This is a genomic window from Vibrio sp. 03_296, assembly GCF_002265885.1.
In genome coordinates this window covers 57,672-115,342 of the sequence record NZ_NPKW01000056.1, presented here as the reverse complement: position 1 = coordinate 115,342, position 57,671 = coordinate 57,672, and the positions used below count along the sequence as shown (strand labels likewise).

Sequence of the window (57,671 nt, the reverse complement as noted above, 5' to 3'; positions counted from 1 at the left end):
CGGCCATCTTCTTCCACCGGCAACCAAGGCATTTTGCGCATCAGCGTTTGGGTGTACAAACCAACGCCTTCTTTCTCCGCGCCATGAGCTTTGTAGACCTTGACCTTCTCCATGCCACAGGTGGGTGATTTTGCGCAGACAATGTAACCACTTAAAGAGTGTGCCATTAATCGATCAACTTGCTGCTCAGAGTAAGAGAGCATCTGCTCAGTGTAATCTTTGTCAGGGTTCTTTGTTTCCACCATCGCGATTCGTTCTTCATTCGAAATAAGGCGAATCGTCGGGCGCGGTACAGGCATTCCCATCCCCACCTCAGGGCAAACCGGTACAAAGGAGAAGTGTGGCATCAGTTCCTGCACCACAAAACGACTCTGTTTGTGTCCCCCATCAAAACGGACTTGATCACCCAACACACATGCACTGATACCGATCTTTAGTGTAGAAGAACTCATGCTCATCACCCTTATACAAAAAAATTACTTGTACAATTTATAGCAAGCAAACTTGAGTTGTACAAATATTTTTTTTGTACATATCTAGGAAAAATCCACAATTAACGTTACTAAACCATGTCATAGGTTATTAACATGTAACAAATCACCCATAAGTTGCGACGCTCCCACCCCCTCCCAACGCACCAGTGACGCACCTCAAGCATGGCAAATCGATTGCCCTTTAAGTTTCAACATTTTTAGTTATCAATCGTGGTTATAAATGTATAATCAGGAGCTTTTGTGAGCCACATCTCATGGAATGGCGAATTATCTAGCTAGTATTGCCTCAACGAACGAAAACAGTTTCAACAGAATTGGTAATTTGACTCTGTTTTTGATGACAATTACCTCAATAGAAATATTGGAGAATACTATGGCAACCCCACACATCAACGCACAACCAGGTGATTTCGCAGAAACCGTACTTATGCCAGGCGATCCGCTACGCGCTAAGTACATCGCAGAAACTTTCTTGGAAGATGTAAAACAAGTTTGTGACGTTCGTAACATGTTCGGCTTCACTGGCACTTACAAAGGTAAAAAAGTGTCTGTTATGGGCCACGGTATGGGTATCCCATCTGCATGTATCTATGTTCACGAACTGATCGCTGAATACGGCGTGAAAAATGTTATCCGCGTTGGTAGCTGTGGCGCGGTGCGCGACGACGTTAACCTGATGGACGTTGTGATCGGCATGGGTGCTTCGACGGATTCTAAAGTAAACCGTATCCGCTTTAACGATCACGATTTCGCTGCACTGGCGGATTACGGTCTATTGGAAGAAGCCGTTAAACAAGCACGTGCGCAAAACGTACCAGTAAAAGTTGGTAACGTATTCTCTGCGGATCTTTTCTACACACCAGAAGCAGACATCTTCGAGAAGATGGAAAAACTGGGCATCCTAGGTGTGGATATGGAAGCGGCGGGCATCTACGGTGTGGCTGCGGATCTGAAAGCAAAAGCACTGACTATTCTGACTGTTTCTGACCACATCATCCGTGGCGAGAAACTAAGCTCTGAAGATCGTCAGAAGTCGTTCAACGACATGATGAAAGTCGCTCTAGAAACAGCAATCAATCTTTAAGTTTTTTGGCTGGGTTCGCCCAGCCATCCGAATAATCCCGAGGGGGCGATCGTGTCTAACGGCGAACTGCCAAAAGACGCAGATGGGTTACAACTCAACTTTTGTAAAACATTGGCGTGTGACAACTTTGGTCTGAGCGATGCAAAACGATACGTTTTGCAACATGCGAACCCTAAGCGTCCAGCGATGGTCTGTCGTGAATGTGGAGCTTTCCCCCCCTTACTTAACAACCGTGAAGTGTTGAATGAGCTGCATCGCTTACGTCAACTTCACAGTGATGGTTTGCCTGCGTGTCGAAACGACGACTGCGCAAACTTTGGCCTTTCTGTTCATACCCACAAACATCTCTACCATGCCTTTGGTTACAGTGGTGATCGCCAACGCTATCGCTGCAAAGCATGCCAATCCACGTTTGTCGATAAATGGTCTGGCGCCAACAAAAAGCTTCAGTTTCAAGAAAACTTAATGGGCCTGTTGTTCACCGGTTACTCGGTGCGCGAGATTTGCCGTAAACTGGCCATCAACCCAAAAACGTTTTATGACCATGTTGAACACATTGCCAGCCGTTGCCGCCGTAAATTGGCAACGATTGATGCGCGATGGGTCAACCATGCGCTCAATTACGAACTTGCTTCTCATTACCAACGTTTGCAACCCAATAGCGACAATGGTGTCTATTGGATGGCCACAGGCGATGCGCATTCTGGCTATATTCTTTGCCAACATGTGAACTACTCTGCCAAAGAAGAGCCAATAGGTACGGTTGATCACAACCCTTACGAAGCGATTTCACGTTTTGTTTCTCCGCAGTACACCGCTGAGGCAAAAGAGCCAGAAAACACACCTTCTGACTATCTGCGTGAACGTATCGACCAGAAATACCAAACCATTTTGGCCCGCGGCAACGTTGAAGATCCAATGGGAAATATGGCAACCTTCAACTACCCGACGAAAGGCGCCGTAGTTCGTCCGCCTTACACCTCTTATGCGCATTATTTGCATGTGCTGGATATGTGTAATGAAGCTGGACGCGTCTCACTTTACATGCCACAAGATCCACTATTGCGCTCTGCGGCCCTGAGTGTTTGCCTCCCTCGAATCCAAAGTCAAAATGTTGACCTGCTTTATGTCGACGAAGATCCCAGTTGGGATTTAAACCAATCATTTGAAAAGTTTGACATTGTCTACATGAGTTGGTGGCGAGATCGCTGGGCAATTGCCAACCAAGGCAGCAAACTCAAAGGTATTTGTTATCTTGCAGGTAACAAAAATCAGCCAGAACAATGGTTTAACAAAGCAACCACGCGAAATATCTCGTTTTATCAGTCACGTTTTCAGTTATTGTTTGAAGGGTTTGTCAACGAACCAAGACGAAAACTCAGACCAGGTGGCGTCTTACCATTGCTCGACATTTTCAGAGCTTGGCATAATTTGTGCTACCAAGATAAACATGGACAAACGCCAGCCCAACGACTAGGTGTTACAGAGAGCCCATTAACCATTAAACAGCTTCTGTCCTAGCACTATCGTCTGTCTGGGTTAAGATTATGTGAAACGACACCCAATATTGTCATTCATTTAGTATTAACTCAGTAAATTATTGCGGATGAATGATGCGAATTTTTGACACGTCAATATAATGAACGTGTTGTACGCCAACTGAATCGCATGGATGTAAATTTTGGATAAAAGCCAACTTCAGTTAGACGCTGAACTTAGACAAATCAAAGCCCGCGTAAATAGTGAGCCTGCGGAGGTACTGAAAATTGCCGAGCAGTGCTACATCCGCGCCGAGCAAATTGTCTACCCAGAAGCGGAAATTGAAGCCCTTTTAATCCAGTCGCACTGCTGTTGGTGTTTGATGGATTACCGCCGTGGTTTAAAACTCATCAAAGAAGCCCACAGCAAACAAAACCGCCTCGACAACGACGACCGACTACCTCAAATTCTCCACTTATATGCCCTACAATACTGGGGTCAAGCCAAATATTACTCTGCTCAGCAATACTGGATTAACGCGCTGGAACAATCCGCGTTGATTGATGAAACCGAGATACAGATTGAAGCGTTAATTGGCTTGGGCAACGTTTGGCGTATCACCAACGATTACAAACTGGCTGCGTCGACACACGAGCTCGCGGTTAAAGTCGCAAACAATGCACGTATTAACTGGGCGGAAGGCAAAGCGCGTATTTTGCTGGCTTGGGACTACTACCTGCTCAATAACTACGTGGAAATGCTGACCATCTTGGATGGGGCTAGCGAAGTACTCAAAGACTACCCCGACAACACATGGCAAGCGGAAATCTGGGATTTTCGCGGTCTGGCCTTACTCGGCTTGGAGCGTTTGGATGCCGCCGACGAGGCAACCAAAAAAGCACATGATCTTGCGGTTGAACACAACCTCACTTGGATGAAAGCCCATTCCTTTATCAGCCGCGCGCGTTTAGAGTTGCTACGGAAAAATACCCTTAATGCTTCGGTCTTACTTGACCAAGCTGAAATCTCTGCGTTGCAATTTGATAATGGTGAACTGTTAAGCCAAATTTGCTTCCAACAATCCAAAGTGGCGGAAGAGCAAGGCAACTTTGAGGTGGCTTATCAGGCCTTTCGCAAGTATCGCCACTACTCATTGCAAATGCTGCGAGAGCAAACTAACCGCGTTGGTCTAGATAAAGCACGTAGCTCCAAACGTCAACTCGAACAGCGAGCACGCAAACTCATTAACCGTATTCGAGCCCAGCACGAATACGATCCAGAGCGTCAGTTTTCGAATGTGGTGTCTGAAACCTATTGGTGGGAACAATTGGTCTTATTTAAAACCGAACTCAAGCAGGCCAACCATTCCATCATCATGATCCAACATGCAGATCCTGCGTATCTGGAAGTGTGTACCGAGTTAGCGCATAGCTTGTCGACACCAAAAGATCTCATCTCTCGCTTGAGCAGCGATCGCGTAGCCATGTTAATCCGTGAAAAAGACGAACCTGCAGACGCCCTTTTTCATGTCGTCTCCACCATGATTTCGATCTACCCGTGGCAGCGCCGAGGGCTGAACGGCCCGCTACCTCAACTCTCTTTGCAAGATATCCTCACCTTCCCATTCACACTGGAACAATTAGAGGATTCACACAGAACCAAGACCAAGGGAAAGAAAAAACATGGAAAAGCTGCTGAGTAAAGTAACTGATGCCGGTTTTGATCCAACCTCTGTGTCTGGTGAAGAAGCGATCATCTTATGGAACCACGTGAGGCAACACGTCGCCTCGACCAATACTGAAAAAGCCCACTGCTACATCATCAGTGCAGAATATCGTTTCAAGTTGAAACAAGTACAGCTCAGTATTGATGAATTGAAAGAAGCCTTGTCGCTGCTCACTCTACCGGAAAATGCGGAAGACATTTTGACGGTCAAAGCCAATCTCAGCGAGCGATTGGTCGATATTGGGGATTACGCCGGTGCGCTCAATGAATACGTTGGGGCATCAAACATTGCCGTCGAACACGGCTTTCTTGATGAGTATGTTACCTCAGTCTTGGGGATGGGTAACTTGTGCGACGCGTATGGCGATCATCAACGCGCGCTGCGCTATTACCAAAAAATCGATGGTATCGATCACGCCATCAGTAGCCGCTCATTACGCCTGCGTTACAAGCTCTACATGCTCGCTTGTTACATCAACCTTGGTCGTATTAGTGCAGCGAAGGATCTACTCAAAGAGTGTGAAGAACTGAGTATCCTCGTCAGTGACAAAATTCTTTCTGGGCAAATTCTTCTCTATCAAGCAAAAATCCATCGTCTTGAGAAAGATTACGTGTCGGCCCTGCTGTCGCTTTCCAAAGTGCAGTACATTTCAGGCAACTTGAACTCCACTTGGTTATCGGTAATGAACCGCATTGAGATGACCTACTCGCTTTGTGCTATTGGCAAAAAAGAGTTGGCGAATCTGCTGCTCACCAGTTCATCCAAAAACATCGAGATGAAAGCATCCCCTATCATTGCCAAGCAGTTTTATCAGGCAATGAGCGAAGTTCTTGCCGCTCAAGGGCTGTTCAAAGAGGCGTTAGTCTTCGAGAAAAAAGGCTTTCGTATCGAAAGCGATCTGATGAAACATATTCCCATCAGTGAGTTGGGGGCCGCTCAATTACGCCGTATCTCTCGTTTTGAGTTGCAGTTGAAATTAATCCTCTCTGAAATCGAAAACAAAGAGCTCAAAGAGACTACTCAGCAACACAAGAACACCGTTGCTCAACTACAACAAGACGTGTTTACCGATCCTCTTACAGCCTTGCATAACCGTCGTTGGTTGGATGTCAAACTGAAGGATCTGTTGCTGCACGACACTACATTTGCCTTGATGGTGATTGACATCGACCACTTTAAATCGATCAACGATGAGCTTAGCCATTTGGTGGGCGATAAAGCGATTGTCAATGTGTCATCGGAGTTGGCGGCGTATTTCCGTTTTCGTGGCGCTTCTTGCGTGCGTTTTGGTGGAGAGGAATTTCTGGTCATTCTTGAAAATACCGATTTGGCGAAAGCAGAGCTTCATGCCGAAAACTATCGTGAACGTATTTTCCAGTTTGGTTGGCGAGAAATTCTTGGTGAGCGTGGCCTAACGGTGTCGATTGGCATTACCATGCATCGTGACGGCGAAAATACCCAGCGCACCTTCTATCGTGCCGACAAAGCGTTGTATCGCGCGAAAGCCAACGGCCGTAACCAAGTTTGTATTGAAGAGTAACCTTTTCCTTTCGATTAAAGGCGGCACTGCCGCCTTTTTTGTTGCACTCAATACCCGACTTATGCACTCCTTGCGCTCCATCCCATAAGCACTTGATAGTTTTCATTATTGCCTTGCGCGAATGAGAGATTTCGCGAATACTTATCCCACTTGATTTACCTTTTGTTTACGCTTTTTCATCATTTCATTTAACGCAAGGAAGTAAGATGTTTCTCGATTATTTCGCATTGGGATTGCTTGTTTTCGTCGCTTTAGTGATTTTCTACGGCATTATCGTGATTCACGATATCCCTTACGAAATCGCCAAAGAACGTGAACACCCACACCAAGACGCTATTCACTACGCAGGCTGGGTGAGTTTATTCACTCTACACACCATTTGGCCTTTCCTTTGGATCTGGGCAACCTTATGGCGCAAAGAGCGCGGTTGGGGCTTCCAAAAACTTGAAGAAGAACAGCACGACATGCACCATCGCGTTGATCAATTAATTGATGAAGTCAAGCAGCTTCGTGAAGAAGTGGATCAATTGAGAAATGCGCAACGTGTGCCTGCCACGCCCGTCATCACCAGTGAAGAGGAGAAGCAATAATGGATTTACTGTTGATCCTCACTTACACCGCATTGTGTATTGCGATTTTTAAGATTTTTAAGATTCCATTGAATAAATGGACGGTACCTACCGCGGTTTTGGGTGGCGTAGTGCTCATCGGTACGCTGATTTTATTGATGAACTATAATCACCCATTCACTCAGTTGGGTAACCAAGTTTACTCAACCACCCCAATCGTGTCGGGCGTTCGCGGCCGTGTGATTGAAGTGCCCGTTCAAGCAAACCAAACGCTCAAGCAAGGGGATGTGCTGTTCCGTATTGATCCTATCCCGTTTGAAGCGGAAGTGGCCAAGCTCGAAGCCAAAGTCAAAGAAGCCAGCCAAGGGGCGCTTGGACTGGAGTCCACGCTGAAGGAAGCGGAGGCGGCCGTTATCAAAGCCATCGCCGAGCGTGATAAAGCGAAACGCGAATATGAACGTTATAAGCGTGGCTACGAGAAAGGCGCATTCACAGAGCAACAAATGGACACCACTCGTCAAGCATTCAAAGCTGCACAAGCCGCTCTTGAAGTCGCACAATCGAAGCAAGACCAAGCGCAGATTGCGTTGGATTCCGAAGTCGGTGGTGAAAACACTCAGGTCGCACAGCTATTAGCGGAATTGCGCAAAGCTCAGTTTGACCTTGAGCAAACGGTTGTACGCGCGCCGACCGACGGTTATGTCACCCAATTGGCGCTGCGCCCTGGTGTGATGTCAGTGCCATTGCCACTGGCGCCGGTGATGACGTTTGTCCACAGTGAAGAGAAAATCTACACGGCGGCATTTCGTCAGAACTCGCTTCAACGCCTACAACCGGGTTTTGAAGCCGAGTTCATGTTCCGCGCCTTGCCAGGAAAAGTCTTTAAAGGTGAAGTGATTGAGGTGCTTCCAGCCATTGGTGAAAGCCAATTTCAAGCTCGTGGCGCACTACTCGGCACGGAAGCGCTGCGCACCAGTGGCCGCGTATTTGCGACGTTGCGAATCACCGATGATTTGAGCGAGTATCACCTGCCAATGGGCACTGCGGTGGAAGTGGCGGTGTACTCAGACAGCTTCACCCACGTTTCCATCATGCGTAAAGTGCTTATTCGTATGAAGAGCTGGCAAAACTACCTCTATCTCGATCATTAATTTTACGTTTTATTGTAATCAGGGGCTGACATTAAGCCCCTGATTGCTTTCTAGACATCCAGACAGATAGCATTCCCACTTGAGGGTTTCTTCTGTATAATGCGCGCCTTATTTTTCCACTTGCTGAAAAAATAATCCAAGGCGCAAAATCGCGCCACTTCTTGGTTAAGGCCTTGAAGGAAATAACGAAAACAGCAAGTTACGTTCTTTAGACAATTGAACTGAGGTTATCTATGAATCTTTCCGCTAAAACCGTTGTGGTGATTGCCATCGGTGCTGCTCTTTATGGTATTGGTGGGTTACCCATGTTTGGTATTCCCGTGTTTGCAAACACCACCCTCAAACCAGCCATGGCGGTTCTTGCCCTATTTTCGGTTCTGTTTGGTCCTTTAGTCGGTTTCTTGGTGGGCTTTATTGGCCACTGGGTCACGGATCTTTTTGCCGGCTGGGGCGTTTGGTTAACCTGGGTTCTTGGTTCGGGCATTGTCGGCCTGATCATTGGTCTGTTCCCTTCTCTTACTCGTAATCGCTTAGAGAAAGGTGAGTTCAATCTCAAAGATTTCTCTCTATTTGTCGTTCTCGCACTGCTTGGCAACGTATTTGGCTACGGCTGTTCCGCGTTTCTCGACACCATTTTGTATGCAGAACCGTTCACTAAAGTGTTCACACAGCTCACCATCATTGCTTCAGGTAACACTGTACTAATCGCTATCGTTGGCTACTTCATTTTGAAATCGGTCGCGAAACGCAATAAACAAAGCCGCAACCTAACAGAGGCTTAATGTCGAATGACAATCGAATTTTCTAACTTCTCTTTTAGATATGAGTCGCTGGACAAACCGACGCTAAGAAATATCAATCTAAGGATAGAGAAAGGAGAGAAAATCGTCATTATTGGTCCAAGTGGTAGTGGTAAATCTACCCTTGGCCAGTGTTTAAATGGGCTTATCCCCCACGCAATCAAAGGTGAAGTGTCCGGTTCTTTGACCATCAACGGCCAAGAAACGGCGGCGTTTGCCATGCACCAGTTCACCGAACAGGTGGGGACTGTGCTGCAAGACACCGACAGCCAATTTGTCGGTTTAAGCATCGGTGAAGACATCGCGTTTGCACTTGAAAACCAGCTCACCTCGAACATTGAGATGTATTCACTGGTCAAAGCCACCGCGAAGATGGTCGACCTTCAGCAGATGCTGCAGCGCTCACCGCACGATCTCTCTGGCGGACAGAAACAACGCGTTTCGCTGGCAGGCATTCTCGTGGATGATGTCGACATTCTGCTGTTTGATGAACCGTTGGCAGCGCTCGATCCAAAAACTGGCAAGCGTACCATCGAAATCATTGATGAGTTGCATCGCAAGACCGGCAAAACCGTGGTCATCATCGAGCACCGCCTCGAGGATGTGCTACATCGTCACGTCGACCGCATCATTCTGATGGATGGCGGTGAGATTATTGCTGATACCACGCCAGACGAGCTGCTTGCTTCGCCATTATTGGCTCAATATGGCATTCGCGAACCGCTTTACTTAACGGCACTAAAATCCGCTGGTTGTCATCTTGCACTAGACGATCACCCCTCGAGTTTAAGCAAGTTACCCTTGGCTAATTATCAGCACGCGATGACAGATTGGTTCCACCAAGCGAACACGACAAGCCACCACGCTTCTTCAGAAACCTTACTTGACGTGCGCAATTTAACCTACTCCTACGACGGTGAGAAAAACGCATTAGAAGGGGTGAGTTTTGATGTGCAACGCGGCGAATTTGTCTCGATATTAGGCAAAAATGGTTCTGGTAAATCGACCATCACCAAGCTGATCATGGGCGTCATTGAGCCCGACAACGGCACGATGCACTTAAACGGCCAAGATCTTAGCGAGCTGACCATTTTCGAGCGCAGTCAAAAAGTAGGCGTGGTGATGCAAAACCCTAACCATATGATTTCGCACCATATGATTTTTGATGAAGTTGCATTTGGCCTGCGCAATCGAGGTTGGGACGAACAGCAAGTCAACAGTAAAGTGCTTGAAGTGCTCGAATTGTGTGGTCTAAGCAAATATCGTCATTGGCCAATTGAAGCACTCAGCTACGGCCAGAAGAAACGCGTCACCATCGCTTCGATTCTCGCACTAGAGCCTGAGCTATTGATCCTCGATGAGCCAACCGCAGGTCAGGACTACCGAAACTACACCTCAATGCTGAGCTTCATTGAAAAACTCAATCGAGCGCTAGGCATCACCGTCGTGATCATTTCTCATGACATGCACTTGGTACTGGAATACACCACACGCTCCATCGTGATTGCAGATAGCCAGCTTGTGGCCGACGCGCCGATGACGGATGTTTTCAGTAACCCTGCATTGCTGGACAGAGCGAACCTAACCACCACCAGCCTGTACGAGCTTGCTACACGCTTGAACATTGCTGAAACAAACGCCTTTATGCAGCATTTTATTGATGTAGAAAAAGCTTCTCGCCGAGAGAAAACCGTTGAGAGAAATGTGGCATGAAAGACAACAAAATGAAGTTTGGTATCAATTACATCGATACCCAATCTCCGCTGCATAAGCTTAACGGCATCACCAAGTTTTTGCTGTTCATTGCGTGGGTGACGGTCGTTTTAACCACGTTTGACCTACGCTTGATCAGCGTGTTGATTGTCGTTGGCCTTGGGCTACTCAAGATGACCAAGGTGCCTTTTCATGTTTACAAGCCATTGCTACTCGGCACCGCCAGCGTATTGTTGATCAATGCCTTGTTTATGTTCGCCCTTGCGCCACAGCAAGGCAGTGAGTTCATGGGCTCGACGACCGTCTTATTGCCATTGCCCGGTCAATACTCTTTGACTCAGGAAACCTTGTTCTATCTACTGACGGTCACGCTCAAATATTTCAGCATGTTCCCGATTGCGTTGGTGTTTGTTTTCACAACCCATCCAACCGAGTTCGCCGCCAGTTTGAACCGTTTAGGCGTGCCGTACAAAATTGCTTATGCGGTGAGCTTAACACTGCGTTATTTGCCTGAAGTGAAAAAAGACTTCGTCAATATCATGCATGCACAGCAAGCAAGAGGGGTCGAACTGAGTAAAAAAGCGCCCCTGTTCACGCGCATGAAAAACGTCGCGAAAATTCTTGGCCCACTGATTTTCTCAAGCCTCGATCGCGCCGATCAAATCTCCAACGCGATGACACTGCGTGGTTTTGGTCGCCACAACCAACGAACTTGGTACAGCTTAAGGCCGCTGAGCCGCTCTGATAAGCTGTGTATGATGGGCATTGCGCTTATGGTGACGCTGGCCATTACCAAACGCGTCCTAGAGCCTCAGCTCTTCTGGTACCCGTTCTCATGATCACAAAGGGATGCACACTGCATCCCTTTGTTTTTTTGCCCCAATAGAACAAGCCTCTTAACTCCACTTTAGGATCCGAGTCTCGTTACCCTCTTCCGGTTTGGCGGGAATGTTGAAAGAAAGCAGCAAACTTATCGCCGCCATAAACGCGCCAATGTAAAACACGCTGGCAGGCGACACGAGCCAAATCACGCCGAATGTTACGGGGATCACCACCGCGGCAATGTGATTAATGGTAAAGGCCACTCCGGCCGTCGATGCCATGTCAGCAGGGTCTGCAATCTTTTGAAAATACGTTTTAATCGCCAACGCCAAGGCAAAAAAGAGATGGTCGATGATGTACAACGCGGCCGCCCATTCGGCGGACTGTACCAGCGCATAACCGACAAAGACAAAGATCAAACCGACGTATTCAAACGTCAATGCTTTTCGCTCGCCCACCACACCGATGAAACGGCCAATACGTTTGGCAAACAAAAAGTTGAAAAGGTAGTTTGCCAAAAACAGCAAGGTAATGTCGGCGGCGGAATAACCAAACTTTTCCACCATGAGGAAGCCTGCGAACACAGTAAAGATCTGCCTACGCGCCCCACTCATAAAGGTGAGTGCGTAGTAGAGCCAATAGCGTTTTCGCAGCACTAACTTCTTGTTCTGCACCACCGTCGTTTGAAATTGAGGAAAAGCAAACGCCATGACCATCACCAACACAAAGCCAACCCCACCCGCCAGCAGATAGACCATCTGAAAACTCAGTTGCCAGACCTCAAGCAGTAGCCAAATCGCACCGTAAGTGACCAATGACGCCAATGCGCCAATCGAGACCAATTTACCCAGCATCTCCGGTGCTTCTTCTTTACTTAGCCACTGCAATGACAGCGATTGCTTCAACGTTTCGAAATAGTGGAAGCCTGTCGACATCAGTAACGTCGTCGCTAACAAGCCAAACAGTGAAGGAAAGAACCCCGTCAATGCTGTCCCCAACGTCAACATCGCCAGTGAGATCAGCATGAAGCGCTGTTCTCGTACAAACAGCAAAACAAACACAACCGTAAAAGCAAGAAAACCGGGGATTTCCCGAACACTTTGCAGCAAACCAATATCGGCACCATCAAACTGTGCCTTTTCAATCACAAAGTTATTGAGCAACGCCATCCAAGTAGAAAATGCGATAGGGACGATGATAGAAATGAGCAATAAGAAATTTTGCGGTGTTTGCCAGCGATGGCGATGTGCACGCATGGGCTATCCTTAGTTCTGCGTTAGGTTAGAGTATTGTTATGCCACCATCATACCCATGAGATGCACATCAAGAAACCATCGAGATGAAAAAGCAAAGGCTCAATACCACCTTCGTTGTATTGAGCCTTTGGTAACGATAACCCTTGAGAGTTACTGCGTTTTATCTAATTGCGCTAACAAGCTTTCAATCGCGACTTTCAGTTGGCGATCGTAATTTCTCGCAATGTCTTCTGGTGAGTTATAAACCAACACATCAGGCACCACTTCTTGATTTTCGAACCATCGACCTTGGTCATCTTTGAAGCCGAGCTGAGGAATGCCATAAACCAAACTTTGCTCTTGTTGAGGTTCCCACAACACCGCCGTTCCAGTACCCGGCACGCGTTCACCCACCAACTGACCAATCCCCTCACGCTGGTAGAAATATGGCACAATCGAGCCATCGGAGTAGCTAGCGGCGTTTGCTAGCATGATGCTCGGTTTTGCCCAGCGCCGCTCAGGGAATGTCGACAACTGGTAACCATCGCGCGTCACTTGAGCACTATGGCGCGTGCCGGAAAGGGTTTCCATCAGTTGATCATGCAAGTTCCCGCCCATGTTGTAGCGGATATCAATGATGACCCCTTCTTTGTCGTTGTACTCACCAAATAACTCATTTACTAAGGTTTCGTAGGATGCCGGTCCCATCTCGGGGATATGGATATAACCCAGTCTTCCTTGCGAGCGTTCTTCGGTCAGTGCTTTGCGCTGTTCAACCCACAGCTCGTAAGCCAACTGAGCCTCTTGTTCAAGCGACGTCGGCACCAGCAGCACATTTTGCGCGGCTTTATCACCCGGTTTGAGCACACTCAAACGAACACGTTTACCCGCTTTGTTATCCAGCAGTGGATAGATATCCATTTCCTGAGCCACCTCTATACCATCCACAGAGTAGATGATACTGCCCGCCTTGATCGGCGATTGGTAAATGTCCGCAGGACCACCAGGAATCACCGCTTTAACACGAACCCCTTTGCCACGGTATTGGTCATCGTAAAACAGCCCAAGTGACGCTGGCTCTGACCAAGTCGACTGATAGCGACCGTAACTTGCTCCGGTGTGTGACGCATTCAACTCACCAGACATTTCACTCAGTAACTCCGCAAAATCTTGGTAGTTATGAATCCCCGGCAGATAACGTTTATACGCCTCGCCATAGCCTTGCCAGTCCACGCCATGCATGCCTATGTCATAAAAGCGGGTATCTGTTTGACGCCAAGCGTGATCAAAGATGTATTCCACTTCCGCACGGAAATCATAATTGGCGTCTGCTTGGTAATCGACATAGTTGCCCTCACCACTTGGCAGATGCAACTCTTCAATACCGTGCGCACCGATAATCACCAAGGTTTCGATATCCGGCTCCATCTTCACCGCGGCAACATCTTCACTGCTGCGTGTAAACAGAACGTTCGTTTCCCCTGTTTGGGTATTGATGTCAGTAAACTCCACCTCATCACCAACCAAGTTTGCCACCAACAGGGATTGATTGTCCGGAGAAAGGTAGCTGAAAATTGGCGTCATGGAATACGGGGTAACCCGATAGGTACGATGCTTGAGCCCTTTGCTCTCCACCACGGTCTCTTGTGGGGCTTGCTCGCCAGGCTCTTCGCCAGAGTCCGCGGCGCGCTCCTCTTCGAGCCAACGTTGCTCATCGTCCTTCTTCCAATTGAAATCCGCTTCTTGGTTGAGAACCGTCAAATAGATGTCTGACTGCACCGCCCACTTGTCGATCTCTCTCAAACTATTTCGATCGGTGCTCCAATAAATCATCTGCCCGTCATGACTAAACTTCGGCTCACCCTCAATAAAACCGGTATTGGTAATTTGCAGTGGTTTTTCACTGCCATCCGCTTTTAGCAACACAATGTCAGCGTTGTAGGAGGCTCGATTACGGGTCACCAAGTATTGGCTATCTGGCGACCATTCGTAACTCAGATCCTGATCAACGTAGGAATAGAGTTGCGAAGAGTCCAACAGCACGTGATAGCTGTCATTTTTGATGTCATACACCTTGATCGAGTTGCTGTTTTCGCGATAGGCGATCTTGGTCCCATCTGGAGAATACAGCGGCTGAGTTTGATCAACTGCTTCATCCGAGAGCTGTTCTTCTACCACATCAAACGAAGTGGAAAAGCTTCTGCCCGTATCATTGATGTAGCTGTGGAAGACATCCCAATTGCCATTTCTCTCCGATGCATAAAGCAATGAAAGGCCATCATTTGAGAAAGAAAGATAGCGCTCTGCTTGCGGGGTCTTGGTCACGCGCTTAGTCGCCCCTGAGAGCAAAGAAACCACATAAACATCGCCTCTGGCGACTATGGCAACTTCTGGCGCCACCGGCGAAACCGCAATTTCAGTCGCTTCATGATTGAGGTTAACAAATCGCTTTCCTTTGCTAAGAAAGGATTGCCGAATAGTCACCTGTAATGGTTTAGCATCCGCTTCATCTTTGCCTTTAAACCAAATATCACCATCGTAGCCATAGGCGAGATCACCTTGCTGGCTAATCGATAAGAAACGCACGGGTAAAAATTCGTGTTGGGTTATCTGTACGGGTTCAGCCGACGGATCAGATAATACGCGCTGCCAAACATTGAAACTTCCTGAACGCTCAGACAAATAGTACATAGAGCGGCCATCTTCAGCCCACACCGCGTTACGGTCTTCACCACGATAATTGGTCAATTTTGTGTGCTTAGCCGTTTTAGGGTCAAAGCGCCAGATATCGCGCGCAGCATCGGAGACATCACGTTTACGCCACTCTTGCTCCATCGGTGACGGCAAATCGGTATAGAGATACTCGCCTGTTTGCCCATTAATCGACAAACTGCTGATTGGATTGGCAAGCAGCAGCTTTTCACGCCCTCCACTCACATCCACTGAATATATCTGCGCTGACGCGCTGCCCGCGAAGCCATTGTTCACGCTGCTCTCGATATCTCCGATCCGCGACGATCGAAAATAGATTTCTTGTCCATTCGGACTAAAAGCATAAGGGACATCTTTGCTAAAGTGATAAGTCAGTCGCTTTGCGTCTCCGCCGTTTGCGCTCACCAGAAAAACATCACCTGGCCCGAAGCGATCGGTCGTAAACGCAATGGATTCCCCGTCCGGTGACCAAATGGGATTTTCACTGTAACTGTCAGCAGAAGTGAGAGGAATGGCTTCTCCCCCTTTGCTTGCGATAAGCCAGATCTGCCCTGCGTAGGTAAACGCAATTCGTTGACCGTCTGGTGATAAAGCGATATCTCGCAACCAGGTAGGTTGAGAGTTTGTGGTCGTTGTCGCAACACTTTCTTGAGCTAAGCTCGGATTTGAAAGACTGGCCAGTAAGACCAATGCAATCGAGTTGGCAGTAAAACGTTGAATTCGCATCCGTTTTCCTTGCGTTATTGTAATAGGAATGAGTTTAAATGAATCAAACACTGTTTTTTATACAGGTTTTTGACGATAGATAACAGGGAAAAATTCCATCCAAAAATCAAATAGGACCAGTGAATAATTGAACATTAATACAGCATTCTCTAATGCACCTTTATCCATAAGGCTTTGATGGTTATTTACTATTATCATTTCTAACCTACTCAGTTTGTTAATAAAACTCTGGTTTTCATTAACAAATGCCGCTAGATTGATAAAACAACAACAAACAAGGAGAAATGCATGGAGATTACTATTCGCCCAACGTCAATTGAGGACGCCGAAGCACTCGTTGAGCTTTATTCTCAACCTAAGGCGCAACGTGAGACCCTGCAGCTCCCAAAACCGTCGGTGGCGATGTGGAAAGAAAGGCTAGTGAGCATACCGGCGGGTGTGTACAGCTATGTAGCACTCGTTGATGGAAAAGTGGTTGGCAATATTGGATTTCAGCACTCACAAAGGCCAAGAACCGCGCACTGCGCTTCATTTGGCATTGGCGTACACGATGATTTTCACGGCTTAGGCATTGGCAGCAAGTTGATCGAAACCGTCACGGAACTGGCTGACAACTGGCTCAATGTGAGAAGAATTCAGATCGAAGTGAATGTCGATAACGAAAAGGCGATTTCTCTTTATAAAAAGCATGGCTTTGTGATTGAAGGTGAAGCCGTCGATTCCTCGTTTCGCGAAGGGCGATTTATTAACACCTACTATATGGCAAGAATCAACCCAAATACCCAGTAGTTCACTTCAAATCGAGACAATTTAGCCCCAAGAAGCCAGCTTTCGCTGGCTTTTTCATGCTTTCAGATGATGCCACTCAGAGTGTCGTTCTAAATAATGATTAACATAGCTACAAACTGGGACGATCTTGTAGCCTTGTGCTTCGATAATGGGCAATACGGCCTCCATCATCAATTTACCATACCCTCCACCTCGCAGCTCTTCTGGAACACGAGTGGAAGTGATGGACATTACATCATCGTGTAGCTGATAGCGAACCGTTGCGTAGTACACCCCCTCTAAATGGACTTGAAAAAGCGCATTTTTCTCGTCATGAGTGACATGATTCACAGTTTCTCTCCTTATTTTTGCGTAATCAGCATTGAATCAATAACAACAGCTAAATAAAATCTTTAACTGAACATATACACTAAACTTATTAAGCTAGATTCGTTCAGTGTAGATGAACTTTGCGCTATGAATCCGCACAATTACAACGTTACAGGCCGTTTCATTAGGATAAGGAACAATGAATTTACCTATGGCTAAACTCCAAGGACGCAATCACGCATTAGCGCCAAATCATGCTCAGCGCTTAACGAGCACTTTCAACAGTACCGATGCGCTTGCAATGATTGAACATGGTAGTGAAATCACACTCAATGTAACGACGCCCGTTGGAACCAAATTTTTAACCACAAGCCTATTTGTTGGGTCACATTCTGGCAATGCCATGCTGGTTGAGATACCACAGATTTCTGAAGACGATCTTAAGTTTTACTTCCAAGAAGGCTTTTGGATAAACGTTAAAGCCCTTTCTCACCGAGGCGAAGGCGCCATCATCCATTTTCGTAGTCAACTGACTCACCGTTTAGGCGACCCATTCCCCGTTCTTGTACTCAGCGTGCCAAGCACCATGCAAGTGGCTCAGCTTCGCAAGGAGACGCGCTACGAGGTTAACCTCCCAGCGAAAGCTTACGTTAATGACTATAAGGTGGAATGTGAAATTCGCGATCTCTCCCGTGGCGGGTGTCGCTTTGTCACGGCGCCAATGAGCAGAACTTTCACTGTGGGTGATGAAGTGTCATTGGAGATTCTACTCGGGAAAGCAGGTGGACCAACCTTGGCACCACTGAAAGGAAAAGTCTGTAATTTACAGCGTTCAACGCATTACGCGCGTTACGGCGTCGAATTTGATGATTTCGGCAAGCACAATGCGAAAAGCTTACTTGGTCATTTGAAGTTTGACGGAACCAAGCTCAAGCTCAAACGTTAGGCGTGCCGATAAGTGACTTGTCGATAAAAGAAAACCGTCGCTAGGACGGTTTTCTTCGTTTTGACTGGTGATTACAGACGGAAGAAGCTCAATTGGGCTTTTTGTTTTTCCGCTAGATGAGAGAGTTCGTTACTCGCGCTGGCGCTTTGGCTGATACCCGCTACGTTTTGGTTCACCAGTTCAGACATGTTCACGACGTTGCGGTTGATGTCTTGTGTCACTTGTGATTGTTCTTCTGCTGCCGTTGCCACTTGTGCATTCGAATCATTGATGTTCGCGACAGCTTCAGTAATACCAACCAGAGCATCATTCGCTCGTTGAGTCAGTTCGTTGTTGCGCTCTAGCATGTTCAAGCTCTCTTGCATGCTGTCATTGGCTAGGCCAGATTGCAGTTGAAGCTGCTCAATGATCTCTTGAATTTCTTTGGTAGAATCTTGCGTACGAGCCGCCAACATACGTACTTCGTCTGCCACTACCGCAAAACCACGGCCAGATTCACCCGCACGGGCAGCTTCAATTGCCGCATTCAGTGCGAGCAGGTTGGTTTGTTCAGAAACGCCACGAATCACTTCAATCACATCGTTGATCTGCACGGATTGTTCTTTCAAGGTCAGTACCACGCGCGCAGCATCGTTCAGTGCTGATGACATCTGTTGGCTTGCTTCGGCACTCTCTTTAAAGATAGCCAAACCGGATTTTGCCAAACCGTCTGTCTCACGAGCGGTTGCATCTGCTGAAGTCGCGTTATCGCTAACGTTGTTCGCGGTACTTGCAAGCTCGTTCACTGCTGAAGCGACTTGTTCAATTTCCGCCAACTCTTGTTGCGCGTTTGCTTCAGATTGTGTCATGACAGCGGCAAGCTCTGTTGATGCTGATGCCACTTCTTCAGAAATACGGATCAGGTGTTCTACCGTGCTGTGCAACTGGCTCGCTGTGGTATTCACGTCTTTGCTGAGATGTGCAATTTCATTGTCGCCATCGACGTCTGCACGAACAGAAAGGTTACCTTGTGAGAGTTCACGCATCACCGCTTGTAACTTGATCACCGGTGTCACAATCATGCCAGAGAGAAACCATGCCACCAACAAGGAGAGCGCCAACACACCAAGGACCGTAATGGTTGCCATGTTTTGTACATGAACGTTATCACGGTTACTTTTCGCCATGGTTTCAGAAGCAACACGGTTGACTTTCTGTGACATAGTATTGATGGCATTCACCATGTCATCGCCCACTTTGCGGTAATCCGCGATAAAGCGGTTGTATTCTGCCGCCGAGACAGTGCCTTGATCATGGCGACCAAAGAAGCTCACCGCGCTGGTCGAATAGTCGATATAGTTGTTGATCGCTTTACGCACTTCAGCCGCTTCTGTGCGGAAGTCGCCCTGCTTCGCCATCTGATCCAAATCCAGATTGATCTCTTTGGCACCTTGCTTCAGTTGCGCTAGGAATGCATCGCGACGGTTCGCATCGTAAATGGCATAAACCGCGCTAATTCGCAACGGGTAAACCGCGTCGTCAATCTTTGCCAATGTGTCTTTGTAGAAAACCAGAGAATTGGTGTTATGAGTGATGACATCTTGCTCTGCTTGCAATTTGTCTTTGGTGATCCAAAGAGAAACCAGCAAAGCCAGTGCAGTCAACATAACAGGAACTAAAACTTGGGTTCGAACGGACAAGTTTTTTAGAGAAAATTGCATTTAACGCCTCAATCTATCAAATGTTCGCTTCCGTGCTCTGGGAACAAAGCCAAAAGTTGGAAAGACGAAATTCTAGATCTTGGTCACGTTTTTGTCTATATAAAATGCTAATAATTTCATAACGTTAACGCCATAAAAATGACAATCGCCAAATTTACGACCATATGAAAACAAGTGAAAAAATGTAGAAGAATATGTATTTACAACATCAATTAATTGGGTGCTCATATTCAATAATGACCTGATTACCTTCCACATACACGTTGCGGATCAACCCATCAACCGTGACCTTGTTTTGCAAAAAAATCGTCTGCGACGTCGAGAGGTCACGACGAGAAAGTGAAGGGATCACTTTGAAAGGTTGCACGTGTAGCTGCTCGCACAGTTGGTTGATAAAACCCAACGTCAGCGGCGTATCGCCACGTAGATAAGCAGAGAACTCGTGATGATTGAGGCCAAGACGTCGCGTCATTTCCATCTGCGTAATATGCATTTTTGCTTTTTGCGACATCCAGATATCGTAAAGCGCAATACGATCCTTCTCCGTAAATTCCATCACTTTTCCCCAATCATCCAATCTGAGTAGAAAACTCTCATGAATTAATAACTAAAGTGTTAGTTATAAGTCAAAAAACAGGCTGTTTTCTGCTTCAGAAACGGTACTTGTTGCACAAAACTCGATCATGTTCACACACATCAGCTATAGGCAAAGCCAATCATTGACCCGCAAATCACTTTTTCTCATCGCTTTTTTGGGTTATTCATCGATTTTCTGATACCTTTCGGGTTTTGATTCAAACGATGAGTTTTTCAATATGAATGATTGGATAATTGAGCTGCAACGAGCACTCTTTAGTAATCACAAGGATTGGTTCGGCAGCGTCCTGTTTATCACAGGTTGCAGCGCCATCGCATGGATCGTCTGGCGCGTCATCGCATCACGCTTGCATCAGTTGGCAGAGAAAACCCGACTTCACTGGGACGATCTTCTACTAGAAGCTTTTAGAACCCCTATCAGCACTTTTATCTGGCTATGGCCAGGAACCATCTCCCTTGGCATTATCGTCCAAAGCCAAACCGGACAAAGCTTAGCTTGGCTTGGCACCGCGAAACTCATCATGGTGATTTCACTGCTGGTTTGGATCGTCATGCGTTTTGTCAATCATGCAGAAGAGTATGTTTTAGCAGCTCAAAGCTACGATGAAACCACAGTGCAGGCCACTGCGAAGGTGGCGAGGTTATTTATTCTCACCATCGGCGCGCTGACCATGATGCAGGTGTTTGGTGTGAGCTTATCTGGTTTGTTAACCTTCGGTGGTGTGGGTGGTTTGATCGTCGGTTTAGCGGCCAAAGACCTTCTTTCAAACTTCTTTGGTGGTTTAATGATCTACTTTGACCGTCCATTCAAAGTGGGAGATTGGGTACGATCTCCGGATCGCCAAATTGAAGGCACCGTCGAGCGCATCGGTTGGCGAATGACCATTATTCGCACCTTTGATAAACGCCCTTTGTATGTACCCAATTCGGTGTTTAGCAATATTGTGGTGGAAAACCCTTCGCGCATGCTAAATCGCCGTATTTACGAAACCATTGGTGTGCGTTATGACGATTGCAATAAGCTACCTCAAATCATTGAGCAAGTGCGCGATATGCTGAAACATCACCCCGATATCGATGCCGATCAGACCTTGATCGTGAACTTTAACAGCTTTGGTTCTTCGTCACTTAACTTCTTCGTCTACACCTTCACCAAAACGGTGAACTGGGTTGAGTACCATGGAGTTAAGCAAGATGTACTGCTTAAAGTGATGGAGATTGTTCAAAAAAATGGGGCGGATATTGCGTTCCCGACTCAAACATTGAAGTTTGACCCCGTTCAAGCTGGACTGGTGGAATCCAACCGCTCTCAATCGGAGTAACGTTCACCTTAGAACAAAACGCAAATGCAAAAATCGAAGCCCGCGCTTGATGATTCAGCGCGGGCTTTTTTTAGATACGTGGGTGAATCACCAGTCAAAACGCCATCTTCAATCGTTACTCTTTGCTTAATACAACACGAGCATTAAGCGGCTGAACCGGACGGTTATTTTGGCCCATAGCCTGCATCAATACGTGTGTCTGAGTGGGCGACAGCTCGCTGGCTTCCTTAATCACAAACCAGCGAACACCCTCGCTACAAGGAGGCGTAGTGAGTGAACCGTTAAAGCGATAGTACTCGGCGTGCGCAGGAATCAAGTCGTTAACGTCAAACGCTTGGGCAAGTTTTACTGCCTCACCCGCTTTTGGCACTTTTGCAATCAACGAGTTCAACGCTTGGTTTTGGCTACCCGACTCAAACATCACAGCAACCACCGCCAAGTTGCCCGCTTTGTCTGCATGCACAAAGTGCGCCTCTAGCGGATATTGCTTACCTTGGACCAAGTTTTCAGATGGCGTATGGAAGTGAAATTGCTTCAGTTCAAAGCTTTTACCGTCAATATCCAGTACATTCTTGCCTGATAGGCTTCCCTGTAATGTGTGACCATTGTTACTTAGCGCAATCACTTGGCCTGAATAGTGTAAATCTAAGCCTTTGAGATCAGCTTGTGTTGGCTGACGGATATCAATCGGGCTTTGGTTTTTCCCTATCGCACACTCTTTGGCAATCTCTCCCCAGTGCTCTGGTCCATGTTTACCCTCATAACCCCATTCGGCGGCATGGCATCCCATCGCCGTTAGACCGGTTGCAAGCACTGCGGCTATCACTGTTTTTTTCATTTTCTTTCCTTGCTTTCGTTGTGTTTTATAGAACCGCGCCATGGTAATCACAAACGATCAGAATCGGGCAATGTGCAATCTTTGTTTGCTGTCGAGATTTGGAAGCAGACACAATCATGGTGTAATTGAGATGATGATTAATTGGTAAGCGAGTGAGTTCGATTCCATAAAATAAGCCGAGATTTCTCTCGGCTCATCGTGATCATGTTGCTTCTATCTGCGCGTTTTTACGCTATTTGTAGCCACCATACACAATTGGCGCATCAAGCGAGAGGCGGACTCGATTACGATGAATCGCCTCTGGTGGCAAACTAATAAAACCGTGCTCTGCAATGGTTTCCTGCCCCTCTTCGCCTAATGTTAAACCGACGAAATACTTCTCCGCATCGGTGAGGTAATGGCGATTCGGTGGCAAATTAAGGTAGAGATAATAGACGTTAGACAATGGGTAACGGCCAGACAAAATCGTCTCTTTGTTGAGGTCAAAACGCTCGCCATTGCGGTTGATGATATCAAGGCGGCGCACACCACTCTCAAGCTCTGCGTAGACGGTATAACCCATCAAGTTTTTGTCATCGGCGATCGCGTCGATAAGTTGCTCACGCTCAGGATAAAACTGGGTAAGCGAGCTTTGAGGCGATTCACACTCCACCAGCTTAGCGAAGTTCAGATGCTTAGCCAGTTCGTTTTCCACCGCCACAGGTTTGATGGTTTGATACTCTTCGCCAAGAATCTTATTCCACTGCATGAGTTCAGGTTGATCATGGCAACCGAAGATCAACTCCAATTCATCAATGGTAACCGCACCGATGGGGTTTTCTTGATTCACGACGATCGAAATAACATCAGAGGTAAAGAAAAGCTCCGTCGGGCGATAGCCATATTTGTGCTCAAACAAGGCGATTTCACTGTCGAGCCATTTGCGTGAACTGATACCCAGATGCGCTTGATTGTCGATCATTGCGCCTTGCACATCGGCACTTTTTCGCGCGGTGATATCGAGCTCTGCCGATTGGATTAAATCGTTAGCAACCGCCATCAATTCTTGTTCAACCAAAATACGCGAGCTTTCTTGTGCCCAAGCCCCCGCACTCAACGACAACCCAGCCAATGTAGCAATACAACCATTGATTAATTTCATTTTTGCTCCCTTCATGATTGCCACCCGTTATTGACGAACAGTGCGTTTGAGATTGGACGATTCTTGTTCTGAGGTGTAAATCGTCCATTTCGCTTCGGTTTTCATATCTGGCTGGGTGATCACCGCGATGGTGCGGCGTTTTCGGTCTTTGAGTTTCTCCGTCAACGCGGTCACTTGGGTAAATTCCTGCTCAGAAATACGCTCTGGTGCAATGCCGTTTTCGATTAACGCCTCTTTTAATACCGAGGTGCGCTTTTTCGCCAACACTTGGTTGTACTCATCGCTGCCTTCTGGGCTTGTGTCGCCGACCAGAATGACTTTTGCTTCTGTGCCTTGATTTAAAAGTGCCAGCAACTCATCAAACTCGCTCGACTGATCGAGACGAATGTGGGCATCGTCAAAATTGAAGTAAACGGTTTTGATGTCCACTTTTTGATAAATTGTCCAACGAGTACAACCTTTGCTGTCCACTTCTGCCCCCAATGGCGTGTCCGCACAAATGTCACGCTGGTTGATCACCCCATCTTTATCGCTATCGCGCAGATCATCGATTTGATGTCGAGTCATGGTGGTGTCCGGCATTTGTGCGCAAGCCGCAAGCAACACAGGCAACACTGCGCAGGCTAATAAATTCAGTCTCATATTATTTCTCCTTTGCCTGCCATTCTTGTGGATGTTCTACACGTAGCGCATAGGTAAGCAGCCCCATTGCATTTAGCAATCGATACGCAGACAAGGTGTGGTCATACTGCGCAGCCACGTAGTTTCTGCGGGCTAAGAACACTTCCACTTTCGCATCCAGCACATCCAGTAGGCTGCGTCTTCCAACCGTAAATTGTTGGATGTAGCCCTGCTCAGCCACTTTTGCAGAATCCACATTTTGTTGCAGCAGTTGTTTTTGCTTAGCCAACATATCGTAGGCGTGCCACGCCAATTCCGTTCCTTCTCTCACCTGACGTTCTGTGCGAATGCGAATCGCACGAGCTTGCTCCGCTCGCCATGCTGAAGACTCCACCCGCGCGTTGGTTGAACCGCCATTAAACAGATCGTAATCGAGAGTCAACATGATGCGCGCATCTTCATCACGCCCTTCCGCACCACCGATGTTCTCGTTTTTGTTGGCTTGCAGCTCCAGCTTGATCTCTGGGTAATAGCCACTTTTCTCACGCTTGATCTCTTTACGCGCCGCTTCAATATCTTGAATGGCTGCGCGAATTTCCGGATGATTGTCGACGGCTTGTTGCACCGCTACCTCACGACTGGGTGGCAGTAGCGCAAGATCAAAGACAGGATCCACCAACTCACGAGCAGGTTTGCCAACAAGACGAATAAACTGCGTTTCTAAATCATAAAGGTTGTTCTGCGCAGCTATCATGGACGATTTACTGGTCGCCACTCGCGCTGAAATCTGTGCCAAATCAGAATGGCTACTCAAGCCTTTGCCCGTTCTTTCCAGAATATCTTGATAGATCTCTTCATGTTCGCTGACATTACGCTCGGCAAGATCCAGCATGGTTTGCGCTTTGAGGTATTCTAAATAAACTTTCACCACATCCAAGGCAACGTTTTCCGCATCAGAGAATAATGCCAAGCGTTCAGATTCCGCTTCAAAGCTGAGACGATCGACATTGGCGGTGGTTTTCATGCCATCAAACAACAGCTGCGAAACTTTCACCCCAAGCTCACTGCGCGTGAGTCCACGATCATCGTCATCGATTTTTCGACCACTGTTGTAGTAGGTTTCCTCGTAACCAATCGCGCCGTAGAGCTTCACTTGTGGCAGATAAAAGCCCTCGGCTCCGTCCATATCTCGGATGACAGATTGATAGCGCGAGTACTGGGCAAGTACTTCTGGGCTGTAATCAATGGCTGCAGCCACCGACTCCTCCAGTGAGATTGCATGTGCATGTGGCAGCGCCAGTGCCCATGACACCATGAGTAATTTTGAACGCATTCCCTTTCCTTTTCTGTTTAAGGCTCTCTTAACGCCGTCTCTTTGGCTCTGAGAAGCGGCTTAAGCCAATAGCTCAATACGGTTTTCTCTCCCGACAATATGTCGACCATCGCCTGCATGCCGGGGATAATTCTAAAATTCTGTTGTGATGCGTCATCGGCCATCAATTCAATGTGAGCACGATAATACGGGTCACCTTCTTCGGTTTTGAGTGAGTCAGCACTCACATACACCACTTTGCCTTTCTGCCCACCATAGATAACGAAGTCATAAGCGGTAAATTTGACCGTGGCTTCTAAACCGACTTTGACATAAGCAATATCTTGTGGCGCAATTCTCGCTTCCACAATTAAGCGGCTATCGAGCGGCACCAACTCCATAATCGGTTCACCCGGGCGCACCACACCACCAATCGAGCGGATCAACACATCTTTTACCGTGCCATCCACCGGTGACAAAATTTCCGTGCGACGCAATTGATCGGCTATCGCCGATTGGCTTTCCTGTAAACGCGCGAGCTCAGCCACCACTTCATTCAACTGACCACGCGCTTTGGTGCGAAAATCGAGCGCAATGCCGCGATAATCCGCAATCGACTCGGAATAAGCCGCTTTTTGTTTCTGTGCCAGCACTTTTGCACTAGAAATATCGCCTTGCAGCTTGACGTAGTCGCGCTTGAGTTTAAGCAGCTCCACTTCGGCCACTGCCCCTGTTTTCACGACATCTTCAAGCATGTTGAGCTCTTTCTGCACAATCGCCATGCTGTTTTCCAAGGTGCGAATGCTGTTTAACGTATCTTGATAGGCTTGAGACTGCTGCTCAATGCGCAAGGCGGATTCTTCCAGTTCCGAGTCCAACTGTTCCAAACGTTGATGGTAATTTTCTCGCGCATTAAATTCGGCGCGAGTGACTTCATCTTGCCCACTTGGGTAAGGTTGCTTGGCAATGCGCACTTGTTGCTGCCAATCCGTGGATCGACCGTCAACCACGATGCTTTGCAGCTCGAGCTCCAAACGCTTTTTCTGCGCGAGCAAAGTTTGCAATTGCTGATCCGACTCTTGGTAAGAAGCGCGAAAACGGGTGTCATCGAGAACCATCAAAGGCTGCCCTTTCACCACTTGTTCCCCTTGCGACACCAACACTTGCTTTATGATGCCGCCTTCTAAACTCTGTATGGTTTGAATCGACAAGCTTGGCACTACTTTGCCGTCGCCAACCACCACCTCATCTAAGGTCGCCCATGAGGCCCAAACCACTATCGCCATCACCAACGCAGCGCAGAGCCAAATGAGACGACGAGAACGGTAAGCAATGCGGTTATTCGACCACATGATCTGACTGCTCATGATTGCCCTCCTTTGACCACGCTCACTGATTTCACTCGGCTGCGCACTCTCGCAGAACCTTGCTGTGTGAAGATCTCATGCGGTGTGCCTTGCGCCACCAATTTACCTTTATCGAGCACCAAAATACGATCGCAAAGGGTAAGAAAACTCTGCTTATGTGAACTAATGACCAAGGTTTTGTTCGCTGGCAAACGTTGTAAAGCGTGGAAAAAACGCTCTTCTGCCGCTTTGTCTAACGCACTGGTGGGTTCGTCCAAAAGCAGCATCGCAGGGTCGCGATAGATCGCGCGAGCGATCGCCACTGCCTGACGCTGTCCTCCAGAGAGAAAACGCCCCAGCTCACCCACCTGAGTTTCCAAGCCATTCGCTAAGCGAGGCATGTAATCATTGAGGCCAGAGAGCATCACCGCGTTAAGTAATCTTTGCTCATCAATGCTTTGGTCACCAAAGGTGATGTTTTCGTAGATGGTGCCATAAATCAGCCCTGGGTTTTGACCAACCCAGCCAATCCCAGCACGAATAACACTGGGCGGCCATAACTGCGCATCAATGGTTTCGTAGTACATTTGCCCAGCGGTTGGCAGCAACTGACGAGCAAGCAACGCCATTAAGGTGGACTTCCCAGAGCCAGCATTGCCGATAACACCAATTTTCTCTCCCGCTTTGATATCCAATGAGATCGCTTCCAACGCGTGGATCTGCATCTCTGAGTAGGCGAAGCTGACGTTTCGCAAAGCAACATTACCGTGGAACTCGCCTCTGTCCATCACTTGATGTGACGTGGATTCTTGAGGCGTGGCCATGATCTGGTTGAGCCCTTCCATTGCGGTCTGCGTCTGCTGGTAACGCAGCATCAGCATAGAAAGCTGGTTGATCGAAGAGGCAGCGCGCCCACTGAGCATCACTATGGCAATCAAGCCTCCCATGCTCAATCGCCCTTCGGCAATCTGATACACACCGAAAATGATCAAGGCGATCGTCACCACTTGCTGACTCGACATAATGGAGTGAGAAACAATGTTGGAATAAAAACGCGAACGGGTTTGCCATTCCGACAACGCAGAAACCGTCTGTTCCCAGCGTTTTTGTGTCATCCCTTCTGCATTGTTTTGCTTGATATCCGTTAACGCTGACAGGCTATCGTAGACATGGGCTTGGCGTTGCGTAGAAAGGCGCGCCGATTCGGTAAAGGTTTGTGCAAGGCGACCTTTCATCACAAAACTGAGCAGCAATAACGCGGCCATGACCGCCAGCGGGATCAACATCATCGCGCCGCCTAACCAGCCAATCAGCAGGAGGAAGAACAGCGTAAACGGCAGATCGACTAAAGTAACCAGTGACACTGAGGTGAGGAAATCTTTTACGCTATCGAAATCTTGCAACTGGCGGGCAAATGCGCCCACCGATTGAGGTCGCTGCTCAAGGCGCATCCCCAGTACTTTTTGGAATAATTGCGCTGACAGTTTGTTTTCAACATAGCGCCCCGCCATATCGGTCACCGAGCTGCGCGCTTCTCGTAATACCCAATCAAACACCACGACGATGAGGACACCGACAGAAAGCACCCAAAGAGTATGGAAGGCTTGATTCGGCACCACGCGGTCGTACACATTCATGGTAAACAGTGGCACGACCATCGCCAGCAAGTTAATGACAAACGAAGCCAGTAAGAGATCGCGATACCAAGGACGCACTTCCATCAGCACTTGGCGAAACCAATGAACGGGCTTTTCTTCAATCAAACTCTCAACACGGCCATCAGCAGCAACCTGTGTCGAAAGCTGCCATACCCCCTCTTTCACTTGCGTTTTCAACTCATCCAAGCTCAAGGTCAGGTCACTATTGGCCTGATGCGGCGATAAACAGCGGTATCGCTCGCCTTCTCGCCCCAAAATCAGCAGCGGGCTACCTTGCTTCCCCACGGCTAAACAGGGGAAAGTGGCCTGTTCCAGCAACGACAAGCTGGTGAGGCCGACCTCTAGCTGCGCTTGCTCTGCCGCTCGTTGAAACAAGGCTTCACTCAATTGGCCATTTTCAAGGGGCAGACCATTGACCACCTTCAGGGCGTGACAACGAATACCAAAATGTTGGCATGCCCAAAGAATGGCCGTTAACCAGTGATCTTGTCTCTCTTCCACGATTGTGTTCATACCACTCCCAACTACTGAACAATCAGATTTTGATCATCGATCATTTGCTGAAGGATTTGTGCTTCGGTCAGCCCTGCGCCGTAATAATCCTCAAGATTCAGGTCTGTCAGCACGATGGTTTGCACCGCATTCACACCATCAGTCTTGATGTTGATATGCAGATCCGTACCGGTTTGCACTAGGTCGACAAATGGATCCGCACTCGCACCATCACTCACACCCAAACCAGACAAAATCGCACTAAGATCAATGGTGTCGCTGTTGGCAGACATATCAAACCCTGCGATGGTATCGACCGTCGCATCTCCCACTGAACCTAAACTGTCTGAGTTGAAGACAAACAGATCATCGCCACTGGTGGCGGTTAAGCTGCTGTCCCCTATCGCCAATAGCTGCACATCCAACACCTGGCTGAGTCCTGTCGCTGTCTGGCCGCCCAGCTGCGCACTTGGCGTCAGTGTGAGGGTGAAACTCTCGGCGCCGGTGTAGCCGGAGACAATACTGAGGTTGGCCACATCATTAACCGGAACGAGCCATTCGCCAGACTCTTTGCTGCCAGCCGACAGGAGCAAACCATCGGGTAATCCCGAAATGGTCAGATACCCTTCTTCTCCATCGGCAGGATTAACCATACTCATATCCAGATTGAGTGAAATCGACCCGCTCGCTTCAGCCACGATGGTGACGTAATCCAGCGTCAAAATGGGCTCATCGGGTACCGGAGCTAGCTCAACGACAATGCTTTGTGTTTGCGCCTCACCCAAATCTGTCGCAAGAGAGCCCAACACAATACTCTTGTCAAAAGTTTGCGCTGTCATGGTCAAGTTGAGGGTGCCAAAGGCATCCCCTGAGTAGAGTTGGATATTACCGACCTCACTGGCTCGAACAATCACTCTCGCCACCCAACTACCATCACCGTGCTGATTGAATGACGCTTCATGGCCATCAACAATGATCTTATCCAGCCCGCTCAACGCAGAAGGATCGGAAGTCAATTCAGCATGCAAGGTCAGTACAATAAACTCATCGCTATTGGTTTCATTGCTGCTGATGGTCACTGGGATAGAAAGCGCTTCTCCTTCCATGCCAGTGTATTGACTATCCAATCCAAAGAACTGTACATCATCACCCACTGGCAAAACGCCCACTGTCATCGAGCCAGAGGTGTGGACAATATCGGTGGTACCGATCTCTTGCGTGATTGCGTTGATGGTGAGTGGAATATCACCGCTGAAATCCAATGGTGGGAGAATATAAAGATCGGCAAGTCTGCTTGGATCAAGTTGCCACTCACTGGTGGGCATGCCATCGAAACTGCCACCATCGGCTCCATTATTTGGCAGCAGTTCATAACTTGCACCCACTTTGTAAACCAGCACAGCCCCATCCGGTACGCCTTTGATCATGACGGATAGTGTTTCGGAACCATCTTGGTCAATGAGGCTAACATCAAGGCCGGACAACGCAATGTAACTGTCCTCATCCCCCCGTACGTTGCTTGCGTTAATGTTGGCGGCATCGGTCACCGGATCAATATGAATGGTGATGATGGAAACTTTGTCTTGCGTATCGGTTTGCGCGACACAATCCGCAGCATCGGTAATATTGGCATGCACTTCCAAGCGAATATCACCACTGTAATGCGCCGGAGGGACAAGGCTGATATCGCCAAGTCGAGCCGCATCGTTAATGGTGTACGTGCCATCACCGTTGTCGGTGAGCAGTCCAGTATCTGCCGGAGTTTCCACTAACGTGACGCCACTTGGCACTTTGATCATCAGGCTATTGATGGTCTCTTTACCCGTTGCGCTGTTACCCTCACCACTGATCGTTTGTCCCGCCTCAACACTGTCACCGAGTGTCAGGCTCAAATTCAGATCCGTCACGCCATCTTCATCCATGGCAGTGACCGACGAGACCAGCATATCATCAACAATGGGTAGAATTTCGATATCAATGGCTTGCGTAGTAGTGACACTGTCACCATTGCAACCAGAGGTTTCTTTGATGTTCACTTCGAGAGAAAGGCAACCCGAAAAGTCCTCATCCAAACCGGTGATTTTTAAGCTCGCCATTGCTTCGGGCGGAATAACAAAACCGACGATGTTCCCCGCGTTGTCATACTCAATAGTGACCCCTTCTCCCTCAATCATCACGCCGTCTGGCAGTTTATCAGCGCTAATAAAGAATGAGAGTTCGTTATTAGGATCACTGCCAATATTGCCATCGAGCAAACCCGATAAGTCGAGGTCTTCTCCTTCGTTGAACTGCAGAGCGTCATCACCCGGAGTCAGATCGCCAGGGGGACCAACGGGCTCACAGCTGCCACCCCCGTCGTCATGCCCAGTAAATTGCACTCGGATCGGTGCGTCGATAAAGCGGGCATCCTCCCCATCAATCACACGCACTGAGACCACTAAATTAATGATCTCGGTATTTTGTGTCGACGAAATCGTCGCATCCTTGAGGATCAGCGCCGCCAACTCGCGCACGCTATCACTGGTTAGGCCGTGCGCAGGGATCACCCAGTTTCCTTCACCGTCTTGAGTGGCACCATTCGGATGGTCGACAATCAAGGTTAAGCCTGTCGGCACTTTGATGACGATATAATCAAGATACTCAGAGCCATCCACGTCCATATCAACAAAACGCACCGCGTATGTGAGATCGACTGCTCCCCCCTCACTGTTGACGAGCACCCGCGGATTGCCTTCTAATCGCGTATCGAGTTCAACGCGGGCATCAAAATTCACGGCGATGGTGGCATCAACATATTTCTGATCAATGGCGCCTGTACCAGAGGTATCCTGCACCAAATAAGTCACTGGGATATCGAGCGTACCGCTGAAATCCATCGGTCCTTTAGCCGTTAAACGACCGCTGTTTAACAACGATTCCAGATCGGGGAAAAGAGAGTCGGTCAAGCTCGCGACATCTAATCCACCCGTAGGAATCGTTATTTCAACGCCATCAAAATAGAGCGTGATTCCCTGCTCTGGTGCGTTAATCACATAACCGATGACTTCTTCACTGCCGTCGTTATCTGCACCTAATGATGGCCAAAGTGAAAGAGGAACTCGATTGTCTTCCACACCTAACGAACTGATGATGCTGCCTGAGTTTTGATCCACTTGCGGCTTGATTTCGATATCTACCGTCATCGGGAACTCGCCGGAGTCACCATCTGGCTCAGTGGAGATCACTTTAAGAGAGAGTTGCAGTTGACCACTGTAATCCTCAGGGACTTTGAGATACAAGTTAGCCAAATCGCTATTGGTCACTTGATAAATGATCCCTGTGGTTGGGTCTTCACCCGAGATCGGCAAACTCACTGGCTGCCCTGAAGCATCCACTAGCATCACGCCATCAGGAATACCCGTGATCAAAATGTTGATCACTTCGGAACCATCGTCATCTGACGTGATGAGTTCAAAATCCAACGGGATCAATTGATCTTCAATGAAATCGGTTTGATTGCTGATCACTTTGCTTTCGGCATCATAACCCCAATGTCCAGCACCGCCATCGATCGCGAGTGGTTCATCGACAACCCCGGTTAAACGGATAGTGATGGTTTCCGTACTGCTGTTGGCGGTTGGTGTCACTGGGACCAAACCATCCACCGTTGACTCCAGCGAAACGGCGGTCACTTTCACGGTCAAGGTTTCAGTCACCGAGCTGATGTCTTCTTTCGGAATCAAATAGATGTGGCCAGCCACCAGCTCAGCATCCGAGAACCAATAAGTGCCATCTTCCAAGCGAAGCGAACTGCCCCCTTCGACACTCCAACCCTCTGCCACTTCAAGTTTGTAGTAGAGCGTTTCAGAACCATCGCTATCGGTGAGATGCCCTTTAATCGCATCGTGGAGGTTCAACGGCTGATCTTCTAAGCCCGCAATGTTTTTCACGGACAGTGATGGCGTATCGGCATCCGGGCGCACATTGATGGTCACTTGCTGGGAAGCGACTGCCGTTTGATCGCTTGGACTGGCAAAGCTACTACCCGCTTCCGTTGCTACTGCGGTGACCGTAAAGGTGAACTGTCCAGAAATATTGGTATCGGATCGAATCGTCATGCGATTCAATTCTTCTTCGCTGTAAGCGATGGTTTCGTTGACTTGGCTGCCATCGAGCCAAACGGTAATTCCCGCAGGAATGCCGGAGATCAGATAGCTGAGGCTCTCTGAGCTGTCGCTGTCGACAAGATCGGCGTTCAACGTCAGCGATAATGGCTCTGAAGCGTCTTCAACAAGGGTATAGTCATACTGTGAATCGGCTTGCCATGTAGGTACATCCGCAACGGGGAACACATTGACATTAATGGTATCCGCCAAGGTTTCACTGCCTGTGGTACTGGCGATGATCGCGCTGACCGCCAAAACGATCGTAGCGGTATTGCTGGCTAAATGCGTGGCAGGTTGATAGGTCAGTGCGCCTGACACCGTCACTTGGTTGCCAATCATCAGCAGCTGACTACCCGAGAGAATGACTTTGCCACCCACGGCATTGAGCGCGACACCATCAAGGTATAAGGTGCCTCCTTGCAGAGAATTGGCATCAATCTCTATCGAGTCCACCGTTTCCCCTTGATCGCGGTCGCCCAGTGCCACCACGATGGACAGTGTCCCTTGCTCATCTTCACGCATTTCCACATCATCAACACGTAAGATGCCGGCTGTGTCATCCAAGACCAGCGTTGCGGTGCTGGTCACTTGGTCGCCGTCCCCATCGATAACCACATAGCTTAACGTGTCAGAAATCGCAGGAACCGTGGTCACATTTGGGTTGGTGGTTAGTTCAAATGTGCCATCTTGATGCACAACCAGTGAGCCGTACACCTCACTTGGCACATTCGGGTTAACGAGTTGGATAGTCACTGGCGTGCCATCCGCCGAGAGTGGATAAGTTGTACCGCGATACGTCACGCTGCTGATTTCAGCACCATCGGCACCCATCACCGACTCAGGCAGCAAGTTCGTGGTGTAACTGTCTCCTTCCACCAGCTCGACACTGGTGTTCTGCGCAATGGGCACATCATCCGTCACCGTCACGGTTAAAGTTTCAGTGGAGGAGATGTCGCCATCGGCATCGATAACCCACATATCAAAAGGCAGATCAAGTAAGTTGGTACCATTGCCATCAGGGTGATCCAGCGCACCAGAAAGGACAAAATCGACTTTGCCGTTGTTGTTCGGGCGAATTTTGAACACCACTTCGCCATCATTGCTTTTTGCCACAAACCAGCCATTGCTGTTTTGCGCATACAGGGTTATCGCTAAACCGCCACTGGTAAAGCCTTGGGCGTTGAACGCGGCGATGTCGATCTGAATATCAGCCACATCATCACTACCGCCATCGACATTCAGTACATGCGTGACGGTCTCGCTGCCCGATGCGATGCCATCATCATCCGTAATGCCGTGCTCGTCTACCACCACTTGACCAGCGATACTTAATGTTGGCGTTTCGCCATCAAAGATGATCAAGGTGCTATTGCTGGTCACGGACGTGCCGTCGGTATCCGTCGCGGTGACGGGTAATGCAACACTCAATTGTTTATCGTTAGTCAGTTTACTGTGATCAACGGGCAAATAGAGATGCACCGACAGGGTAACCTGATTGGTGCTATCTGGCGCAAAGTTTACGCCATCCGGCAACTGCACAGAGAATACCGCCGTGCCATCACTGAGAATGGCATCATAACTGCCGTCACCGTTCACACGCCAAACCAACGCCTCACCATTATGGGTAAGCGCATTGTTGTTGCGATCCACCACCGCTTGGCCATTACTCACTGACAAGGTCACCGCAACGATTGGGTCGGTGTCCGCCGATACCACCAGATTGACACTTGCTTCACTGGTAATGCCCGCGGGAATCAAGTTGTCTTTCGGCAGCTCAGTCACCACTAAAGTTGCCGACGTCAGCTCACCTTGATGCCCGTCTTGGATTTCGATGTCTAAAGGCAAGCGCTGTATATCGCCATCGGTATCGCGTATGGTGATCACGAGAGGAATCGCGTCAATTTCATCCTCATCGTGCTGATCTAACGCTCGATAAAGAATGAAATCGTAGTTAATCAGTGAGTTGTTTTCTGCATTTGGCTCTTGAATATGCACTTCAAACACCAAGTGGTTCAGATCCCCGACATAGGCTTGAATCGTGTTGCCATCTGGAGAAACCACGTACGAAATCTCTTCCCCACCACTGGTTAGAGTGGGCTGCCCAGCCAGTTCAAAATAGAGCGAGCCAATAGGATCGCTTCCCACCACGACATTGACTGAACCACTGTCACTGATACTCGATTGAGTCAGCAACCCTTCTTCGTTTAAGAACACACCATCTGCATTTGATAACGTAGGATTGGTGCCATCTTCAATTCGCCAAACAAAATCTCCAGAGATCAGCGCCGTACCATCACTGTCGGTGCCTGTGATGGTGACAGGTAAACGAGTGACATCATCACCGTTGTACTGGTTAATTGGCCGATTCAAAGTAAGAGTGAGTGACGCGTTCACATCACTACCACTGATCGCCGCGTCACTGAGGGTGAGCGTAAAGATAACATCGCCATTGTGTGCTGTGGCACTGATCGTTTTACCATCCGAACTTAACTGATAGCTCAGCGTCAATAAACTCTCACCACTGGTCAAATTAAGGGATTCAAAGTCCGCTAAAGCCTTTTCATCAAAACGCAAAGAGTTGGCATCGGGATTATCTGAGCCACCAGTCACCGTGATGCTTGTTGTCACCACTTGTGCCCCATCGCTGATCAGATTTTCTGTCAGGTTTTGGCTGCCTGGTTCAATTCGCCCAGCCTCACCATCGTGAATATCGATCACCACATTCGCGGAGTCGTAATCGTAGTTTTTGTCCCCTGCGATGTAGGAAAACGTCACTTGCTGGCTTTGGCTATGGTCGAGATCTCGACTGACCGCCATGGTCCAACGACCGTCGGAATAGATGGTGAGGATTCCCTCTGGTAGCACTAAGCTCAGTGGTGCGCTTTGCGAAACCACATGCGTTTCGCCATTAATGAAAATGCTCTTCACCAACAGTGGCGCATCAAGATCAAAATCGTTGGTGAGCAGATTACCAAACTCATTGTGCCCTTCCGTTGTCAGGTAGTGGTCATCAAAGGAGATCGGTTGAGAGTCGAGTACGACGATGGAAACAGGCGCCACGACGGTTTCACTGGTGCCATCGGTATCCGTTTGTGTGGCCTGGATAAGCAAAGAGGTATGGGTAGAATCAAGATCGCGAATTTCATCGAGCGGCTTTTTCAGGCTGATCTTCACTTGGTCATCCACTATCTCCGCCGTCAGTACCTGTGCCCCATCAGTTCGCGTAGCCGTTAAGCTCAACCCGTCTGTCGAAATGGCGATCGTGATAGCTTGCCCCTGCGAAGTCAGCTCGGTGAAGGCACTTTGGTCAGCGTGGAAAGCAAAATCACCAAACTGGATGTTGAGATCAACCGTCGCATTTTGCTGTCCAAGGAGACCAACGAGCGCTTCGATGAACACCGCACCAGCTGGGTAGATCACCGTCGGCATGGTGTCCGTTGCTGGGTTACCCGCTAAATCTGTTACGTCTGCTTGAATTTGCCACTCTGCATTTTGATCCAACGAAGCAATGTCAACACCGTTGATCGTCCATGAGCCTGAAACATCAACAAGTGTGGTGTAAGTCAGCGTATTTGTTCCGTCTGTAATCGTCACCGTTACGGTTTGATTTTCTTCCGCGCTGGTCGTGCCCTGAAGGGTTGTCAAGCTGCCCGAACGAAAATCCACCACGCTCAAACCATCGAGCGTATCGATATCTATTTGTGGTGGCAAAGTATCAATCACATGCAGCGAATCACTGGCCGTTGCCACATTGCCCGCCACATCACTGACCGACGCCGTCACCACAATCGGCCCATCAGCAAGACTAGAGAGATCCGCATCGGCGACTTCCCAGCGTCCGTTGACCACCGTGGTGCTAAACGTCAGCACTTTGCCCGCTTGATCCGTCACCGTGACGGAAACCGTTTGACCCTCTTCGACAAAAAAGACTCGGCCAAACAGATCGGTGGCGGTCACTTCAGTCGCATTAAGCAGCGCATCACTGCCTGAGGCCACATTCACGCTGATCACTGCGCGCGTGTCTTTGACAATGGTATCGGTGTCCACGGTGGGATTGCCAGCGACGTCAATCGTCTGCGTATTGACGATGAGCTCACCCTCAGCAAGCGCAGAGAGATCTTCGCTGATTGACCAACTGTTGCCGCTCACTGTGGTTGTGAAGGTTAAGCGATGACCAAGATGATCAATCACTTCAATGTCAATGCGCTGGCCATCTTCCACATTGCTCACGGTCCCAGCGATACCACTGGTGGTGATTTCGGCCTTGTTGAAGAATTCATCACCATTGCCTTGGAAATCGGTGCTGATCTCCGCCAAGGTGTCTTTGATCGTGGAATCACTCGCCGACACGGAATGGCCATAGACGTCGTGAATTTCCGCTTCCACCGTCAGTGGCCCTTCCGCCAATGAGCTAAGATCAACCGGGCTCACTTGATAGGCGTTATCGGAAACGCGTGTGGTAAAGGTCAGCACCTTGCCATCTACATCCGTGACGGTAATGGTGACGAGGCGTAAATTCTCGACATCCACCGTGTTACCGTGAATACGCACTGCGGGCACTTCAAACTGGTTTTCGTAGCCATTGCCACCATCGTCAATCACCACAGTAATCTCTGCACTATCAACCAGCGGAGGAAAGACAATCGCATCTTCAATCACAATGGGCAGTGGCGTTAGTACCGTTTCAGTGGTGCCATCGGCATCGGTTTGCGTTCCTGCAATCATCAGGTCCGTGAGTAGGCGCTGCGAGTCGCCGTGATCCACTGGCAGGAACAGTTGCAACTGAACTTGAGCATTCGAGGCAATATGCGCCGTCAGTAAAATTTCGCCATCGGCACGGGTGGCGGTTAAGGTCTGCCCATCGGCTGACAGCGTGGTCGTGATGCTTTGACCAAACGAAGTCAGACTTTCTAGATCCGTTTGCACGTCATGGAAACGAAATTGTGCTTGTTCCACATTGATATCGGATGTTGCACCGCTGCTGCCAATCGCCACCGTCAAATCTTCATACACGGTCACCACATCAGGGAAGGTGAGCGTCGGCATATCATCCACCGCGCTGTTTCCTGCAGCATCGGTCACCGTGGCGGTGAGTGTCCATGTCGCGCGGTTGTTCAAGTCGCTCACATCAATGGCTGCAAATTGCCAGTTTCCCGCGGCATCCACGCTGGTAGTGACACTGATGCTTTGAGTGCCATCGCTGATGGTCACCACCACGGGTTGACCGGCTTCGGCCCCTGTAGTGGTGCCTTGCAACGCAGTGCTGGTACCTAATTTAAACTGCAAAATGTTGAGGCCATCGAGCGTATCTATGTCAATGGTTGGAGCCGTGGTGTCTACCGTCGCGCTATCGGTTGCCGTTGCTGGGTTGCCTGCGACATCGACGGTCGAGACGGTGGCGGAGATCTCGCCATCCACAAAGCCAGAAAGATCGAGATTCTCGATCGCCCATGCCCCTCCAACAATCGCGGTTTGCAGTGTCATGGTGTTGCCTGCGGAGTCCGACAGCACCACATTCACGCTTTGGCCATCTTCAATGTGACTGACCAAACCGCCAACTTTTACCAAAGTCAACTCTTCTGGATTCAATAAGTCGTCGTCACCACTTTCAATTTCAACCGTAATGGACGCTTGAGTATCTTTCACTATGGTGTTCTGTGAGGTGGTAGGGTTGCCCGCGACATCAAGGGTTTGAGCGTGTACCGTCAGCTCACCATCACTTAACGTGCTTAAATCAACCTCCAGGGACCATTGCTCGCCCGATACCACAGTGGTAAAAGTCAGTCGTCCGCCTTGCCCATCGATGATTTCAACGTTGATGGTTTGTCCATCTTCAACATTGGCCACGTGGCCATTGAGCATGGTGGTAGCCACTTCGAACTGATTTAAAAATGCATCCCCTTGGCCATCAAAGGCGACATCCATTTCTGCCAAGGTGTCTTTGATGGTGGCGTCGTTGGCGGTGATGACGTTGCCATAGGCATCATGAATTTCTGCCTCGACCGTGAGCGACCCTTCAGCAAGCGAGCTCAAATCGACAGGGAAAAACTGATATTGGTTGTTCTCAACTCGGGTGGTGAAAGTCAGTGTCGCGCCCAACGAATCGGTCACGGTAATGGTGACTAAACGCAAATCTTGAACATCCACCGTATTGCCGTGTATCCGCGTGCCTGGTACTTCGAGAGCATTTTCGTAGCCATCGCCGCCATCGTCGATAGTAACCGTCAACGACGCGCTATCCACCAAGGGTGGGAAGACAATCGCATCCTCAATCACAATCGGTAACGGTGCAATCACTGTTTCTGTGGTGCCGTCGGCGTCCGTTTGGGTGCCTTCCAACAAAATTTGCGTCAGCAAGCGTTGCGCTTCACCATGGTCAACGGGCAAAAAGAGGGACAACTTAACTTGGCTATTGGTTTCAATCGCGGCGGTTAATACTGTTGCCCCATCGCCACGGATAAGGCTCAAGGATAGACCATCGGTTGAAATCACCACTGACACGGATTGACCAAGAGAGGTAAGTGCGGCGAGATCGGACTGCGTGTCGTGGAAAGTAAACTGGGCATTATCGATATTGATGTCCGACAACGCCTCGCTGCTGTCGAGAATCACCGCTACGTCTTCCCACAACGCGACGGTGTCTGGAATATCCAGTGTTGGCGTCTCATCGCTGGCGCTATTGCCGGCGGCATCGGTCACCGTAGCAGTTAAGGTCCAACTTTTCGCAGCATCGAGCGCACTGACATCGATGGACGAAAACGACCACAAGCCAGACGCATCCACCGTTGTGGTCACCGAGATGGTCTGAGTGCCGTCGCTGATGGTCACCACAACTGGCTGTCCGGGTGCTGCCTTGCAGTGCGGTTTCCGTACCTTGCTTAAATTGAACAATCCCAAGGCCGGTTAAGGTATCAATGTCGATGGTGGGCGCCGTGGTATCCACGAACACCGTATCTTCTGCTGTGGCAGGGTTACCCGCCACATCGATGGTACTGGCGGTGGCGTGGATTTCGCCATCCGTAAGAGAGGAAAGGTCGAGATCTGTGAGTGACCACGCGCCCGATACGACTACGGTGGTAAACGCTAACTTCGCCCCAGAGGCATCCGTCACCACCACTTGCACCGCTTGGCCATCTTCAACATGGCTGACAACGCCAGAAAGCGTCACAGAACTCAGTTCGGTCGGATTCAGCGCCTCGTCCTCGCCACTGTCGATGGCGATGGTAATCGCTGCTTGCGTATCTTTTATGATGGTATCACTCGCGGTGGTGACATTACCGGCAACGTCGATGGTCTCCGTATTAAGCGTCAACTCGCCATCCACCAGCGACGAAAGATCAGCCTCGATTGTCCACGTATTGCCCGCAACAAGAGTCGAAAACGTTAAGGTGTTCCCTAGAACATCGATCACCTCGATATCAATGCGCTGACCATCTTCTACCTCGGTGACTCGTCCTGTCAGTACGGTTTTGCTCACTTCAAACTGATTGAGAAACGCATCGCCATTGCCTTCAAACTCCGCGGTGATGTCTGCCAAGGTATCCTTGATGGTGCTATCTGAGGCTTGAATGGTCTTGCCATAGACATCGTCGATATGAGCCTCTACGCTTAACGGCCCTTCGGCTAAGCCTGTCAAGTCAACTGGCGAGATTTGGTAACGGTTGTTTTCTACTCGAGTGGTGAAAGTCAGCGTATTGCCATCCACATCGGTCACAGTGATCGTCACTAATCGGAGATTTTCCACATCGGTGGTGGTGCCATGAATGACGACGGCGGGGACTTCTTGCGCATTCTCGTAGCCATCGCCACCGTCATCGATGGTGACGGTGATCGCCGCGCTGTCAACCAGTGGAGGAAACACAATCGCATCGCCAATCACCACCGCCACCGGCGCAACCACCGTTTCGCTTGTACCATCACTGTCGGTTTGCGTGCCTTGAATCATCAGCTCCGTCAGTAAACGTTGGGTGTCACCGTGATCGACCGGCAAAAAGAGTTGAATTTTGACTTCTTGATTGTTGAGAATTTGGGCCGACAACACCACTTGACCATCGGCTCGCAGCGCCGAAAGAGAAAGACCATCGGCAGAAAGTACCACCGAGATGGATTGACCAAGCGAGGTCAGTGAAGACAGGCTACTTTGCTCATCAATGAACGTGAAATCGGCATTGTCGATATTGATTTGCGAAAGCGCGTCGCTGCTGCCAAGAGCAACGGCAATATCTTCATTAACGTTGACCATATCAGGCACCATCAGGCTAGGCATATCGTCGCTTGCGCGGTTGCCAGCGAGATCTGTCACCGTTGCGTTCAATTGCCATTCCAAATTGGCATCCAATGTCGAAAGGTCAATGCTGTCGAACGACCAATTGCCAGCCGCATCAACTTGGGTGAGCGCTTCAACCGTATTCACCCCATCGGTGATGGTGACTAAAACCGGCTGCCCAGCTTCCGCGCCCGAGGTGGTACCTTGCAAGGCCGTGTCTGCCCCGGATTTAAAATCGATGATCTGCAACCCGGTTAAGGTATCAATATCGATGGTAGGAAAAGTGGTATCTAGTCCTGCGCTATCGGTTGCAACAGCAGGGTTACCCGCAACATCTTTCGTCATCGCCAAGACGCGAAAATCACCATCGGCAAACTGAGAAACATCGATGTTGTCGATCGACCATTGATTGCCCGACACTGAGGTAACAAACCACTGCGCATGGCCTGCCGAGTCCACTAGGACAACACGAATCGCTTGTCCATCTTCAACATTCGTCACCTCACCGTAGACACGAACGTTGCCACTCTCGGCATCACTCACCAAATCATCATCGGCAGAGTCAATGGTTACCGTAATGGAAGCTTGTGTGTCTTTGACAATGGTATCGCTTGCACTTGCGGGGTTGCCCGCTACGTCGATGGTTTGAGCATGAATCGTCAGTGGGCCTTCCGCAAGGCTGCTTAAATCTTCGTTGATCGACCAGGTTCCACCATTGACCCTAGTGGTAAAACGTAGGGTTTGGCCCAAGCTATCGATCACTTCGATATCGATGCGTTGCCCATCTTCAACATGGCTAACGGTGCCAGTCAGGCCCGAGGAAGAGATTTCAAAACGGTTAAAGAACTCATCGCCTCGGCCATCAAACTCAGTGGTGATCTCCGCCAAAGTATCTTTGATTGTGGTATCAGAGGCTTGAATAAAGTTGTCGAGTTCATCGGTAATGGTTGCGGTGACGGTCAAGGTGTCTTCATCAAACCCACTGGCGTCAATACCTTCAATGCGGTACTCGCCTTGAAAAACCGTAGCGCTAAACACTTGCTGTTGACCGGAAGCGTCAGACAAAACCAGCTGAACGATGCGGCCATCCTCTACGTCTGTCGTGGTACCGAAAATCGCAATGCTCGGTACTTCCAGCGCATTTTCGTAACCATCGCCACCATCAGCTATCGTCACCGTGATCGTGGCATCATCATCCAAGAGATAAAATTGCGCATCTGGGCTTTCACGCTCAGGCGTGTTTTCATAGTCTGTCGGCAGCGTGTCGTAACCGGATTGAGCCAACACCTCACGCAGTTCAGGGCGAATGAAACCGAATAAGCTCGCGCTTTCAGAAGCGAGGTCCTTATCCGAAGATTGCGCATCGTTTGGCGTTGTAGGGCGTTGGTATACTGGCTCTGCGTCAATGGGATCGTCAATGTTAACGGCATCACTATCATTAATAGGTAGCGGTGTTTCTTTAACGTACTTCACCGTTGGGTCAACCACCTCGTCGGCTTGTACGGCAACCCACTGACCATCAGGCATTACCTTCCAAAGTACGCCGTCGATTTCGATATAAAGTACCGGTTTCATTGTCATTTCCCTATGCCACTGCGCTTACTGATATAAATTTAATGCATACCAAACAAACCCACAAGGCTTGACCTATCATTTAAGCTTATGTTTTTTAAATTAAATCCACACCTCATTAACGGATTTACATATCAAATAAGCCTCTCTCAATTATTGAACAAATTGATACCATTGAATTCAGTCAGTTTCATAACCAAGTCCATCACTCAACTCTTTGTCTTAGCGAAAGCTTCACGATTACTTCACATTTGATGATGAATAATCAAAACCATCGAAAAGAGGAAGTCATTATGAAAAAAATCCTATTAGTGCCATTTGTTTTGCTTGCATCTCACTCCGCTTTTGCTGCTTTCGACGCTCAACAACAGCAAGGTGGTTTTACGGGTCCAACAGTGGGCGGCGTCAATACAGTCGCCAATGCACTGACCGCGCGCGATGATACGGCCGTTGAACTGACAGGGAACATCGTTCAATCCCTCGGAAATGAAATCTACCTATTTAAAGATGCGACTGGCGAAATTCAGGTGGAAATCGATCACGAAGATTGGCGTGGGCAGAATGTCGCTCCAAAAGATAAAGTGCTCATCATTGGTGAAGTAGACAGTGAACTCGTGTCGACAAAAATCGATGTGGACTCTATCCAAAAACTGTAAATAACACCTGCCTCTGTGTTGCTCTGCGTACCAAACGACGTTGAAACGCCATTACTCAACTCGTTTGGTATTCTTCAAATTCGCTAACGTTTATTTTGAACAACATTGACAGACACGCGTACTTTCATTATTTTCTTTCGCCGACTTTCCCATGTTCATTAAACGTAAATAAAGTTCAAATTAATATAACCCTCGTCTATCTCCATTTGTAATCCCATTACGATTTCTCCGTAGGAACATTCCTACACAATCAAAATTTATTTTTAAAATTCAAAAAGTTATGATTATTTATTAAAATCTCAAAATTTGACAAATTCTCACATAATTTTAATCTTATATTCCATATTTGAGGAATATAAGATGTTGAACGCCCACATTAGATTCGTTTCATTTCTAATTTTACTATCCGGACTGTTATTTTCTGGAAATGCACTACCACAAGAAGAAAACTCTGAACAAGAAACGAATCCGCCATCAACAATAGTGATCGGCATCACCTCAAAATCGATCAACCCATCACTGGATAGTGAATCGTTGGGTGTTTATTGGGGCGTCAATGTTGAATACCTAAGAAATATCGCCAAAATTCTTAACATCAATATTGAGCTGAAACATTATTCAAATGTCGTTGAACTGCTGCATGACGTTGAAACAGGTGAAATTGATGGCACGGTAGGTTTTGCAAAAACACCTGAAAGAATAAACCGTTTTCTCTTTTCTAAACCTCTATTTAAAAGCAGTGTTTCCATTTGGTTCAAAGAAAGTTTTTATCAAACAAGGCCATTTAGCACGCTCAGTTGGACATGTGTGAAAGGCACTTCTTACTGCGAATATTTAAGAATCAAAGGCATCAAAAACATTCATTCCGCTCTGAATTTTACTGACGCGGTCGCGATCATGAATAAAGGGCAAGCGAATGCGTTTATCTCGTCATTTGTCACGATTAACGAATATCTCGACAAGCATGATGTTGTACGTGGCGCCGTTGAAATACCCGATTGGATAGAGCCAGAAGAGATCAGTTTTATTACTGCGAAAAACAACGTCGCTTTAATGGAGAGCATTGACAAAGTTCTAGAGTGGGAAGTGAAAGGCAAGAATATTCGCTCGGTTGCATCGAACAACCTTTACCATCTTAATGACAGGCTTCTTTCTGAATATCGCAGGGAGCATCATGACAATGATGTCATCACATTCAGTACCAGCAATGATGCTTACCCATTTTTTGAAGTAACAGATGATGGTGAAGAAAGAGGATTATTGGCCGATTTTCTTGATTTAATCCAATCCCGCTCTGGCTTAGATTTCGAATATAAGAGTCCTATATTTGAGTATAATCAAGAACTTGCTACGTTCAATGCCAATATTATTCCTGTCGCGTACATTGATCGAGTGGAGTCACCCAATTGGCTACTCACTAAGCCCTTTATGCAGATAAAATTTCACAAAGTGGAGTTGGCTCCAGCTAAAGCCATTAATAATAGAAAACCGGTCTCTGGAATTTTACTCAGCTTAAAAAAGCAAGGGCTGATCCATATCAACGCTTGGAACAATGAAAACTTCAGAGAGTATTCTGACATTAAGAAACTGATGAAGGATTTGGAAGACGGAAAAATTCAATCGGCATATATGTCTGATGAAGTGCTTTACAGCCTTTTATCTCAGTTCAACAAAGGACATCTAAATGTCGACAAATCCCAAGAGAAACGTTTTTCCATCGCATTTTCGGTGTCTAATCATGACATTAAGTTAAAGAAACTGCTCGATAGCATTATCGACACCATCGATAGTAAAGAAATAGAGAAAATAAACAAAAGCTATCGAGACTTTAATCTCACGTATGGTTATGACTCAGAAACGGTTATTTTTTCTGCCATTGTCATATCGGTTGTCTTAATCATTATTGCGATCATTATTTATTTCGTGATTACCAATATGAAGCTCAAAGTAAGCTTAGCGGAAATTAACGCCAACAATGAAGAGAAAGAGAAACAGTGGTTAACCCAGATTATTCAAGAACTGAATAACAAAGTTTTTATTCATGATGATAAGGGGAAGTTGGTTCTTAGCAACTGTTCTGAGTATCTCAAAGGCCACTGCACCAATTGCCAAATTAAAAACGCCGCAACGCACATCTCATTAGTTGATGACTTAAACGAAGTGCAGCAAGTCCTGAGCGGTAAACGAATCAAAGAGTACAGCCAGACCGTCAATTGTGATTTACAAATCGAGCACATTTATCGCGAGCGCAAAGCTATTCGCTCTTTAGATCATCGCAAGCAGTTCGTTTTAACCGTATTACAGGATGTGACGGCGCAAAAAGAGCGCGAGGCCGCACTGATCGCCGCTCAGCATGAAGCACAAAGTGCAGTGAAAGCACGCGAGCGATTCTTGGCAACCATGAGCCATGAACTGAGAACGCCACTCGCCGCAACTTATGGCTTGCTCGATTTGGTGGCAACCCACTCCACCAGTGAGCGAGACAAAGAGTTGATGTTACGAGCAAAACAGTCGCTCAACCACCTCAATCTGTTGGTGGATGAGGTGCTGGATTACTCCAAGCTGGAAGCGGGCGAGTTGCAGATTCACCCAACGAAAAATGAACTGTTGCGTCTGCTAAGCCAAACCTTGCGTGGTTTTGAAGCCAAAGCCAACAGCAAAGGGCTGGGCTACTCGGTAAACATCATCCCGTTCTCATTGAGGTGGGCGATGATTGATGATCTCAGATTTAACCAAATTGTCAGTAATTTGATTTCCAATGCCATCAAGTTTACTGAACAAGGAGACATTACACTGACAGCGCAAGTGGTCAAAGAACGATTACTTTTGACCATCAAAGACACAGGTATTGGTATGACGCAAGATCAACTGGCCAATATCTTCAAGCCCTTTGTTCAAGCCGATAACTCCATCACCAGACAATTTGGCGGGACAGGATTGGGATTGGCCATTGTTGAACAACTGTTGAAGCAAATGGGTGGCCACATCATGTTGCGCAGTGAGTTGAATGTCGGGACTCAGGTTGACATTGAACTGCCACTGACCCCGTGTGAAGGCGCTTATCCTGAGCTGAACGCCTTGAGCTATTCGCCACAGTTACCGACGGACATTCAGTATTGGTGTCAATGCTGGGGGCTGGCCAAAAACGACACTAACCCAAGCGTAAAAAAGGCGCTAAGCGGTGAATGCAACACGCTCAGCTGCCAGCTAAATGACTGCCAGAGAAGCCGCGTACTGGAATGCGCACAATACCCAGATGCGTTATTGGATTGCTTATTAAAGATGACCAGTACAGAACAAGAGAACCACCTCGAGGAGATCCCGATGGGCCCTCTGTTAGGCAAGGTACTCGTGGCGGAGGACAACAAGATAAACCAGCACATCATCAAAATGCAATTTGCAGAGTTGGGGCTCACGCCTGTTGTGGTCAACAACGGTGTCGAAGCGCTGAACTACATCAAACAGCACGGTGATGTTGCCCTACTACTGACCGACTTCCATATGCCAGAAATGGATGGTTATGAGTTAGTGAAAACACTACGTGCAAACGAACGCTTTGCTGCGCTGCCGGTTGTCGGCGTGACCGCCGAAGACTCGAGAATCGCCAATGAGAAAGCGATGCAAAGTGGCATTAATGAAATTTTGTATAAACCCTATGACCTGAAACAACTCGGAGCATTATTAGCGCGTTACCTCACCAGAGCAAAGGCTCGAGAAAACTGGCTCGATAAGTTCTCTGAAAACGACGCCCAAGAAGTCGCGAAAGTTTTCATTGTCGAAATGGCCAAAGACTTAACGCAACTGAAACAAGCAGAGAGAGGCCACCAAATGAGAGCGGCAGTGCACAAGGTAAAAGGCGCGTGTGGCGCGCTGGGCATCCAGCACATTGTCGCCCTTTGTGAAGACGCTGAATCGGTGGACATGGCACACAAACCCGCGTTGGTGGAGAAAGTGATCTCTGAACTGGATGCGGAAATTAATCGAACAATCATGTGGATGGAAAGCTATGCGTAATAATTTGAAAATATTGGTTGTTGATGATCATCCGATCCATCTGACTTTGATGAAACAACAACTGGCGAAAATACCCAATACCCATGTTGCCACCGAGCAAACCGTAGCGAGTGCCTTGAGCACCTTGTCTGATGAGCACTATGATTTCATTTTCTGTGATTTAGACATGCCACACAACGATGGCATTGACTTGTTGATATCACTGAATGAACTGAAATACACAGGCAATGTCGCGTTAATCAGCGCGCTGGACCGCCCGATTATTTCTGCCGTTTCAGCCATGTGTGAACACTTTTCGTTTCAAGTGTTAGGCAAGATTAGCAAGCCTTACTCCAATAACGACATTCAGCAATTACTGGACAACGCCGCCAACGCCCTAAAGCCTGCGCGAAAATTGCGTAGAAAAATCGATGTGAGCGACCAAGAGTTCTTGTTCGATTTGGCCAATGGCCGCGTAAAAAACTACTACCAACCGTTAGTGAATTGCCGCACAGGTGACGTGGTTGGCTATGAGGCACTAGCAAGATGGCTGCACCCCATTCACGGTATGCTTTCTCCGGCGCTCTTTTTGCCCATCGTCGAGCGATGTCATCTCTCACACGAGCTGTTTGATATTGTCACGGATAACGCCATTCGAGACGCAAGGTACATCAACCACGGCCAGCGTATCTCAATCAATGCGGATCAAATCAATATCGAAGATGGCAACTTCAGCGAGCGTTTTATCGCTAAGTGCCTAGAAAACCAGGTGGAGCCAAGCGTCTTTACCATTGAAATTACGGAAAACACCTCGTTTAGCAACAGTGTGGAGCTATATAAAAACTTGGCCAAACTGCGCCTCAACGGCGTCAATGTATCCATAGATGATTTTGGGACAGGGCATTCGTCTCTCGAGAAACTTTCCCTGCTGCCTTTTAACGAACTGAAAATCGATCGCTCGTTTGTCTCCGAAATGGAAATAGACAGTAAAAAGCAGAAAATTGTCAATTCCATTTGCGGGCTGGCGAAAAGTTTAAATTTAAAAATCGTCGCCGAAGGCGTTGAAAAACAATCCACTTGGAACATGTTGAAAAAATACAATATCGACGTTTGCCAAGGTTATCTCTTTAACAAACCGATGCCGATTGAGGCAATCAATATATTGAGCGCATAGCATGATAAATAAAGTCAACTGCCTGATCTTTGATGATCACCCAATGGTCTGTTTCGCTATCAAGACATTAATTGAGCGGTTTTGCCATGTTGAAAGTGTTAGCACTGCGGGCTCGATGAAGTCTGCGATGGCCTTAATCAAACAAGAGCAAATAAACCTCATCTTATTGGATGTTAATCTTTCAGACTGTGATGGATTTGACTTCTTAAGACGCATCAAGTCCCACGGTTATCAAGGCAAAGTGATCTTCTTTTCTGCAGAAACCAGCCAGCTGTTTAGCGAGATAGCCTTTCGCTTAGGCGCGGATGGTTATGTGTGCAAATCCGAAGATCAAAGTATTTTGAAAGACGCTATCGACGCGGTGATCAACGGCTACACCTTTTTCAAGTTCAAGCCAAATTCTGCGGTCAACCAAGCTCAACCAGAACTTTCAGACCGAGAAGCGGCCGTAATGAATTACCTTTTAAAAGGCAAAACCAACCGTGAAATAGCCAATATTTTGTCGATCAGCGATAAAACCATTAGTACCTACAAACGGCGATTGCTGAATAAATTCAATGTCGAAAACATCGTTGATTTAGCAAAACTCGTTTCACTATAAAAATAAAATGACAACCTTCAGCCGAGAAAGAAAATGAAAAAAAGTTTAAGCCTGGCCTTTTTATTTGCCACACTTTCTTTTTTATCGTGTTTAATTGCACTGGCTATTTATGCCGTTTCCATAGAAGTAGAACGCTTTGATAGACAAGCAGACCGTTTAGAAAGTATTAAAAACTATGTGGTAACCATGGGCTTATTAACCCAATCCAACATCGATACCTCTGATAAAAAGGATAGAAATAACATCATTCAATCCACTCAACGTTCGTTTGAAGACTATATCTACGCTGTTGACAATTCAGAGTTGGATTATTATGAGGCGGTTGCCTATAAAACCATGCATGAAACAAGAAACTATTTCTTGAGCTTGTTTAATAATAAAAATTCCGTTTTTTATTACCGCTCTTACTCTGGTAAAAAGTATCTGCTTGATCGCAAAGTCAACGGCTTCAAAGTCGATGCGCGCAAGTTTAGCGAAAACTGGTGTAAAACACAGTTTGTCTGTACTCAATACGCATGGCCCGATCAACTGTTGGATCGCGCAGTGGTGTCCACCATCTACCACGACAGCGATTTAGGAAAAAACTTAATTTCTGTCTCTAGCCCTGTCTATTCAAACGAAGAGGAAAATGAAATTGTCGGCGAATATGTCTTTAGCCTCTTTTATGATCTGAACGGAAGAAGTGTCGAAACCATCTTTGACCAAGGGTTTAAAACCACCCTGTTAACCTACAATGGCTATCCTTTATCAGAGTTTGCCTACACCAAAACGTACATCGCGGATAACAAAACCATTTTCTTATTTTCCTACCCACTTTCAAAACTGGTGATTGATTATTCGTATTTGTTTATCGTTTTTCTGCTGTTGTTTTTTGTCTACTTGAATCTGTATGAACAATCCAAAACCAGAAAGCAGCAGTTAGCTGAAGTCTCTTCCGAGGTGATCAAAGACGAGCTAACCGGGCTGCACAATCGAAAGATCTTCAATGACACTCTGTTTAAAGACACGCTGGAAGATTCTCAATACACGGTGATCGCCATTGATGGCGACGGTTTTAAAAACATCAACGACACCTTTGGCCATCACGTCGGTGATGAAGTGATTTGCCTAGTCGGAAAATCCATGAAGGCCACATTTCGCCGTGGTGACTTCCTCATTCGAACCGGAGGAGATGAATTTTTGGCGATATTGCCAGATTGTGACCACAGGAAGGCCAGTGAGTTGGTTGGAAAGCTTAAGCAGCATTTAAAAAACAGCACCTTACCTTATAAAGATCTTACGATTGCAGTAAGCGTAGGGGTTGCCACGCGAGCACAAGACGAAACATTGCAAGAAATGATGATGCAAGCGGATGAAGCGCTCTATAAAGTCAAGGAGAGCCGCCGATAGTGGTTTGCTTCGCCATCCCCATCGCATTTCGCCCTTGCATAGCATGGGTTATCTGCACGAATGGGGACTGGCAATTCGTAAACAACTAAACCAGAACTTAGGAGCGATGGACTTCCGCAATTTCGACGATCGACTTTGCGTTGTACTTCTTCAAAATTCGAGCTTTGTAGGTGCTGATGGTTTTGTTGCTCAGCATCAAAAGCTCAGAGATCTTCTGATTACTGTAGCCTTGCATGAGGTAACTCAGCACCGTCACCTCTCGCTCAGACAACGCTTGTTGATCCGACTGGGCAGGTTGCCCTTTAAACATCGTATACCCTTTCAACACATTCACAATGGCATTGCTAAGTGTTGATTGACTCGCGTACTTGGTCAAATACCCATGTGCGCCGATGGTATACGCTACGTTGGACAGGCTGTCATAATCATTGGAAGAGACAAAAAGCAGTTTTCCGGCATAGCCATTGGCAAAAATTGACTTAGCTAAACTGATGCCATCTCTGCCTTCAATTGAAACGTCCATGATGATCAGTTCTACATTCTCCTCACGCACGCAGTCGAGGATCTGCTTAGTATTTGTCGTGATGGTCACTTCAAGGGGATGAATCACCTCTTTGACTAATGAGAAGAGTGCTCGTGCATAAAGGGGTTGTGAGTCGATAATCAATACTTTTTCTACTGTCATGTTTACTTTCTCTTTTTATCAACAACACTCCTTGTCTTTTTTGTAAGGAACATAACTTAATTGCTTGTAGGAAAGTTCTGTCACTGCCACGTCATAAATTATTCTCTGCCCTGACACTCTTATAACAAACCACTAAATTAGCAATAACTAAAATTAATAAAGTTAATGTTAAGCCGATGTTTTTAAATAACTAAATTAAATCACCACCCCAAGAGTCTCAAAAATGATACTTTACAGATAATCAGTACAAACGCAGAGGCTCTACTACAAAGTGATGGCAATTAATAAGCAGAAACTTATATAAAAATAATATGTGACACTCTGCCAAAATAAATACAATTGATATTTATTCTCATCTGTTTACACTATACATTTCGACCTGGGAATGTTCCCAAATTAAAAGAATAGGAAGTATCATGAAAACGATAAAATTGCTTGGCCTACTGACACTTATTGCTTCATCTGTTGCCTCTGCAAACACAGCCATTACTTTTCCTGGTGAAGGCAGTTCGGTGCCAAACGCCCCCGTCACTTTCCCAACCTCGTCAAAAACACCAATCACTTTTTACAATGGCTATACCATCAAAGATGGGATTTTCCGTTCAGAAGTAAACACATGTGTTGTTGAAGTCGCTAATCCTGAATACGAAGCAAAACTCATTTGGGAAGGAAAAACGCCAAAATTGCTTATTGTGGGTAACACCGACCCATTCCCATGTCGCGCTGGCTTTACCGAGGCAATGGAAGTCGACCTAACCGCATTTTTGCAAAACATTCCCACCCATATCTTTGAATATTTGGAAGTGGCGAACCGCGTCAATATGCAACGTAGTTTCTAATTCCACACGAACGCCTACCAAATCAGCCGCCAGATCTCCGGATCTGGCGATTTGCATAGAGTCACCGTTTCAACGCACGTCTTTACGCCCTCACTCAAGGCCTTGATTGAGGCAGGGAGAGAAATCGAATGAGCGAGTGACCCATCCATTTCATATAAAACTTGGATTTATATGTCACTTAACCGCCACTACGGACAGGGACGAACAGCGCAACACACATCACCGAGATTACAATGAATAACAAATCAAACACTCCCCCACACATTGCGATTTTAGGGGCCGGTATTTCAGGTTTAACGGCTGCACACGAATGTAATAAGAAAGGTTATCGCGTCACGGTTTACGATAAATTGCCCTTTAGCGGAGGAAAATGCATTGGCGCAGTGCATCACGGCAAAGTGCATGAGCTGACACATCGGCAGCTCTTCGCCAAAAACATCCATCTGCTGTCGTTCTTGCAAGAAATACCAACCGAAAACGGCACTTGCTTTGACTTCGTCTACCCCCAGAAGAAAGTACAGTTTCATTGGGGTCAATCGGATAAAACAATGCAGTTCAAACGCAGCTATTTTTCACCGATAGACAAGCTTGTTGACAACATGAAATCTGCCTATGCCATGCACTACGCAGGGGTTCCACTCATTGATATCTATTGGTTTAAAACGCGTTTACAGAACTTGCCTGACAGCGCTGAGTTACTCAAAACCCCTCTTGAGCGCTATTTCGAATACAACCAAAGACCCAAATTGGCGGCCTTTTTGCGTCCAGTCCTACTGGGTTGGATCGGCGCAACAGATCACAGCCCCTCCCTCTCTGTTTTGGATTTGCTCAACAACAAAGAGGGGCCGTTTCACTCCGATGCACCCAATGCCTACAGTTTGGGCTATAAACGCCCGATTTCAGAATCAGTGATAAATCCATTAACCGAACACTTACGCCAACAGTCGGTGCAGTTTAGGCTCGGCTGTGAGATAGAACGGCTGATAGAAGATAGCGAACAAGGAAAGATTACCCATGCGCTTTCCTCCCAAGGAGAAGTGATTGAGGCGGACTACTTTATTTTAGCGCTGCCGATTCATATCATCCAATCGCTGATCTCTGCGACCGCTGTACAATTCAGCTACCGATACGTTCTTAGCCACGGTTTTCAGTTTCACTTCACCACCTTGCCCGACATCTTGCGCGATAAAACCGTGGGAATTGTTATTGATTCGCCGTGGGGCTTGAGTTATCACTTGACTCAGCCAGAGCCAAACGGGCTGTACTGCCTCTCCGTCACTGCCACCGATCTCAATATCGCTGCTGGCACCGCATTTAACAAGCCGCTGCTCGCCTGCACGCCACAGCAGATTGAACAAGAGATCGTGACTCAGATTTTTGGTAATAGCTCGTTACTCACCACCTCCGGATATCAGGGTTTTCATGTCGGGCCTGGCTTATATTGGAAAGAAAAACACACCGATGAGGCAACGTCGCATCGATTCGTTGGCCCTACTGTCATCGGCGAAAACGGTGTGGCGCACTGCTGGGTGGCTGATCACGCACTCACCCACCCCGATGCCAATAGCCACATTCCTATCGAGATCGATAGCTACCAAAACGTCTTTTTGGCCGGGGAATATCTGACCGATCCGCGCCAAACCTGGCGAGTACCCGTGACCATGGAACGATGTGTAGAAACCGCCAAACTGGCAGTGGAATCGCTTGAAAAACGCATTGCCGTCCATCGCCACGAGGAGCCTTACCATGCCGATGCGTAATCACCTTTCTTCGCTATTGTTTTTCCTGCTGGTGCTGCTCTATTTCAGCGGCTTCTACCAAGCGGTGCAGTCGTCGGTGATTTCCGCGATGATCTTAACGCTACTGTTACCCGTGCTGTTTTGGCGCTTAGTCAAACCAGTTGATAACCAAGCCGAAATCACTCGGATATTGTTGTTAGAAAGTGGCTTCAATCTGCTTTGTGTGGTCGCTCTACTCCATCTGCTTCCTTTGGCACTGATGGATAAAGCATTTATGGTGTTTTTTGTTTTACAGGCAGGTGGCTTTTTATTGGTACAAAGGCGCAAGAAAGCGTGGTTATCTTTCGCTGTCTCCGTCTGTTTGTCTTTTGCCATCTTGGTCTGGATCGGCCAAGCCGAGCAAACCCAAGTACTCGGCTCCGGACAATTGCAGTTGTTTGGCACCGCAGTGCCGTGGCAACTAAAGGCGATTTACACCCTGTGGTTATTGCAACTGTTGTTGGTGGAATATCGCTATATTTTGCCCAAAGTGACGATACTGCTGGCGCATTTGGCCTCGCTGACCATTGCGTTGCAAGCAGAGGATTTCTTCCACGCTCGCATTGTTACCGCCAGCCATTTCTTGTTTTTGAGCCTCTGTTTTGACTTCAAAAACCGAGATTGGGGAGGCAGGGAGTTCGCGGTGCTGCCATCGCTGGTCGCCATTCAAAAGCCCAATATTGCCAAGTGGGTTAACTACTCCTGCCTAGCTTTGGCATTGTTGTGTGCTTTGCACCTCGCCAGCAGTTTGGCGATCTTCCCCCAGTGAAGCTGACAGGCCCGTTTTAAGCATCAGAGGTACAAATGATTGTGCCTCTTTTTTATCATTGTCTTGAGATATTACTTTAAAATTTGACATAGCTAAGCACGCGGTTTTGCGTGCTTAACGCCTTGCTTCTATCTCTTCATCCACCATGTTTTTGATCTCTTGCCGAACCCACTGGTGTGCGGGGTTGCTGTGGTGAATCAAATGCCAAAATTGTTCAACCCGAAAATCTGCGGTGTAAAATGGCAATTCAGCAACGGTTATCTCATAACGATGGCTTAAATGGCCAACTAAACGCCTTGGCAACGTTGCAATCAGATCAGTGTTGATCAACAACTCCGGCACCATTGAAAAATGCGGCAGTGACGCCACCACTTCGCGCTGCTGGTTCAGCCTTTTTAGCTCATGGTCGATATCGGTTTTTCCCAACCCATTACCTGAGACGATCACGTGTCGGCTTTGGCAGTAACGCTCCAACGTCATGGGTTGATTGGCAAGCGCGTGATTTCGGCACATCACCACCGCGTAGTTATCATTAAAGAGTCGCTGCTTAAACACATTGGTGGGGGAATCATCGGTCGAATACAGCAGCAGATCCGCCACTTTCTCTAGGTAATCGTGCAATGGCATGTACGCGTTATACGCCACAATTTGCAGTTTCAACTTGGGGGCTCGCTGCTGAAAACGCGCCAACAGCTTTGGCACAATCATCATCATTTCAAAATCCAGTGCACCTATGGTGAACACCCCTGCGTGCTGCAACGGATCAAACGCATCATCCACCAGCATCTGCCGAATCGTATTCAATGAGCTTTCTAACTCGCGACGAAGGTATTCCCCCTTAGCGGTTAAACGGTACTCGCGGTTGACCTTCACCAACAGTGGATCGCCAAATTGTTCGCGCAGACGCATCAATGCTCGACTTACCGCAGGTTGACTCATGTTCAACGCTTGAGCTGCTTGGCTAATATGCTTATGAATCAACAGTTTTTCTAATATGGTTAACAGATTTAAGTCAATACTGCGCAAATTGATCTCGGGAGCGACCATCAAAATACCTAATAATTTCCTGCGTGAGTGATATACATACTATAACAATCATGCATTTTTGATATATGTGTTTCTCATTTATCTTCTTCCTCACCTGATGAGGAGAGAAAAAAATGAAACGATTCACCTTTGCTTTAGCCCCAATCACTGCCGCACTGCTGTCTTTCAATGTTGGCGCTGCAAACCACAACCACAGCCACGATCAACAACGTGCGATTGTTTTCCCTGGCGAAACAGTGCAGAGCACACTGCCTAGCGAAGTCGAACCATCGGCCACTCAAGCGCTCAAAGTGGGCCAGAAAATCAACAATCTCTACGAGCACCAGTTTGACGACAGCAAAGCCACCGTGCAGAAGCTGGGCAAAAACACCTATTGGATTGGCGTCAACTATTACAATGCCACGGTAATCGTTAACGAAGATTCGGTGATGCTGATTGACCCATTAGGCGATGGCCGCATCGATGCGCTTTTCAAAGGCGTGCAATCCATCACCAACAAGCCGATTACCACCATTATGTACTCACACTACCACCTTGATCATGTTGGTGGTGGCAACCAATTGGTCGAGATGATCAAGCAAAACTATCCGAGCGTGAACAAAGTACGCGTGATTGCCAGCCAAGCAGTGGCCAACAAAATCGCCCAGCATGCAGAAACCAATGAAAACGGCGTAAAAACAACAAAAGTGCCAGCACCAACTGATGTCTACGACCTAAGAAAACCGAAGGTGGTGAAGTTCGGTTCCGTCAAAGTGCATTTGATCGCGCCAGCAGGCTCTGGCCATACCCCAGATAACACCATGATTCTGATTCCGAGTGATCGCGTGCTGCATTTCGCTGACATGATTAACCCTGACCAATTGCCGTTTTACAACTTTGCTGGCGCAGAGCACGTCCACGGTTATGAAGAAGATCTCGAAAACTTGCTCGGCAAACACCTTGGCTGGCAATGGGATTTCATTAATGGTGGCCACGGCAACATCGGTTCAAAACAGGATGTGAAAGATCTACTGCAATACATCGCCGATGTAAGGGCGGAAGTGGGCAAACAACTAGAAGTGGTGCCTTACACGCCAATGCTCAGCGATGGTAACCATTTCGTTTGGTTTAAACGTTGGCAAGAAGAGATTACCCGCAACGCACACGCCGCATTAGCAAGTAAATATGGCCACATGTACGGTTTTAATTCCGGAGCGGTTGAAACTCATGCCGCAATGATTCTTGCAGATATGATTGATCATTAATTCATCGTCAAACCACTTCAAAAACACCACCCTGCCCATCGTGGCTGGGTGGCCGTTTCAAAAGTAATTCTCTGTTTTTACTCTGCTTTATTCGCCATCAACACAAAGCCCTTTTGAAAACAAACCCAAAAACAACGAATTAAGCCCACCTTGATGTAAGAAAACCGCCACTTAGCCGTTCTTTTATAAAACGAAAAGAAAAAGGAAGTTAGCCATGAAAAATCTTATGCGCGGCATGCGCGTGTCCATTCCCCTGCTGGTACTGTCTGCTCCCGTATGGGCACAAGAGCAATACCAAGATTACGCGTTTGTTGGCGCGGGTGTCACCTACGGCGAATCCGCTTTTTCAACGGATGGGGCCAAAGCGGGCATTGAACCCTCTTTGTTTTAC

Annotated in this window: 38 protein-coding genes (2 of these 38 cut by a window edge); 22 read left to right on the top strand and 16 right to left on the bottom strand. The window is 47.7% G+C overall.

Annotated features, from left to right (window positions below; translation table 11 throughout):
- Nucleotides 1–452 carry the start of a DUF523 and DUF1722 domain-containing protein gene (locus tag CIK04_RS06580; protein WP_176463294.1) on the bottom strand. It extends 502 nt beyond the left edge of the window, so only the first 452 of its 954 coding nucleotides appear in the window; the start codon lies at nt 450–452; its stop codon lies beyond the left edge, outside the window.
- Between the two features lie 415 nt (nt 453–867).
- On the opposite strand from CIK04_RS06580, the gene deoD reads away from it, so the two are divergent.
- From deoD to CIK04_RS06535, 9 genes are all read left to right on the top strand, one after another.
- Nucleotides 868–1,578 (top strand): purine-nucleoside phosphorylase, encoded by a 711-nt coding sequence (gene deoD, locus CIK04_RS06575; protein ID WP_011082389.1) that lies wholly within the window; start codon nt 868–870, stop codon nt 1,576–1,578.
- Nucleotides 1,579–1,629: 51 nt separating this feature from the next.
- Nucleotides 1,630–3,099, top strand: coding sequence for a lactate dehydrogenase (locus tag CIK04_RS06570; protein WP_097352887.1), 1,470 nt, complete (start codon nt 1,630–1,632; stop codon nt 3,097–3,099).
- Between the two features lie 160 nt (nt 3,100–3,259).
- Entirely contained in the window at nt 3,260–4,759 is a 1,500-nt protein-coding gene (locus tag CIK04_RS06565) for a lipopolysaccharide assembly protein LapB (RefSeq protein ID WP_017422372.1), read from the top strand.
- The gene (locus CIK04_RS06560; RefSeq protein WP_015727569.1) at nt 4,740–6,323 is read left to right on the top strand and encodes a GGDEF domain-containing protein; all 1,584 of its coding nucleotides are present in this window, start codon (nt 4,740–4,742) and stop codon (nt 6,321–6,323) included. The genes CIK04_RS06565 and CIK04_RS06560 overlap by 20 nt, the downstream gene beginning before the upstream one ends.
- A 206-nt stretch (nt 6,324–6,529) precedes the next feature.
- Complete coding sequence (locus tag CIK04_RS06555; RefSeq protein ID WP_015727568.1) at nt 6,530–6,913, top strand: DUF3302 domain-containing protein; 384 nt, start codon at nt 6,530–6,532, stop codon at nt 6,911–6,913.
- Nucleotides 6,913–8,043, top strand: a complete 1,131-nt coding sequence (locus CIK04_RS06550; protein WP_015727567.1) for an HlyD family secretion protein — start codon at nt 6,913–6,915, stop codon at nt 8,041–8,043. Before CIK04_RS06555 ends, CIK04_RS06550 begins: the two co-directional genes overlap by 1 nt.
- 233 nt (nt 8,044–8,276) lie before the next feature.
- Nucleotides 8,277–8,825, top strand: coding sequence for an ECF-type riboflavin transporter substrate-binding protein (locus tag CIK04_RS06545; protein ID WP_011082383.1), 549 nt, complete (start codon nt 8,277–8,279; stop codon nt 8,823–8,825).
- A 6-nt stretch (nt 8,826–8,831) separates the two neighbouring features.
- Nucleotides 8,832–10,556, top strand: coding sequence for an ABC transporter ATP-binding protein (locus tag CIK04_RS06540; protein WP_038964055.1), 1,725 nt, complete (start codon nt 8,832–8,834; stop codon nt 10,554–10,556).
- Entirely contained in the window at nt 10,553–11,395 is an 843-nt protein-coding gene (locus CIK04_RS06535) for an energy-coupling factor transporter transmembrane protein EcfT (RefSeq protein WP_097352888.1), read from the top strand. Before CIK04_RS06540 ends, CIK04_RS06535 begins: the two co-directional genes overlap by 4 nt.
- A gap of 57 nt (nt 11,396–11,452) precedes the next feature.
- Here CIK04_RS06535 and CIK04_RS06530 read toward each other — a convergent pair whose 3' ends face one another.
- Both CIK04_RS06530 and CIK04_RS06525 read right to left on the bottom strand, forming a co-directional pair.
- The gene (locus CIK04_RS06530) at nt 11,453–12,634 is read right to left on the bottom strand and encodes an MFS transporter (protein WP_015727563.1); all 1,182 of its coding nucleotides are present in this window, start codon (nt 12,632–12,634) and stop codon (nt 11,453–11,455) included.
- Between the two features lie 150 nt (nt 12,635–12,784).
- The gene (locus tag CIK04_RS06525) at nt 12,785–16,051 is read right to left on the bottom strand and encodes a S41 family peptidase (protein ID WP_097352889.1); all 3,267 of its coding nucleotides are present in this window, start codon (nt 16,049–16,051) and stop codon (nt 12,785–12,787) included.
- A 288-nt stretch (nt 16,052–16,339) separates the two neighbouring features.
- Between CIK04_RS06525 and CIK04_RS06520 the strand changes: the two genes are divergently transcribed.
- Nucleotides 16,340–16,840, top strand: a complete 501-nt coding sequence (locus CIK04_RS06520; RefSeq protein ID WP_097352890.1) for a GNAT family N-acetyltransferase — start codon at nt 16,340–16,342, stop codon at nt 16,838–16,840.
- 54 nt (nt 16,841–16,894) lie between these two features.
- Here the strand turns inward: CIK04_RS06520 and CIK04_RS06515 are convergent, their stop codons facing one another.
- Nucleotides 16,895–17,170 (bottom strand): GNAT family N-acetyltransferase, encoded by a 276-nt coding sequence (locus CIK04_RS06515; protein ID WP_058666516.1) that lies wholly within the window; start codon nt 17,168–17,170, stop codon nt 16,895–16,897.
- A gap of 190 nt (nt 17,171–17,360) precedes the next feature.
- Between CIK04_RS06515 and CIK04_RS06510 the strand changes: the two genes are divergently transcribed.
- Nucleotides 17,361–18,095: a flagellar brake protein gene (locus CIK04_RS06510; RefSeq protein ID WP_232708665.1), complete on the top strand. Its 735-nt coding sequence runs from the start codon at nt 17,361–17,363 to the stop codon at nt 18,093–18,095.
- Nucleotides 18,096–18,166: 71 nt separating this feature from the next.
- Here CIK04_RS06510 and CIK04_RS06505 read toward each other — a convergent pair whose 3' ends face one another.
- Both CIK04_RS06505 and CIK04_RS06500 read right to left on the bottom strand, forming a co-directional pair.
- A complete protein-coding gene (locus CIK04_RS06505; RefSeq protein ID WP_097352892.1) occupies nt 18,167–19,795 on the bottom strand; it encodes a methyl-accepting chemotaxis protein in 1,629 nt (542 codons plus the stop codon).
- 208 nt (nt 19,796–20,003) lie between these two features.
- On the bottom strand, nt 20,004–20,351 hold the full coding sequence (locus CIK04_RS06500) for a transcriptional regulator (RefSeq protein WP_097352893.1): 348 nt from the start codon (nt 20,349–20,351) through the stop codon (nt 20,004–20,006).
- Nucleotides 20,352–20,610: 259 nt separating this feature from the next.
- Here CIK04_RS06500 and CIK04_RS06495 point away from each other — a divergent pair, with 259 nt between their 5' ends.
- A complete protein-coding gene (locus tag CIK04_RS06495) occupies nt 20,611–21,714 on the top strand; it encodes a mechanosensitive ion channel family protein (RefSeq protein ID WP_097352894.1) in 1,104 nt (367 codons plus the stop codon).
- A 115-nt stretch (nt 21,715–21,829) separates the two neighbouring features.
- Here CIK04_RS06495 and CIK04_RS06490 read toward each other — a convergent pair whose 3' ends face one another.
- From CIK04_RS06490 to CIK04_RS33195, 8 genes are all read right to left on the bottom strand, one after another.
- Nucleotides 21,830–22,552, bottom strand: a complete 723-nt coding sequence (locus CIK04_RS06490) for a carbonic anhydrase (protein WP_176463293.1) — start codon at nt 22,550–22,552, stop codon at nt 21,830–21,832.
- Nucleotides 22,553–22,784: 232 nt separating this feature from the next.
- Nucleotides 22,785–23,693, bottom strand: a complete 909-nt coding sequence (locus tag CIK04_RS06485; RefSeq protein ID WP_039538588.1) for a PstS family phosphate ABC transporter substrate-binding protein — start codon at nt 23,691–23,693, stop codon at nt 22,785–22,787.
- A gap of 27 nt (nt 23,694–23,720) precedes the next feature.
- Nucleotides 23,721–24,335 (bottom strand): OmpA family protein, encoded by a 615-nt coding sequence (locus CIK04_RS06480; RefSeq protein WP_038939976.1) that lies wholly within the window; start codon nt 24,333–24,335, stop codon nt 23,721–23,723.
- A 1-nt stretch (nt 24,336) separates the two neighbouring features.
- Nucleotides 24,337–25,647, bottom strand: a complete 1,311-nt coding sequence (locus CIK04_RS06475) for a TolC family outer membrane protein (protein WP_038939974.1) — start codon at nt 25,645–25,647, stop codon at nt 24,337–24,339.
- Between the two features lie 17 nt (nt 25,648–25,664).
- Nucleotides 25,665–26,993: an HlyD family type I secretion periplasmic adaptor subunit gene (locus tag CIK04_RS06470; RefSeq protein WP_039545539.1), complete on the bottom strand. Its 1,329-nt coding sequence runs from the start codon at nt 26,991–26,993 to the stop codon at nt 25,665–25,667.
- On the bottom strand, nt 26,990–29,143 hold the full coding sequence (locus CIK04_RS06465) for a type I secretion system permease/ATPase (RefSeq protein WP_097352896.1): 2,154 nt from the start codon (nt 29,141–29,143) through the stop codon (nt 26,990–26,992). The genes CIK04_RS06470 and CIK04_RS06465 overlap by 4 nt, the downstream gene beginning before the upstream one ends.
- Nucleotides 29,144–29,154: 11 nt before the next feature.
- Complete coding sequence (locus CIK04_RS06460; protein ID WP_232708670.1) at nt 29,155–40,062, bottom strand: type I secretion C-terminal target domain-containing protein; 10,908 nt, start codon at nt 40,060–40,062, stop codon at nt 29,155–29,157.
- Nucleotides 39,944–43,108, bottom strand: coding sequence for an Ig-like domain-containing protein (locus tag CIK04_RS33195; protein WP_232708666.1), 3,165 nt, complete (start codon nt 43,106–43,108; stop codon nt 39,944–39,946). The genes CIK04_RS06460 and CIK04_RS33195 overlap by 119 nt, the downstream gene beginning before the upstream one ends.
- Nucleotides 43,109–43,398: 290 nt before the next feature.
- Here CIK04_RS33195 and CIK04_RS06455 point away from each other — a divergent pair, with 290 nt between their 5' ends.
- The 5 genes from CIK04_RS06455 (at nt 43,399) to CIK04_RS06435 (ending at nt 50,918) form a co-directional block, all read left to right on the top strand.
- A complete protein-coding gene (locus CIK04_RS06455) occupies nt 43,399–43,761 on the top strand; it encodes a YgiW/YdeI family stress tolerance OB fold protein (RefSeq protein WP_026050781.1) in 363 nt (120 codons plus the stop codon).
- A 360-nt stretch (nt 43,762–44,121) separates the two neighbouring features.
- Nucleotides 44,122–47,775, top strand: a complete 3,654-nt coding sequence (locus CIK04_RS06450; protein WP_097352897.1) for a transporter substrate-binding domain-containing protein — start codon at nt 44,122–44,124, stop codon at nt 47,773–47,775.
- Entirely contained in the window at nt 47,768–48,928 is a 1,161-nt protein-coding gene (locus CIK04_RS06445) for an EAL domain-containing protein (protein WP_097352898.1), read from the top strand. The genes CIK04_RS06450 and CIK04_RS06445 overlap by 8 nt, the downstream gene beginning before the upstream one ends.
- Before the next feature lies 1 nt (nt 48,929).
- Nucleotides 48,930–49,529: a response regulator transcription factor gene (locus tag CIK04_RS06440; RefSeq protein WP_039538614.1), complete on the top strand. Its 600-nt coding sequence runs from the start codon at nt 48,930–48,932 to the stop codon at nt 49,527–49,529.
- A gap of 33 nt (nt 49,530–49,562) precedes the next feature.
- Nucleotides 49,563–50,918 (top strand): GGDEF domain-containing protein, encoded by a 1,356-nt coding sequence (locus tag CIK04_RS06435; protein WP_097352899.1) that lies wholly within the window; start codon nt 49,563–49,565, stop codon nt 50,916–50,918.
- 97 nt (nt 50,919–51,015) lie between these two features.
- On the opposite strand, the gene CIK04_RS06430 is transcribed toward CIK04_RS06435, so the two are convergent.
- The gene (locus tag CIK04_RS06430) at nt 51,016–51,603 is read right to left on the bottom strand and encodes a response regulator transcription factor (protein WP_097352900.1); all 588 of its coding nucleotides are present in this window, start codon (nt 51,601–51,603) and stop codon (nt 51,016–51,018) included.
- Nucleotides 51,604–52,019: 416 nt separating this feature from the next.
- Here CIK04_RS06430 and CIK04_RS06425 point away from each other — a divergent pair, with 416 nt between their 5' ends.
- From CIK04_RS06425 to CIK04_RS06415, 3 genes are all read left to right on the top strand, one after another.
- Nucleotides 52,020–52,442 (top strand): hypothetical protein, encoded by a 423-nt coding sequence (locus CIK04_RS06425; RefSeq protein ID WP_017791559.1) that lies wholly within the window; start codon nt 52,020–52,022, stop codon nt 52,440–52,442.
- A gap of 233 nt (nt 52,443–52,675) precedes the next feature.
- A complete protein-coding gene (locus CIK04_RS06420; RefSeq protein WP_097352901.1) occupies nt 52,676–54,202 on the top strand; it encodes an NAD(P)/FAD-dependent oxidoreductase in 1,527 nt (508 codons plus the stop codon).
- Nucleotides 54,189–54,989, top strand: a complete 801-nt coding sequence (locus tag CIK04_RS06415) for a hypothetical protein (protein ID WP_097352902.1) — start codon at nt 54,189–54,191, stop codon at nt 54,987–54,989. Before CIK04_RS06420 ends, CIK04_RS06415 begins: the two co-directional genes overlap by 14 nt.
- Before the next feature lie 114 nt (nt 54,990–55,103).
- On the opposite strand, the gene CIK04_RS06410 is transcribed toward CIK04_RS06415, so the two are convergent.
- Nucleotides 55,104–56,036, bottom strand: coding sequence for a LysR family transcriptional regulator (locus tag CIK04_RS06410; RefSeq protein ID WP_097352903.1), 933 nt, complete (start codon nt 56,034–56,036; stop codon nt 55,104–55,106).
- Nucleotides 56,037–56,149: 113 nt separating this feature from the next.
- Between CIK04_RS06410 and CIK04_RS06405 the strand changes: the two genes are divergently transcribed.
- Together CIK04_RS06405 and CIK04_RS06400 are read left to right on the top strand one after the other, a co-directional pair.
- Nucleotides 56,150–57,280, top strand: coding sequence for a VarG family subclass B1-like metallo-beta-lactamase (locus CIK04_RS06405; RefSeq protein ID WP_097352904.1), 1,131 nt, complete (start codon nt 56,150–56,152; stop codon nt 57,278–57,280).
- A gap of 214 nt (nt 57,281–57,494) precedes the next feature.
- Nucleotides 57,495–57,671 carry the 5' portion of a MipA/OmpV family protein gene (locus CIK04_RS06400; protein ID WP_038969856.1) on the top strand. 552 nt of this gene lie beyond the right edge of the window, so the window shows 177 of its 729 coding nt (coding positions 1–177); its start codon is at nt 57,495–57,497; its stop codon lies beyond the right edge, outside the window.

What these genes read in the sequence shown, in the direction of transcription:
- deoD (WP_011082389.1), top strand. Translation starts at nt 868, where the DNA reads ATGGCAACCCCACACATCAACGCACAACCAGGTGATTTCGCAGAAACC.
- CIK04_RS06560 (WP_015727569.1), top strand. Translation starts at nt 4,740, where the DNA reads ATGGAAAAGCTGCTGAGTAAAGTAACTGATGCCGGTTTTGATCCAACC.
- CIK04_RS06555 (WP_015727568.1), top strand. Translation starts at nt 6,530, where the DNA reads ATGTTTCTCGATTATTTCGCATTGGGATTGCTTGTTTTCGTCGCTTTA.
- CIK04_RS06550 (WP_015727567.1), top strand. Translation starts at nt 6,913, where the DNA reads ATGGATTTACTGTTGATCCTCACTTACACCGCATTGTGTATTGCGATT.
- CIK04_RS06545 (WP_011082383.1), top strand. Translation starts at nt 8,277, where the DNA reads ATGAATCTTTCCGCTAAAACCGTTGTGGTGATTGCCATCGGTGCTGCT.
- CIK04_RS06540 (WP_038964055.1), top strand. Translation starts at nt 8,832, where the DNA reads ATGACAATCGAATTTTCTAACTTCTCTTTTAGATATGAGTCGCTGGAC.
- CIK04_RS06535 (WP_097352888.1), top strand. Translation starts at nt 10,553, where the DNA reads ATGAAAGACAACAAAATGAAGTTTGGTATCAATTACATCGATACCCAA.
- CIK04_RS06530 (WP_015727563.1), bottom strand. Translation starts at nt 12,634, where the DNA reads ATGCGTGCACATCGCCATCGCTGGCAAACACCGCAAAATTTCTTATTG.
- CIK04_RS06525 (WP_097352889.1), bottom strand. Translation starts at nt 16,051, where the DNA reads ATGCGAATTCAACGTTTTACTGCCAACTCGATTGCATTGGTCTTACTG.
- CIK04_RS06520 (WP_097352890.1), top strand. Translation starts at nt 16,340, where the DNA reads ATGGAGATTACTATTCGCCCAACGTCAATTGAGGACGCCGAAGCACTC.
- CIK04_RS06510 (WP_232708665.1), top strand. Translation starts at nt 17,361, where the DNA reads ATGGCTAAACTCCAAGGACGCAATCACGCATTAGCGCCAAATCATGCT.
- CIK04_RS06505 (WP_097352892.1), bottom strand. Translation starts at nt 19,795, where the DNA reads ATGCAATTTTCTCTAAAAAACTTGTCCGTTCGAACCCAAGTTTTAGTT.
- CIK04_RS06500 (WP_097352893.1), bottom strand. Translation starts at nt 20,351, where the DNA reads ATGGAATTTACGGAGAAGGATCGTATTGCGCTTTACGATATCTGGATG.
- CIK04_RS06495 (WP_097352894.1), top strand. Translation starts at nt 20,611, where the DNA reads ATGAATGATTGGATAATTGAGCTGCAACGAGCACTCTTTAGTAATCAC.
- CIK04_RS06490 (WP_176463293.1), bottom strand. Translation starts at nt 22,552, where the DNA reads ATGAAAAAAACAGTGATAGCCGCAGTGCTTGCAACCGGTCTAACGGCG.
- CIK04_RS06485 (WP_039538588.1), bottom strand. Translation starts at nt 23,693, where the DNA reads ATGAAATTAATCAATGGTTGTATTGCTACATTGGCTGGGTTGTCGTTG.
- CIK04_RS06480 (WP_038939976.1), bottom strand. Translation starts at nt 24,335, where the DNA reads ATGAGACTGAATTTATTAGCCTGCGCAGTGTTGCCTGTGTTGCTTGCG.
- CIK04_RS06475 (WP_038939974.1), bottom strand. Translation starts at nt 25,647, where the DNA reads ATGCGTTCAAAATTACTCATGGTGTCATGGGCACTGGCGCTGCCACAT.
- CIK04_RS06470 (WP_039545539.1), bottom strand. Translation starts at nt 26,993, where the DNA reads ATGAGCAGTCAGATCATGTGGTCGAATAACCGCATTGCTTACCGTTCT.
- CIK04_RS06465 (WP_097352896.1), bottom strand. Translation starts at nt 29,143, where the DNA reads ATGAACACAATCGTGGAAGAGAGACAAGATCACTGGTTAACGGCCATT.
- CIK04_RS33195 (WP_232708666.1), bottom strand. Translation starts at nt 43,108, where the DNA reads ATGAAACCGGTACTTTATATCGAAATCGACGGCGTACTTTGGAAGGTA.
- CIK04_RS06455 (WP_026050781.1), top strand. Translation starts at nt 43,399, where the DNA reads ATGAAAAAAATCCTATTAGTGCCATTTGTTTTGCTTGCATCTCACTCC.
- CIK04_RS06450 (WP_097352897.1), top strand. Translation starts at nt 44,122, where the DNA reads ATGTTGAACGCCCACATTAGATTCGTTTCATTTCTAATTTTACTATCC.
- CIK04_RS06445 (WP_097352898.1), top strand. Translation starts at nt 47,768, where the DNA reads ATGCGTAATAATTTGAAAATATTGGTTGTTGATGATCATCCGATCCAT.
- CIK04_RS06440 (WP_039538614.1), top strand. Translation starts at nt 48,930, where the DNA reads ATGATAAATAAAGTCAACTGCCTGATCTTTGATGATCACCCAATGGTC.
- CIK04_RS06435 (WP_097352899.1), top strand. Translation starts at nt 49,563, where the DNA reads ATGAAAAAAAGTTTAAGCCTGGCCTTTTTATTTGCCACACTTTCTTTT.
- CIK04_RS06430 (WP_097352900.1), bottom strand. Translation starts at nt 51,603, where the DNA reads ATGACAGTAGAAAAAGTATTGATTATCGACTCACAACCCCTTTATGCA.
- CIK04_RS06425 (WP_017791559.1), top strand. Translation starts at nt 52,020, where the DNA reads ATGAAAACGATAAAATTGCTTGGCCTACTGACACTTATTGCTTCATCT.
- CIK04_RS06420 (WP_097352901.1), top strand. Translation starts at nt 52,676, where the DNA reads ATGAATAACAAATCAAACACTCCCCCACACATTGCGATTTTAGGGGCC.
- CIK04_RS06415 (WP_097352902.1), top strand. Translation starts at nt 54,189, where the DNA reads ATGCCGATGCGTAATCACCTTTCTTCGCTATTGTTTTTCCTGCTGGTG.
- CIK04_RS06410 (WP_097352903.1), bottom strand. Translation starts at nt 56,036, where the DNA reads ATGGTCGCTCCCGAGATCAATTTGCGCAGTATTGACTTAAATCTGTTA.
- CIK04_RS06405 (WP_097352904.1), top strand. Translation starts at nt 56,150, where the DNA reads ATGAAACGATTCACCTTTGCTTTAGCCCCAATCACTGCCGCACTGCTG.